Raw genomic sequence first — 57,671 nt, 5'->3', positions numbered from 1 at the left:
GCAATCATGTTGAAAGGTGCGATCGAATACGCGCCGTCGACCTTCGAGGAGCGGGGGGCCGCGGTGGCCTTCACCACGCCGCTGCTGTCCCAGACCCGGGTGCGCCGCGGCGAGCGGTCGAAGCTCGAAGTGCTGATCCCCAGCCTGTCGCAGGGCATGGGCATCTATGTCGTCGCCTGGAAATCAGTGCCGGACATGGTGTCGATGACCATGCACGACCGCTACCTGCACGACCTGATCGTGCGGGAGGAATCCTGCTCCCCTTACGAGATCCGCCGGGCGACGTTGAAGGCGGCACGGCGCGGGCTTGCCGGGCCGAAGGCGGCACAGGCCGCCCGCCGCGCGCTGGACGAGGATGATGAGCAGGGCACCCTCACCCATTACCTGCTGATCCTGTCGATCCTGAAGGCGGTCGGGCTGGAATCGCCGGAGATGCTGAAGGCCGGCATCGACACCGACGAGGGCCAGCGCCTGACCCGGCAGCTGATGACCCGCGCGGCGGAAAGCCTGCGCATGGATGCGACGCTGCTCTATGCCCGGCTGGCCGATATTGCCGCGGTCACGGCACCGGTGGGGCTGGCGCATTCGCCCCGGCCGGGCCGGCTGACCCGCGGGCTGAACGACCTGAAGGACTTCCGCGATGGCATGACCGGCTGGGCCCGCGACGTGCCGGGCGATGCCGCCCCGGTCGCGGAGTTCTGCGCGGAGGTGGCGCAGCACACCATCGGCATCGGCGAGAAGGTGCTGGGCGATTTCCACCGCCGCATCGAGGCCATCGGGCCGCTGATGCGCGACTGGGACGACGCCTTCATCCGCGTCCGCACCCAGGCCGCCCGCATGGCCTGGCTGCTCGACGGCTGGAGCCACATCACCGGGGCGTGGGAGGTGGCGCAGGCCGAGGACCGCCAACAGCAGGCCGCCACCGTCAACGATTTGTTCCGCATTCTGCCGCTGCTGCCGCGCCTGGAATCCAGCCGCGATTTCGTCGAGGATTCCAAGCAGGTCAAGATGGCCCACCGCCGCTCCGTCCGCATGCTGGAGGATTGGCGCACCGGCCAGATGGACATCGACGCCATCCGCCGGATCGAGGCGGTGAAGGCCCGCGCCCCATGAGCGGACCGGCGGACGGACGGGGCGGGGGCGACCGCCTGCCGGGGCTGGAGAGCCGGCTGTTCGACATTCCCGAGGACAAGTTCATCGAGGTGGTCCGCCTGCTGGAGCGGGTGCGCGACCATCCCGACGTGCGCCAGACCTTCACCGCCATCCGCCCGCGGCTGGTCCAGGTGCGCCCGAACCGCCGGCCGACGCTGAAGCGCGTGCTCTGCATGCCGTTCGAGGATGTGCTGGAAAGCTTCAACGGCGTCGACGTGCCGGTGGGCCGCATCGAACGGCGGGTGATCGACCCGGTGTGGCGGCTGGTGACGGAATGCGGCGACCGTGCCCTGATCGACCAGCTCGACCGGCAGGTGCAGGAGACGGCACCCGGCAATCTCAACGCCCTGCGCAACATCGGGCGCCGGCTTTGGCCGATGGCCGCCCAAGCCATTCAGGGGGCCATACGGGGTGTAGCCGGAGGGGCAGGGGAGCCGGACACCGGCCGTCAGGCGCTGTGGCGCGTCCTGCAGGGCGACGAGGAGATGCGGCGGCAGCTGCAGGACGTCGCAGCCTTCCTCGAAATCGGACTGACGGTCGAATCGCTGAAGGACGCGCTGGCCCCGAAGCCGCTGGCGGTGCTGGACGACCTGCATGTGGACGCCATCGAACAGGCGGTCCAGGCGGTGGCGCGGCAATCGGCCGGGCTGGTCTATTACCTGCTGCTGGTCGCCGCCTCGCGCATGGCGAACCCGGCCGACCTGCTGACGGTGCTGAACGATCTGGATTTCGGCAAGGCGCGGCGCGAGCAGCCGGCGATCTTCGCCCAGCTGAGCGGTCTGGTCGTCACCAATCTGGAGGAGCGCTCGGCCCGTCTCGAAGGCAAAGGCTGCGGCACCGGCCACAGCGCCGGGCAGGGCGAAGCCGCCGTCGCCATCGCTCCGGAAGAGGCCATCGCCATTGCCGAACGGCTGGTCGCCAGCATCGACACCACCTCCGCCGCCATGGATGTCCTGGCCGATCCGGCCTATCGCGAGCGGCTGGACGCGGTGAAGGCGACGGTGCGGACCATGGTGGCCGGCACCGTCCTGGACACTGCATCGGCCGGCATCCTGACTGCCGTCCCTGCCCCCGCCGGGAACGGTTGCACCGCCCCGGTGGACGAGGACGCCCAGGCCGCCGCCGAGGACCACGCCCGCGCGCTGCGCCGCTGCGAGGGGCTGGCCGGTGCGCTCGGCCTGCACGAGCCGTTGAAGGACACGCTGGTGTCGATGGAAAAGGGGCTGATGGCGCGGGCCCACGCCCTGCTGGCGGACTATCCCAAGGCGGCCGGCGAACCGGACGATGCCGAGACGGCGGAGATGAACCTGTTCTACGCCCTGCGCCTGCTGGAGCTGGTCGCCGGTCCCGCCAAGGCCGACCGGCTCCGCACCGCCATCATGGCCGCGACGGGAGAATTCGCGGAGGAGTAGGGCGCGCGCCGTTCCCTCACGAGGTCACCCTCACGAGGTCGCCGGCAGGGCGTCCCGCGCCTCGTCCTCCTCGGCATAGCGGCGGGCCAGGACGGCGCAGACCATCAGCTGGATCTGGTGGAACAGCATGACCGGCAGCAGCACCAGCCCGGCGGTGGCGGGGGCGAACAGCACGCCGGCCATCGGCACGCCGCTGACCAGCGACTTCTTCGATCCGCAGAAGACGATCACCGCCTCGTCGGCGCGGGAGAAGCCCAGGCGGCGGCTCAGCAGCGTCGTGCCGACCAGGAAAACCGCCAGGATGGCGCAGTCGATCACCACCACCATGCCCAGTGCGGCCGGCGGCACCTGATGCCACAGCCCGTTCACCACCGCCTCGCTGAAGGCGAGATAGACGACCAGCAGGATCGAACCGCGGTCGGTGAAGCGCAGCATCGTCTTGTGCCGGGCCGCCCAGGCGCCGATCCAGCGCCGCAGCAGCTGGCCGGCGACGAAGGGCAGCAGCAACTGCGCCGCGATGGTCTGCAAGGTGTCGAGCGACAGCGCCGATCCCTGCACCTTCAGGAACAGCGCCACCAGCAGCGGCGTCATCAGGATGCCGGAGATGTTGGACAGGGTGGAACTGCACACCGCTGCCGCCACGTTGCCCCGCGCCATCGAGGTGAAGGCGATGGAGGACTGCACGGTGGAGGGCAGCAGGCAGAGGAACTGCACGCCGATGGCGACGGCCGGTGGCAGCAGGCTGTGCGGCAGCGTTTCCACCACCGCCCAGCCGATCAGCGGGAAGGCGGCGAAGGTCAGGCTGAAGATCAGCAGATGCAGGCGCCAGTGCGCCATGCCCGCCACCACCTCTTCCCGCGGCAGGCGGGCGCCGTGCAGGAAGAACAGCAGCGCGATGGCCGCCTCCGCCAGCCAGTGCACGCCCTGGGCGAACTGTCCCTGCACCGGAAGCACGGTCGCCAGCCCGACGGTCGCCACCAGGGCCATGGTGAAGCCGTCCATGTTGGGCCGAGGCACGCGGATCATTCGTTGGTCCCCCAAATCGATATCACTGGCCGGATATAACGCGTCGGCTCCCGTAATAATCGCCTTCGCCGTTCTGGAATACAGTATCCAACGTGCATGGCAGCCTTGAATCGACTGGGGAAAATCGGGCTGCCCCCTTGTGGGTTCCACGATGTGGAAAGGCCGCCGCGTCCTCTTGACCGGCCAAACTCCTGACGCTGAACGGCTTTTCGATCCGCTCCGCAACCCCCTTGCCAGCCGCACTGCCATACGGTAACGTATGGTCAAAGAACGGATGATTTCCCAGGGGAGCGATACGTCCATGCTGTCCAACCAGTACCCGAGCCTGAATTTCGACCTCGGTGAGTCGGCCGACATGCTGCGCGATTCGGTGCGGAGCTTCGCCGCCAACGAGATCGCCCCCCGTGCCGCCGAGATCGACCGCAGCAACGAGTTTCCGAACGAGCTGTGGCGCAAGATGGGCGACCTCGGCATCCTCGGCGTGACGGTGGAGGAGGAGTATGGCGGCGCCGGCATGGGCTATCTGGAACATGTCGTGGCGATGGAGGAGGTGTCCCGCGCGTCGGCCTCGGTGGGCCTCAGCTACGGCGCCCACTCCAACCTCTGCGTCAACCAGATCCGCAAGAACGGCACGGAGGAGCAGAAGCGCCGCTACCTGCCCAAACTGATTTCCGGCGAGCATATCGGTGCCCTGGCGATGTCGGAGCCGAACGCCGGGTCCGACGTGGTGTCGATGAAGCTGCGGGCCGAGAAGAAGGGCGACCGTTACGTCCTGAATGGCACCAAGATGTGGATCACCAACGGCCCCGACGCCGACACGCTGGTGATCTACGCCAAGACCGACATCAATGCCGGCCCGCGCGGGATGACCGCCTTCCTGGTCGAGAAGGGCTTCAAGGGCTTCTCGGTGGCGCAGAAGCTGGACAAGCTGGGCATGCGCGGTTCCAACACCGGCGAACTGGTGTTCGAGGATTGCGAGGTGCCGGAAGAGAACATCCTGGGCGGCGTCGGCCGCGGCGTTAACGTGCTGATGTCCGGCCTGGATTACGAGCGCGCGGTGCTGTCCGGCGGCCCGCTCGGGATCATGCAGGCCTGCATGGACGTGGTGATCCCCTATGTCCACGACCGCAAGCAGTTCGGCCAGTCCATCGGCGAGTTCCAGCTGATGCAGGGCAAGATCGCCGACATGTACACGATCATGAACGCCGCCAAGGCTTATGTGTACGCCGTTGCCAAGGCCTGCGACCGGGGCGAGACCACCCGCAAGGACGCTGCCGCCGCCATCCTGTTCTCTGCCGAAAAGGCGACCTGGATGGCGCTGGAGGCCATTCAAACGCTGGGGGGCAACGGCTACATCAATGAGTATCCGACCGGCCGCCTGCTACGCGACGCCAAGCTCTACGAGATCGGCGCCGGCACCAGCGAGATCCGCCGCATGCTGATCGGACGCGAACTGTTCAAAGAAACGGCCTGAAGGCCGGGAGACCGCGCAAAGCGGTTCGGCAAAGCACAGAGAGCATCGAGGGAAAGGGACCGACCACCATGACCGACAGCATCGTCATCGCCGCCGCCGTCCGCACGCCGATGGGCGGCTTCCAGGGCGACCTCATGGGCCTGACCGGCCCGCAGCTGGGCGCCGTTGCCATCCAGGCGGCGCTGGAGCGCTCGGGCCTCGCCGCGGACGCGGTGGACGAGGTGTTCATGGGCAACGTGCTGTCGGCCGGTCTGGGGCAGGCCCCGGCGCGCCAGGCCGCGCTGGGCGCCGGGCTGCCGAAGGGCGTCGGCTGCACCACCATCTCCAAGGTCTGCGGCTCCGGCATGCGGGCGGTGATGTTCGCCCATGACGTGATCAAGGCCGGCTCGGCCAAGGTCGTGGTGGCCGGTGGCATGGAGAGCATGTCGAACGCTCCTTACCTGCTCGACCGCGCTCGTGCCGGCTACCGCATGGGGCATGGCAAGGTGCTGGACCACATGTTCTTCGACGGTCTGGAGGACGCCTACGAGAAGGGCCGCCTGATGGGCACCTTCGCCGAGGAATGCGCCAGCAGCTACAGCTTCACCCGCGAGGCGCAGGACAACTACGCCATCGAGAGTCTGAACCGCGCCCGCAAGGCGGTGGAGGACGGCTCCTTCAAGGCGGAGATCGCGCCGGTCCTGGTCAAGGGCCGCAAGGGTGACGTGCTGGTCGACACCGACGAGCAGCCGGGCAAGGGCGATCCGAAGAAGATCCCGACGCTGAAGCCGGCCTTCGCCAAGGACGGTACGGTGACGGCGGCGAACGCCTCGTCGATCTCCGACGGCGGTGCGGCGCTGGTCGTCACCACCCGCAGCGAGGCCGACCGTCGCGGCCTGCGCGTGATCGCCGAGATCAAGGGCCATTCCAACCACGCCCAGCAGCCGGCGCTGTTCACCACCGCGCCGGTGGGCGCGATGCAGAAGCTGTTCGAGAAGGTGGGCTGGTCGGCCCGCGACGTCGATCTGTTCGAGATCAACGAGGCGTTCGCGGTCGTCACCATGGCGGCGATGCGGGATCTGGACCTGCCGCATGACAAGGTGAACGTCCATGGCGGCGCCTGCGCGCTCGGCCACCCCATCGGCGCCTCGGGTGCCCGCATCCTCGTCACGCTGCTGGCCGCACTGGAAAAGTACGACCTGAAGCGCGGCGTGGCCAGCTTGTGCATCGGCGGCGGCGAGGCGACGGCCATCGCGGTGGAGCGGGTGTAAAGCACTCCCGCCCGTACCCCCTCTCCCCCGGGGAGAGGGGACCATAAAAATATGGGAGGAGCAGCATGCACCTGACCGAAGAACAGACCATGGTCCGCGACATGGCCCGCGCCTTCGCGCAGGACCGGCTCGCGCCGACCGCCGCCGAGCGCGACCGCAGCGGCGCTTTCCCCAAGGTTGAACTCGCCGAGATGGGTGAACTCGGCCTGATGGGCATGCTGGTGCCGGAGGAGTTCGGCGGCGCCGCCACCGACCATGTCGCCTACGCGCTTGCCATCGAGGAGATCGCCGCCGGCGACGGCGCCGTCTCCACCATCATGAGCGTCCATAATTCGGTCGGCTGCATGCCGATCCTGAAGTTCGGCACGGATGCCCAGAAGGACCGCTTCCTGAAGCCGATGGCGCGTGGCGAAATGCTTGGCGCTTTCTGCCTGACCGAGCCGCAGGCCGGGTCCGACGCCTCGGCGATCAAGACCCGCGCCCGGCGCGACGGCGATCACTGGGTGCTGAACGGCACCAAGCAGTTCATCACCTCCGGCTCGCAGGCCGATGTCGCCATCGTCTTCGCGGTGACCGATCCGGCGGCCGGCAAGAAGGGCCTCAGCGCCTTCATCGTGCCGACCGGCACGCCGGGCTATCAGGTGGCGCGGACCGAGGAGAAGCTGGGCCAGCACTGCTCCGACACCTGCCAGATCGTCTTCGAGGACTGCCGGGTTCCTGCCGAGCTGATGCTCGGGGCCGAAGGCGCCGGCTACAGGGTGGCTCTGGCCAATCTGGAAGGCGGGCGCATCGGCATCGCGTCCCAGTCGGTCGGCATGGCGCGCGCCGCACTCGACCATGCCATCCGCTATGCCCAGGAGCGCCAGAGCATGGGCGTGCCGATCGTCCAGCATCAGGCCATCGCCTTCCGCCTCGCCGACATGGCGACGCGGGTGGAGGCGGCGCGGCAGATGGTGCTGCATGCGGCATCCTTGCGCGATGCCGGGGTGCCCTGCATGAAGGAAGCGGCAATGGCCAAGCTGTTCGCCTCGGAAATGGCGGAGAAGGTCTGCTCCGACGCCATCCAGATTCATGGCGGCTATGGCTACCTCAACGATTTCCCGGTCGAGCGCATCTATCGCGACGTCCGGGTCTGCCAGATCTACGAGGGCACCAGCGACATCCAGCGGCTGGTCATCAGCCGCGCCCTTGTCCAGTAACCAGCCCAGTAATCAAGACCGCCAAACCGGGAGGAAGACGGCATGACCGTCCTGAAGAGCGCCCTGAATGCGCGCTCCGCCGAGTTCCAGGCCAACGCCGACGCCATGCAGGCCCTGGTCGACGATCTGCGCCGGAAGGTCGCCGCCATCCAGCAGGGCGGCGGGGCGAAGGCGCGCGACAAGCACCTCGCCCGCGGCAAGCTGCTGCCGCGCGAGCGCATCCGCCAGCTGCTCGACGTCGGCTCGCCCTTCCTTGAGCTGTCGCAGCTGGCCGCCGACGGCGTCTATGCCGAGGACATCCCGTCGGCCGGCATCATCGCCGGCATCGGCAGCGTCGCCGGGCAGGAATGCATGATCGTCGCCAACGACGCGACGGTGAAGGGCGGCACCTATTACCCGCTGACGGTCAAGAAGCACCTGCGCGCGCAGGAGATCGCCCAGCAGAACAACCTGCCCTGCATCTATCTGGTGGATTCGGGCGGCGCCAACCTGCCGAACCAGGACGAGGTCTTCCCCGACCGCGATCATTTCGGCCGCATCTTCTACAACCAGGCCAACATGTCGGCCGAGGGCATCCCGCAGATCGCTGTGGTGATGGGAAGCTGCACCGCCGGCGGCGCCTATGTTCCGGCGATGTCGGACGAGGCGATCATCGTCCGCAACCAGGGCACCATCTTCCTCGGCGGCCCGCCGCTGGTGAAGGCGGCGACCGGTGAGGTGGTGTCGGCCGAGGATCTCGGCGGGGCCGACGTGCATTCCCGCACCTCGGGCGTCACCGACCATTACGCGATGAACGACGCCCACGCCCTGGCGATGGCGCGGCGCGTGGTGTCAAACCTGAACCGTGCCAAGCACATCGACCTCGACCTGCGCGAGCCGGAGGAACCGGCCTTCGACCCGCGCGAGCTGTACGGCGTCATCCCCAGCGACGCCCGCAAGCCCTTCGACGTGCGCGAGGTGATCGCGCGCGTGGTCGACGGCTCCCGCTTCGACGAGTTCAAGCCGCTCTATGGCACGACGCTGGTGACGGGCTTCGCCCACATCTTCGGCTATCCCGTCGGCATCATCGCCAACAACGGCATTCTGTTCAGCGAATCCGCCCTGAAGGGCGCCCATTTCGTCGAGCTGTGCTGCCAGCGCCGCATCCCGCTGGTGTTCCTGCAGAACATCACCGGCTTCATGGTCGGCCGCAAATACGAGGCCGGCGGCATCGCCAAGGACGGCGCCAAGCTGGTCACCGCGGTCGCCTGCGCCAAGGTGCCGAAATTCACCGTCATCATCGGTGGCAGCTATGGCGCCGGCAATTACGGCATGTGCGGCCGCGCCTACAGCCCGCGCTTCATGTGGATGTGGCCGAACGCCCGCATCTCGGTCATGGGCGGCGAGCAGGCCGCCGGCGTGCTGGCTCAGGTCAAGCGCGACGCCATGGAAGCCCAGGGCAAGCCCTGGTCGGCCGAGGACGAGGAGGCGCTGAAGGCGCCGATCCGCGCCCAGTTCGAACGCGAGAGCCACGCCTATTACGCCAGTGCCCGGCTGTGGGACGACGGCATCATCGACCCGGCCGACACCCGCATGGTGCTGGGCCTCGGCCTGTCGGCCTCGCTGAACGCCCCGGTGCCGAAGACGCCCTTCGGCGTCTTCCGGATGTGAGGGGGGCGACCATGAGCGACATTTTGCCAAACGATATTCTGGTCGAGCTTGCCGACACCGGCGTCGCCACCGTCACTATGAACCGTGGCGACGTTCACAATGCCTTCAACGAACAGGTCATCGCCGACCTGACATCCGCCTTCCGGCGGGTGGGCGAGGATCCGGCGGTGCGCGTCGTCCTGCTGCGCGGGGTGGGCAAGAGCTTCTCGGCCGGGGCGGATTTGTCCTGGATGAAGAAGATGGCCGGCTACTCCCGCGAGGAGAATCTGGCCGACGCCATGGGCCTCGCCACCATGCTGCGCACGCTGGACGAATGCCCGAAGCCCACGGTCGCCGTGGTGCAGGGGCCGGCCTTCGGCGGCGGCGTCGGGCTGGTTTCGGCCTGCGACATTGCCATCGGCGTCGAGACCGCGACCTTCGCCCTGTCGGAGGTTCGGCTGGGCATCATCCCCGCCGCCATCAGCCCCTATGTCATCGCCGCCATCGGCGAGCGCGCCTGCCGGCGCTATTTCCTGACCGGCGAGCGCTTCAGCGCGGCGGAGGCCCACCGCATCGGCCTGCTGCATGAGCTGACTGATGCCGACGGGCTGGAGCAGGCGGTGGCGAAGACGGTGAAGAACCTGATGGACAGCGCCCCCACGGCGGTCACCGCCGCCAAGGAGCTGATCCGCGCCGTCGCCCGCCGGCCGCTGACCGACGACGTGGTGCGCGACACGGCGGAGCGCATCGCCCGCCAGCGCGCCAGCGCCGAAGGCAAGGAGGGCGTCGGCGCCTTCCTCGACAAACGCACCCCGTCCTGGCGGAGCTGATCAACATGTTCGACAAGATCCTGATCGCCAACCGTGGCGAAATCGCCTGCCGGGTCATCCGCACCGCCCGCCGCCTGGGCATCAAGACCGTCGCGATCCATTCGGAGGCCGACGCCAAGGCCATGCATGTCCAGATGGCCGACGAGGCCGTCTGCATCGGCCCGGCCCCGGTCGGCGAAAGCTATCTGCGCGGCGACGTCATCCTCGACGTGGCGAAGCGCACGGGCGCCCAGGCCATCCATCCCGGCTACGGTTTCCTGTCGGAGAATGCCGGCTTCGCCGCAGCTTGCGCGGAGGCCGGCGTCGTCTTCATCGGTCCGCCGATCGAGGCGATCCGCGTCATGGGCTCCAAGGCGGAATCCAAGCGGCTGATGGCGAACGCCGACGTGCCGCTGGTCCCGGGCTATCACGGCACCGACCAGGACTTCGCCACCCTGTCGGCGGAGGCCGAACGGATCGGCTATCCGGTGCTGGTCAAGGCGTCGGCCGGCGGCGGCGGCAAGGGCATGCGCGTGGTGCGCGCCGCCAACGAACTGGCCGACGCGGTGGCCGGCGCCCAGCGCGAGGCCAAGGCGGCGTTCGGCGACGACAGCCTGCTGCTGGAGAAGTATCTCGGCCGGCCACGCCATGTCGAAATCCAGGTCTTCTGCGACACCCACGGCAACGGCGTCTATCTGTTCGAGCGCGACTGCTCGGTGCAGCGCCGCCACCAGAAGGTGATCGAGGAGGCGCCGGCCCCCAATCTCCCCGACGACCTCCGCCGCCGCATGGGCGAGGCCGCGGTGGCCGCAGCCAAGGCGGTGAACTATGTCGGCGCCGGCACCGTCGAGTTCCTCTATGAGGATGGCGGCTTCTACTTCATCGAGATGAACACCCGTTTGCAGGTGGAGCATCCGGTGACGGAGAAGATCACTGGCCTCGATCTGGTCGAGTGGCAGCTGCGCGTCGCCGCTGGCGCCGAACTGCCGCTGCGCCAAGAGCAGCTGACCCGCCGGGGCCATGCCTTCGAGGCGCGGTTGTACGCCGAGGATCCGCAGCGCGACTTCCTGCCCGCCATCGGCAGGCTGGTCCGCCTGCGCCCGCCGGCCGAGAACGACCATGTCCGCGTCGACACCGGTGTCCGCGAGGGCGATTCGGTGACGATGTATTACGACCCGATGATCGCCAAGCTGATCGTCTGGGACGAGGACCGCGACAGCGCCCTGCGCCGCCTGCGGGTGGCGCTCGCCGAGTACGAGGTGGTGGGCGTCACCACCAACGTCGCCTTCCTCGGCGCCATCGCCGGCCATCCGGCTTTCAAGGCGGTGGAGATCGACACCGGCTTCATCGAGCGCCACCGCGCCGATCTTCTGCCGCCGCCGGCCCCGGTGGCCGACAAGGCGTTGGCCGCCGCCGCCCTGTCGGTGCTGCTGACGCGCCGGGAGGAAGCGCAGGCCGCCCTGCGGGCCCGCTCAGACCGCTATTCCCCGTGGCTGCTCGCCAATGGCTGGCGGCTGAACGAGGAGAACCATTACGACCTGCGCCTGATGGACGGCGAGACGGCGCGCGAGGTGACGCTGCATTTCCGGGCCGATGGGTATGAGATCGCGGTGGATGGAGGCAAGGCGATGCCGGTGACCGGCGTCAGCCTCGCCGACGGCCTGCTGACGGCGACGCTGGACGGAATGCGCACCCGCGCCACCGTGGTGCGGCAGGGGCTCGACATCACCGTCCTGATCGACGGTGCGGTGTCCCGCCTGACGCTGGACGACCCCAGCGCCCGCGCGGCGGAGCAGGAGGGCGGGTCCGGCCGTCTGACCGCGCCGATGCCGGGCACCGTCGTCCGCGTGCTGGTCGAGCCGGGCCAGAGCGTCGAGGCCGGCGCGCCGCTGATGCTGCTGGAAGCCATGAAGATGGAGCACACCATCAAGGCCCCGGCGGCGGGCACCGTCAGCGCGGTGAATTTCGCGGCGGGCGATCAGGTGTCGGAAGGCGTCGACCTGCTGGTTCTCGACATCGCGGAGGCCTGACGATGCAGCTGCCGAAATTCGTCCGCATGGTGGAGGTCGGCCCGCGCGACGGCCTCCAGAACGAAAAATCCATGGTGCCGACCGCGGTGAAGGTGGAACTGGTCAACCGCCTGTCCGACGCCGGCCTGGGCGTGGTGGAGGCCGCCAGCTTCGTCTCGCCCAAATGGGTGCCGCAGATGGGCGACAGCGCCGAGGTACTGGCCGGCATCGCCCGCAAGCCCGGTGTGCGCTATGCCGCCCTCACCCCCAACCTGAAGGGGCTGGAGGGGGCGCTGGCGGCCAGGGCCGACGAGGTGGCGGTGTTCGGTGCCGCCTCGGAGAGCTTCAGCCAAAAGAACATCAACTGTTCCATCGCCGAGAGCCTGGACCGCTTCGCCCCCGTGATGGAGCAGGCCAAGGCGGCCGGCGTGCCGGTCCGCGGCTACGTCTCCTGCGTGCTCGGCTGCCCCTATGAGGGGGAGATCGCGCCGAAGGCGGTGGCCGACGTGGCGGAACGCCTGTTCGCCATGGGCTGCTACGAGATCTCGCTCGGCGACACCATCGGCACCGGCACCCCGACCAAGGCGCAAGCGATGATCGCCGCGGTGGCGGAGCGGGTGCCGGTCGACAAGATCGCCGTCCACTTCCACGACACCTATGGGCAGGCGCTGGCCAACATCCTGGCGGCCCTGCAGATGGGGGTGGCGGTGGTCGACAGCTCGGTCGCGGGCCTGGGCGGCTGCCCCTATGCCAAGGGGGCCAGCGGCAACGTGGCGAGCGAGGATGTGCTCTACATGCTGAACGGCCTCGGCATCGAGACCGGGGTCGATCTGGACAGGCTGATCGCGGCCGGGGCGTTCATCAGCGACGCCATCGGCCGCCCCACCGCATCGAAGGTGGCCCGCGCTCGTGGTTGTGCGTGAGGGACCCTTCGGCAACGAAGGGCCGCGCTTCCGAAAGGGGCGTGGCCCTTTCGTATTTTGGGGTAAAGTAATGCATATGCATGTTGAAAATTCCACTGCGGGAAATTAGCAGTTTCTGCGTCGCGTGCGAAAATCGGTGATAATGGACTCAATGAATACCATGGCATTACTCATGCCGAGTCGGTCGTGTTTTCTGTTGAGTCCTCGTTGCGCAAGGAATTTGGTCATCAACCCTGCGGATAGCTTCCGCCGAATGACGCGATTTATGCATTCAGTCTTGAAGATTTGAGGTGATATCGGGAAGGCTTTGACGGCGTAAAAATATCTGTCCCACGGTCGAATTTCTCGTTTTTGGGGAATTCGTCGGCGGGGATGGTATGGCATCGTCTGTGATGGGTGGGGAAGGCGCGTCAAGGTCGCATTTTGATGCCTATACCGGTCCTGGCGCTGACCGCAAGGGCATTCCCGCCGATGAAGCGGCACACCAATCCCCCGAAGCCTTCATCAAATATTGGAGCGACAAGGGTGGGTCGGAGCGTGCCAACTACCAGAAATTCATCAACCAGCTCTGCGCCCTGATCGGTACGGCGGAGCCGGAAGCCTCTTCGGAACGGGACGCGCTCAACAACTACGTCTATGAGAAAAGAGTTCGCGCGCTCGATCTGGAGGGCGACGACGGGCGGAACAACTATCTCGACTGCTACAAACGGGATTGCTTCGTTCTGGAGGCCAAGCAGTCGCGCAAGCGCCAGCGCGGCGGGCAGGAGGGGAGCGACCTGTTCGGCGGGCTGCCCCACAGCTCCCCGCCCGCCGGGGCACGGCCGTCCTGGGACCGGCTGATGCGGCAGGCGCGCGCCCAGGCCGAACGCTATGCCAAGGCGCTGCCGACCGACCACGGTTGGCCGCCTTTCCTGATCGTCATCGATGTCGGGCATGTGATCGAGACCTATGCCGACTTCACCGGGCTGGGCAAGGCCTACATGCCCTTTCCCGACAGCCGGTCGCACCGGATCAGGCTGGCGGATCTTGCCGATCCGGAGATACGGGCGCGGCTGAAGGCGATCTGGGAAGCCCCCAAAAGCCTCGATCCCAGCGCCCGGCGGGCCGAGGTGACGCGGGACATCGCGCAACGTCTCGCCCGGCTGGCCCAGAGCCTGGAAAAGCGCTACGAACCGAAAGCGGTGGCGCTGTTCCTGATGCGCTGCCTGTTCACCGCCTTCGCGCAGAATGTCGGGCTGCTGCCGGAGGGCGCCTTCACCGGCGTGCTGAACGACGCCCGGCCGAACCCGCAATTCCTGCCGCGCTATCTGGAGCCCTTCTGGCGTAGCATGGATAGGGGCAGCGACCATGACACCACCATCCGCGCCCGTGTCCGCCATTTCAACGGCGGACTGTTCCGGGAAGCCGAGGCGCTGGCGCTCGAGGAACAGGAGATCGGCGAACTGATCGCCGCCTGTTCACGCGACTGGAGGAATGTGGAGCCGGCGATCTTCGGCACCCTGCTGGAAAACGCGCTGAGCAAGCGCGAGCGCAGCCAGTACGGCGCGTTCTTCACGCCGCGCGCCTATGTGGAAAGGCTTGTGGTGCCTGCCGTCATCGAACCGCTGATGGCGGAGTGGCGGAACGCACAGGTGATCGCCGAGAACGCGCGGCAAAAGAAGGATCATGCGCAGGCGATCAAGCAGATCAAGGATTTCCACCAAGCCCTCTGTTCCGTGAAAATACTGGACCCGGCCTGCGGGAGTGGAAATTTCCTCTATGTTGCGCTGGAGAAGATGAAGGCGCTGGAAGGGGAGGTCATCGCGACGCTGGAGGAAATCGGCGGCGGGACACAGGCCAATCTCGATCTCGCCGGGCACACCGTCGGACCGCACCAGCTTCTTGGGCTGGAGAAGAATCCCCGCGCCGTGCCGATCGCCGAACTGGTGATCTGGATCGGTCATCTGCAATGCCACCTGCGCCAGCGCGGGCCGGAAAGCCTGAGCGAGCCGATCCTCCACTCCTACGACAACATCCGGCAATGCGACGCGGTGCTGAGCTGGGACCGGGTGGAGCCGATGCTGGACGATGCCGGACAACCGCGGGTGAAGTGGGACGGCGTCAGCTGGAGGACCGACCCCTTCACCGGCCAGGAGGTGCCGGACGAAAGCCGGACGGTTCCGCTGCAACGCCATGTCGGCGCCAAGCCCGCGGACTGGCCGCAGGCCGACTACATCGTCGGCAACCCGCCCTTCATCGCCGGCAAGGACCTGCGCGCTGAACTGGGCGACGGCTATGCCGAGGCGCTGTGGAAGGCCTATCCGCACATGCCCGGCGGTGCCGATTTCGTCACCTACTGGTGGGACAAGGCGGCCGATCTGGTGCGCAAGGGAGCGGCCCGGCGCTTCGGCTTCATCACAACCAACAGCATCACCCAGACCTTCAGCCGCCGGGTCATCCAACGCCATCTGGACGCGAAGACGCCGCTGCATCTGACCTTCGCCATCCCGGACCACCCCTGGGCGGACGGACAGGGCGCAGCGGCGGTGCGCGTGGCGATGACGGTGGGTGCACCCGTCGAGCATGACGAGCGAACCGGCTTGTTGAAGACGGTGGTGCATGAGGGACAGGCACCGGACCGGGATGGGGCGGTGCCGGTGGTGCTTGACCTGCGGCGAGGGCGCATACACGCGAACCTGACCACCGGAGCGGACGTGGCGGCGGCGAAAGCGCTCAAGGCAAATGACGGGCTGTCCTCTCCCGGCGTCAAGTTGCATGGGTCGGGTTTTCTCGTAACCCCGGCACAGGCGCGTGCGCTCGGCTTGGGGCGGATCGCCGGATTGGAGGAGAGGATACGCGAATATCGTAATGGCCGTGATCTGACCGCACGCTCTCGTGGGTTGATGGTGATCGACCTGTTCAGCATGACGGAAATCGAGGTCAGGCAGAAGTATCCCGATGTTTATCAGTGGTTGTTGGATCGCGTGAAGCCGGAGAGGGATAACAATAATAGAAAGTCATATAGAGAGAATTGGTGGATATTTGGCGAGCCGAGGACGGAACTGCGAAGTGCGATTAACGGTATCGATAGATACATCGCAACCGTTGAAACGAGTCGGCATAGAGTATTCCAATATTTGCCGTCAAATATGGTGCCTGATAACAAGCTCGTTCTAATTTTCTCTAATGAAGCTTACATCCTTGGGATGCTATCGAGCAGAACCCATTGCACATGGTCAATATCTACCGGAGGTTGGCTCGGGCAGGGTAACGACCCCGTGTATGTGAAAACCCGCTGCTTCGACACCTTCCCCTTCCCCAATGCCACGCCGCATCAGAAGCGCGTGATTGGCCAGCTTGCAGAGGAACTCGATGCCCATCGCAAGCGGGTGCTGACCGAGCATCCCGACCGGCTGACGCTGACCGAGCTTTACAATGTGCTGGAGAAACGGCGGAGCCGGGAGGAACTGACTGCGCGCGAGATGGAGGTCTACCAGCTGGGGCAGGTCGGTGTGATGCTGGACCTCCACTGCCGGATCGACCATGCGGTTGCCGACGCCTATGGCTGGCCCGCCGATCTGGAGGATGCGCGGATTCTGGAAAATCTCGTGGCGCTGAACGCCGAGCGCCACCGCGAGGAATGCGAAGGCGTCGTCCGCTGGCTGCGGCCGGACTACCAGAACCCGAAGGGGCAGGGTGCCGCTGTCCAGATCGCGGCGACGCTCGACATCGCGGCGGACACGGCGAAGCGGATCGTCTGGCCGAAGGCGCCGACCGAACAGGTCCATAGCCTGATGGCGGCGCTGAGCCGCTGCGGCCGTGCCGTCGAAGCCGAAAGCCTCGCCCGCCAGTTCAAGGGCGCCAAGTCGCCGCGGGTCAGGGAACTGCTCGACATCCTGGTGTCGGTCGGCCATGCCCGGCAGATCAACAATCTCTATGCGCCTTGACCGGAACCGTCGCGGTCGGTCGCCTCCCCCATCGTCCGGATATGCGGCATCCTAAATTGTACGTGCTACAAACTTGACGCTGCCGCCCGGCCGGCTCATCATGATCTTCGTGATGGATGGTGCCGAAAACGCATTGTTCCCACGACGCCGACCGGCCTGACGGCCGGCCGGAACCACGGCTGGAGTTCCAGTGGCAACGACCCACGGCCGCTTTACGCGCGCCGCTCCATGACCTGTTGCCCGTCCGGCTGAACGGCGGCGGAGCCATACCCGGGTGGCTCCGCCGCCGATTGTTTTTGTGCAGATTGTTTTTGGGCAATCGCCACGGTCCGGACCTGTTCCGGCCATCCTCCCGCCTCATTTCTGTCACGTCCTGTCGCCCCGCACATCTTTAACGAAGCGGCTGGCGAGCAATGGATTTGACCGGTTTTCATACCACTTTTGAGCAAAGAGCTATGCGATGCCATGCCAGATCGCTCGAAAATCAAACGAAACTTCAAAAAATATTGGTGGGTTTTCGCAAAATGGGGGTAAGGGCTGTGGCTTTAACGCGCCATTAACCAGACTGGATTGAGTTTAGGGACATCAGACGCGGCCAACTCCAACCAGCACGCGAAGTTGACTTCCAGGCTAGATGGAAATGGTTCGTCCCGTGTTAATGCCGTTATGTCCGTTCCTCCTGGATTTGAAAGGCCCGCCCCCATGACCGTGCCGGCAGTCCTCCGCGATGTGGCGCAGTTTGGCGCCTACGCCGCCGGCCGGGGCCGACATGCGGGCCTGCTGGTCGCGGTCCTGCTGCTGGCCGGCTGCCCGGCCAACACGGCCGGGCCGGGATGGGGCGGGGCGGACATGACGTCGGCCAACCCGAACGCCCGCGCGGCAACCCCGCCGGTGCCCAGGCAGAAGCCGGCCCGCAAGGTGCCCGACGCCGCCGCGCTGGCCCCGGCCCTGCCGATGCCGCAGCCCGGCCCGCCGGTCACCACCGGCGATCTGGCGATGGCCCAGGCTGCCGCCCAGTCATCCACCCAGGCCTCCACCCAGCTGGCGGCCATCGCACCCGATACCACCCCCCAGGCGGCGAACGCCGCTGCGGTGCCGACGATGGCGCCGGCCATGGGGGGCATGTCCACCCCACCCGCAACCCCCAACGCCGACCCCGACAGCCTTGTCGGGCTGGACGAAGTCCAGACTCTCAAACTCCTGGGGTCCCCCGTTGCACGGGAAGAGGCGCCTCCCGCCAAGATCTGGCGGTATGCCAAGGGCGATTGTACCCTCAAGGTCTTCTTCTTCATGGATATGACCTCGTCCCAGGACTTCCGCGCCCTCTCCTACGACATGAAGAGCAGCCAAAATGTCCCTGACGCCGACCACCGATGCTTCGCACAACTCCTCGCTCAAGCTGACGCAGGGCGCCCTGTCCGCCCCGGGTTTCAGTAAGCCGGAGTCGAACAAGGGAATGTCCGCGATGACCGATCCGACCATTGCCCGCATCGCTCTGGTGGACGACGACGATCTGTTCCGTGAGTCGCTCAGCCTCAACCTCGGCGACGAGGGCTACGAGGTCATCACCTTCGACCGCGGCGAACCGGCGCTCGATTTCTTCGCCGAGGGCGGGGCGGTCGACATCGTCCTCCTGGACTGGCGCATGCCCAAGCTGGACGGCATCGACGTGCTGCGCCAGATGCGCGCCCGCGGCATCGCCACGCCGGTCATCTTCCTGACCGTGCTGTCCGACCAGATTTATGAAGAGGCGGCGCTGGCCGGCGGCGCGCTGGACTTCGTGGAGAAGTCGCGCAGCCTGTCGATCCTGCTGAAGCGCATGCGCCTGATCCTGGACGGCATCAAGGGCGACGGCGCCAAGGGCTCGGAGGACGGGGAAGCCGGCGGCAACGCCACCAGCCACCGCCTGGGCGAGCTGGAACTGCGCCTGGACAACAGCCGCGCCTTCTGGAAGGGCAAGCGCATCGACCTGACGCTGACCGAGTTCAACATCGTCAAGCTGATGTCGACCCGCCCGGAAGAGGACGTCTCCTACCGCGAGATCTACGACCTCGTCCACGGCAAGGGCTTCGTCGCCGGCTATGGCCCGTCGGGCTACCGCGCCAACGTCCGTGCCTTCATCAAGCGCATCCGTCAGAAGTTCCGCTCGGTCGACGCCGGCTTCGCCTGCATCGAGAACTATCCGGGCTTCGGCTACCGCTGGGGCAAGGGTGAGAACGCGGCCAACCAGGGCCGTGACGAGGATGGTATGGGCGAGGATATGCTGATCGATGGCGCTGCTGCCGATTGACCTTGCGATGCGGGCGCCCCGACGGGCGTCCGCCCGCCTGCTCTGGCTCTGGCGCTCGATGGCGAGCCGCCTGCTGCTGCTCACCCTCGTATTCGTCGCGGTGCCGGTTCTGCTCTACGACCAGTTCCAGCGGGCCGACGAGGCGTCGCAGCAGCTTCTGCTGAAAAGCGCCCAGCGCCAGGGCGAACTGATCGCCCGCGCGCTGGAGCCCGAATTGCTGGGCGTCGACCGCACGGCCCTTCCCAGCCTGAGCATCGCCCTTGCCCGCTACGGCGACGACCGCACGCGGCTGAAGCTGCTGGTGCGCCCGCGGGTGGCGGCCAGCGCGTCCGGCGCCAAGGCCGGGCCGGAACCCTTCTTCTACGTCGCCGCGGCGCCCAGCCTGTCGACCGCCGACATCGACGCCGAACGGCGCCTCCTGCTCGAACAGGGCGTGCTGGACCGTCTGGGGTCGAGCTGCGCCGGCAATTCGACGCTGGCGATGCGCGTCCCCCATGCCGAAGGCGGGGAGGAGGTGCTGTCCTCCATCACCCCGATCAAGACCAGCTTCGGCTGCTGGGCGCTGGTGACCAGCCACGCGACCGAAGCCTACATCTCCTCCTCCATCGGCCGCCCCTACTGGAGCACGCCGGCGGTGCAGGCTGCCGCGGCGATCTATCTGGCGATGGCCGCCCTGGTGCTGGCCGTACTGGCCGGCATCTGGCGCAACCTGAACCGCTTCGGCGATCTGGCCCGCCGCATCGTCGGCGGCGAGGACGTGCCCGACCAGGAGAGCGGCAATGCCTCCTTCGCCGCCCGCAACACCGTGCCGGAACTGGCCGGCGTGGCGGAGGATTTCGACCGGCTGGTCTCCACTTTGCGCGACAGTGCCCAGTCGCTTCGCCGCGCGGCGGAGGACAACGCCCACGCCTTCAAGACGCCCATCGCCGTGATCCGCCAGTCGGTGGAACCGCTGCGCCGCGCCCTGCCGGCGGAAAACGCCCGCAGCCAGCGCGCCCTGACGATGATCGAGAAGTCCTTGGACAAGCTGGACGGCCTCGTGTCCTTCGCCCGCCGGATGGACGAGGCGGCGGCCGACCTGCTGGCCCCGGCACGGCGCCGCGTCGACCTGTCGTCGCTGGTGGAACGGATGGCCGGCGGCTACACCGGGTTGCTGGCCGAACGCCGCCTGCACATGCGTTCGCGCATCGATGCCGGGCTGGTGGTGCGGGCCAGCGAGGAGACGCTGGAGACCATCGTCGAGAATCTGGTGGAGAACGCCGTCAGCTTCTCGCCCGCCGACGGGACGGTCAGCGTCCGCCTGACCCGCGTCGGATCCTGCACCGAGCTTGTGGTGGACGACGAGGGGCCGGGCGTCGATCCCGCCAATCTGGAACGCATCTTCGAGCGCTACTTCTCCCACCGCGAGCCCGGCCGCGGCATGCCGGAGGACGAGGCGGCGGCGCATCAGGCCGGGGCGGCGCATTTCGGCATCGGCCTGTGGATCGTCCGGCGCAACATCGAAGCCTTCGGCGGCCGTGTCCGTGCCGAAAACCGTCCGACCGGCGGCCTGCGCATGACGGTGACCCTGCCGCTGGCGGCCTGACGCCATCCGCCGGCGGCAAACAGGCTTCGGAGCCGCATCGCTCCAACCGCTGCGGCTATGGTCCGGCATGGCTTGGCCCCAATTTTTCCGCTAGGATCGGGGCCGCCAGCCGAACAGCATTCCGAGCCGCCGATGGACCGCAGCCTCGATTCCACCGACATCAAGATCCTGCGCGAGTTGCAGGACGACGGACGTCTCAGCAATGTGGAACTGGCCCGCCGCATCAACCTCAGCCCGGCCGCCTGCCTGGAGCGGGTGAAACGCCTGCAATCCGAGGGCATCATCCAGCGCTATGTCGCGCTGCTCGACCCGCATCGGCTGGAAGCGGGGATGCTGGTCTTCGTCGAGGTGGTGCTGGACCGCACGACGCCTGACAATTTCGACGACTTCAAGGCCACCGTCCTGCGCATGCCGCAGATCATGGAGTGCCACATGGTGGCGGGCGGCTTCGATTATCTGGTCAAGGCCCGTGTGCGCGACATGAACGAATACCGCCTGTTCCTGGGCGAGCTGCTGTCCACCGCCCGCGGCGTGCGGGAAACCCACACCTACGCCGTGATGGAAGAGGTGAAGAGCGTCACCGCGATCCCGCTCGACGGGCTGTCCAACGGGCCTTTGCGCGGCTGAACGGTGAGACAATATAGCTTTTTCGAAATTGCATAATACTTTGGGGCCGGTCCGCTTTTCCGGAGGCATTTTGCAACGAGCGATGCCAGCCGATTTCGCGTTGCCGTTGCGCCCGAATGCGGAGTTTGTTCGTTTACCGACAAAATGATGCGGCATGCCGCTTGCAGCGCAAGCTCCGGTCCTGGAGGCCGACCGATGCTTTCATGCTGCTGCTATCGGTTCGCCACCATGCCCGACCGACTTGTTCGAGGCTATGGCTGGAGCGGAACCGCGTCATGCGCGTCAATACACCGATCACCGACCGAGAAGTTCATCTGACCGACGGGATTCCGCTGGTGTCGCGCACCGACACCGGCGGTCGCATCACCTTTGTGAACCAGGCTTTCGTCGAGATCAGCGGTTTTGACGAGCACGAGCTGATCGGCGCCCCGCACAACATCGTCCGCCACCCCGACATGCCGAAGGAGGCCTTCGCCGACCTGTGGGCGACGGCGAAGGCGGGGCGGCCCTGGGAAGGGCTGGTGAAGAACCGCACCAAGAGCGGCGATTTCTATTGGGTGCGCGCCAACGTCACGCCGGTGATGGAGGACGGCGCCATCACCGGCTTCATCTCCATCCGCTCCAAGCCGTCTCGGGACGAGATCGCGGCGGCCGACAGGCTGTATGCGGAGATGCGCGACAACCGTGCGGCTGTGGAACTCCGTGGTGGTGGGCTGTACCGGAAGGGGCCGCGTCGCTGGCTGGATTCTGCATGGACGAGCATGACCGGGCGGCTGCTCGGTGCTTTCGTTCTGCTGATCGCGGCGATGATCTTCGTGGGTGGCTTGGGGCTGGAGGGCATGTCGGCATCGAACGACGCCCTGACGCGCGTGTACAGCCAACGTCTGGCTGCCGCCAGGATCAGCAACGATATCCTGACCCGTATGGCGGACAACCGGCAGATCATAACCAGCCTGATCATTGAGGTGCGGGATGGCGCCCAACCGGCAGCGATCAAGGATCTGCTGTCCCGGATCGAAGGCAACATCGCCGCCATCACGGCGGTCTGGGCCGAATACAGCGCCTTGCCGAAACTGCCCGAAGAACGGGTGTTGGCCGACCGCTTCTTCGAACTGCGCACGAAATACGTGAAGGACGGGCTGCGGCCGACGATGGAGCACATCAAGGACGGCGATTCGCTTGCGGTCGAACGGGATGTCCGGACGGTCGTCACGCCGCTGTTCGCAACGGCCTTCGAAGCGAACCGTGACCTGCTGAACTTCCAGATGAAAAGCGCCGGGCAAGAGGTTTCGGAGGCGCAGAGTGACTTCTCTGTTCGGTTCATGGAGACGGCGGCAATCGTTTCCGCTCTGGCGGTCGCGTCCGGGCTGATCTCCTGGGGGCTGCTTCTGACCTTCCGGAGGCCGTTGAAATCTTTCGAAAGGACGTTCGCCCGCATTTCCAGTGGGGATTTCGTCAGCCCGGCTGAAGCCATCGGCGTGCCGGAATTCCGGCGCGTGGCGTCGGAGCTGAACGCGATGAAGGCGAAGCTGGCCTACGGCATCCACGAGAAGCACGAGACCGAGCTGCGCCAGAAGGCGCTGACCCGCCAAGCCCTGCTGGAAACCTGCAAATCCATCGAAGGCGACCTGGACTCCACCTGGATGGGCGTGGAACTGGCGAGCCGGCGGGCGGGCGACGGCATCGAGCATCTGATGGAGGCGCTCGGCGTTGTGCGCGAGAACACCGTGGTGGTGTCGGCCGCGTCGGAGCAGGCCAGTTCCAACGCCCAATCGGTTGCCGCCGCGACGGAGGAACTGAATTCCTCCGGGCGTGAGATCGCCCGGCAGGCGGCGCGCTCCAGCGAGGTGGCACGGCGTGCGGTGGACAGCGCCCGCGGCTCCGCTTCCGCCATCGGCCGGATGGAGATCGCGACGGAGGAGATCGCCAAGGTCGCCACCCTCATCAACGAGATCGCCGGCCAGACCAACCTGCTGGCGCTCAACGCCACCATCGAAGCCGCCAGGGCGGGGGAGGCCGGCAAGGGCTTCGCCGTCGTCGCCAGCGAGGTCAAGCAGCTCGCCAACCAGACCTCGCGTGCGACCGAGGACATCGCCCGCCAGATCGACCAGCTGAAGCATGCGGTCGGCGGCAGTGTTTCGGCCATTCAGACCGTCATCTCGGTGATCGAAGAGATCGACGAGGCGGCCACCGCCACCGCCGCCGCGGTGGAGGAGCAGTCCGCCGCCAATGCCGAGATCGGGCGCAGCGCCACCAACTCCGCCGGCGGCGCTTCCCAGGTGTCGGGTAGCGTGCTGCAAATCCGCGACCAGACCGACGAGATCACCAGCATCGCCACCGACGTCAGCCGCCGCATGACCGACACCCAGGGCGCGGTGGCCGACCTGAAGCGCCGGCTGGTCATCGCGCTGCGCCAGTCGGTGGCGGGCGACCGCCGCGTTTCCAACCGCATCCCGTGCGAGGAGCCGATCGCCATGACCGTGGCGGGCGACCGCCGCACCGTCACCATGCTCGACCTGTCGCTGGACGGGCTGCTGATCGACAGCAAGGGGCTGCCGGAGTTTGCCGAGCAGACACAGGTGACCGTGACCTTGCGCGATGTCGGCGATTTGCCGGCCATCGTCGCCGGAACCAGCGATCTGGGCCTGCATCTGGCGTTGGACGACCTGTCGGACGATCAGAACAGCCGTCTGGAAAGCGCCTACAACGCGATGGTCGAGGCCGATTCCGCCATCATCGCCACCGCACAGGATGCTGCGGCGGCGCTGGGCAAGGCGCTGGAGGGCGCGCTTGCCAGCGGCAGCATCGGCGAGGACGCACTGTTCTCGACAGAGCTGTCCAGCATTCCCGGCACGGAGCCGGAACAGTGCCTCGCCCCCTTTACCGACCTGACCGACCGCCTGTTCCCGGCGATCCAGGAGCCGATCCTGGCCTCCAACCCGCGCTTCCAGTTCTGTGCGGCCGTCAACGCCGTCGGCTATCTGCCGACCCACAACAGCCGTTATTCCGACCCGCAGCGGCCGGGCGACGCGGTCTGGAACGCCGCCCACTGCCGCAACCGCCGTGTCTTCGCCGACCGCTCCGGCCTTGCCGCGGCGCGCAACACCCGGTCGTTCCTGTTGCAGGCCTACCGCCGCGACATGGGCGGCGGCCAGATGGTCCGCCTGAAGGAGGTCGATGCGCCGATCATGGTGCGCGGCCGCCACTGGGGCAATCTGCGGCTGGCCTACATGCCGTGACCGCTCAGGATTGCGGCTGCGCCGCCGGTACCAGCACGTCGGCGCAGATCGCCCGCACCACCTCGGCCCGGTCGGCCGCGGCGCCGGGGGCGAGCAGGCCCTGGCCGAAGGCGAAGGCGTAGAACAGGTAGGCGCGGGCGAAGGCCTGGTCGGCGGGCAGCCCGAGCGCCACGAACAGGCCGGCAACGCTGTGCAGGCGTTCGCGGTCGACCTCGGCGATAACGCTTTCCGCCTCCGGCGCGCGCCGGGCCCAGTCGCGCACCGCTAATTCGATCGCCATGCCGCGCGGCTTGTTGCCGCCATAGAGCGCCAGCAGGTCGCGCAGCTGCTGCGCCGGTTCCCGCCCGTCCAGCCGGGTCTGCTCCTTGATCGCGGCGATGCGGCCCAGCTTCCAGCTGTCCAGCAGGGCGCCCATCAGGTCGGTGCGGTCGCGGAAATGCCAGTAGAAGCTGCCCTTGGTGACCTTCAGGGCCTTCGCCAGCACCTCCACCCGCACCTTGTCGACGCCGCCTTCGGCCAGCGCCGCGAAGGCGGCGGCCAGCCAGGATTCGCGGTTCTTCGTCTTGGATTCCATACCCGTCCTTCGCGCTCTTCCCATTGCCGCAGCCGCAGTCCCGAACGCGTTCTATACCCGAAAAGGGTGGTCCGTGACTATTCGCCCTGCTGCATCTGGATCGCGTCGGACGCCCGGCCGCGGTAATGGATGTTGCCGTCGCCGTCCAGGAAGGCCCGGTCGCCGGTCAGGTAATAGCGCCGGCCGTGGCGGAATCGCTGGGCGGTGCGGTCCGGGTTGTTGGCGTAGGATTCGAACCAGAACAGCGGGGAGTGGTCGACGTCGATGGCGATCTCGCCGGCGCCGCCCACCGGCGCCTCGCGCCCGTCGGGATCGAGGATGACGACGCGGAAGCCCGGCATCGGCCGGCCGAGCGAGCCGCTTGCCGGCTGGACCGCATCGGCGCCGTCCGGTCCTTCGGACTCGTGGCGGCCGATGCCGTCGGGATCGTACCGGTTCACGATGAAGATGCCGGTCTCGCGCTGGCCATACTGGTCGAGCAGGGGGACCTTCACCGTCCGGTTGGCCCAGGCGATCAGGTCGGGCGGCAGCGGCTCGCCCACCACCGACAGGATGCGCAGCGCGGTTTGATGCGACACGCCGGGATCGGCACCGTGCCAGGCGCGGATCTGCGACGGGGCGGCGGTCAGGTTGGTGACGCCGAACTTGGTCAGCATGCGGTAACCCTGCCGCACGTCGTAGGGCCCGTCGCAGAATATCGTCGTCCGTCCCAGCAGCAGCGGTCCGACCAGCCCGTAATAGGCGCCATAGGCCCAGCCGGGATCGGCCATGTTCCAGTAGATGTCGTCGTCGCGCAGGTCGAGGCCGATGCGCATGTACTGTTCGATCCCCGACAGCGCCTTGACCGGCAGCGAGACGCCGAGCGGCGTCGGCTCGGATTCCGAGGTATAGATCAGGGCGAATGCGTCGCCCTCGCGGTAGCGCGCCACCTCGCCCAGCGGGGCGGCCTCGTGCAGCGACGACCAGAAGGGCACGGCGTCGGGACCGAAGGCCTCGTCGCCCTCCACCGTCACCACCGGGCGGGTGTTGTCGCGCGGCACCTTGCGGCGCAGGAAGCCGTTGGTGACGATGGCCCGTGCGTCGCTGTCGGCCAGCCGGTAGGCGACGGCCGAGGCGGTGTAGGTGGTGAACAGCGGCATGTAGACGCCGCCAAGCCGCCAGATCGCCAGCGCGGTGATCAGCAGTTCCGGCCCCTTCGGCAGCAGCACAGCCACCCGGTCGCCCACCCCGACCCCCATGCTGGCCAGCACGGTGGCGAAGCGCGCCGAATCGCGGGCCAGCCGGGCGAAGCTCAGCTCCGTCGTCTGTCCGGCGACGCTTTCATGCAGCAGCGCCGCCCGCGCGCCATCGGCGGCGCGGACATGGCGGTCGCACAGCAGCGTCGCCAGCGCGATGGACTCGCCGCGGTATTCCGGCCGCAGGAAGGCCGACGGCCTCACCATTAGGATGGGCGGCGAGGGCTGCACGGCCACCGGTGCTGCGGCCTCCGGCGGCTGGGGCGGGGCGGGGGGAGGCGACGGTGCCGGCGGACGGTGCCGCAGGGCCGCCAGATCGCCCAGCGCCACCAGATCGGGACCCAGGTGATAGCGCTTGCTGCGGCCGTCCTGCTCGACCAGCCCGTCGCGCGCCAGCGCCATCAGCAGCCGGTGTGCGGTGGCCTTCGACAGCCCGACCCCGGTCATCAAATCGGCCAGCCGCGCGCCGTCGGTTTCGGCGTCGGCGACCGCGCGCAGCAGCGCGATGGCGCGCTCCAGGCTTTGGGTGCCGCCCGCCGCACTGGGAGCGGTTGCAGAAGCCGCCAAGGGAGGGACGATGTCAGCGTTACTGTTCATGAGGTCCATCATATGGACCGTTCGATCGCCAATCGCAACAAAAAACATGCACTGGCGGAATGTCAGTGTTGAAAACAGACCGCAGCCCGGTATATAGTGCGGAAGTTGCTCATGAAACGGTCCACAATATGGACCCCGCCGGCCGCCAAAGAGCCGGATCGTGACCCGAAGAAGCGGTACCAACAGCAACGGAGGAGGAAATGTCCGGCGCGCCCGTCGCACCACACCCCGGCCCTGGCCAAAATTCCCCTGGCCAAAAGTCGCCCACCACCCAGGCGGAGACCATCTTCGAGGCTCGGGGCGTCAATCTGCGCTTCGGGGGCGTCCATGCGCTGACCGACGTCAGTTTCGGCATCCGTAAGGGCGAGTTGTTCTCGATCATCGGTCCCAACGGGGCCGGCAAGACCTCGATGGTCAACTGCATCTCCGGCCGCTACCGTCCGACCGACGGCAAGGTCTATTTCAAGGGCCGCGACGTGACGGGGATGACCCCGAACCACCGCGCCGCCCTCGGCATCGGCCGCACCTTCCAGAACCTTGCGCTGTTCGGGCACATGACCGTGCTCGACAACATCATGGTCGGCCGCCACCACCTGCTGAAGAACAACTTCCTGACCGGGTCGCTCTACTGGCTGACCGGCGCCAGGAAGGAGGAGCTGTCCCACCGCCGCGAGGTGGAGGAGATCATCGACTTCCTCGAAATCCAGCATGTGCGCAAGGCGACCGCCGGCACGCTGTCCTACGGCCTGCGCAAGCGGGTGGAACTGGCCCGCGCCATCGCGCTGAAGCCGGACCTGATCCTGCTGGACGAGCCGATGGCCGGCATGAACCTGGAAGAGAAGGAGGACATGGCCCGCTACATCGTCGACCTCAACGAGGAATTCGGCATGACCGTGGTCATGATCGAACATGACATGGGCGTGGTCATGGACATCTCGCACCGGGTGATGGTGCTGGAATTCGGCAAGAAGATCGCCGAAGGCAAGCCGGAGGAGGTCCTCGCCGATCCCCGCGTCCGCCGAGCCTATCTGGGCGAGGACGAGGAGGAGGAGGCGCCTGTCGCCGCCATTCCTCCGGCCCGCAAGGAGGTTGCGTGATGTCGAACCTCACTTTGCCCGATCTGGCCGTCAATGACACCCTGCCGAAGCTGCTGGCCCTGCACGCCCGCGAGCATGGCAACGACATTGCCATGCGCGAGAAGGATTTCGGCATCTGGCGCACCTTCACCTGGAGCCAGGTCCATGCCCGTGTCCGCGCCTTTGCGCTGGGCATGACCAAGCTCGGCGTCGTGCCGGGCGAGGTCGTCGGGCTTCTTGGCGACAACCGTCCCGACTGGGTGATGGGCGAGATCGCCACCCATGCGGTGCGCGGCTACAGCCTGGGCATCTACCGCGACGCGCTGGACGAGGAGGTCGCCTACCTCATCACCTATGCCGATGTGAAGGTGGTGTTCGCCGAGGACGAGGAGCAGGTCGACAAGCTGCTGAACCTCGCCGAGCGGCTGCCGACGCTGCAGCACATCATCTATTCCGACCCGCGCGGCATGCGCAAATACCACGACCCCCGCCTGATGCCGGTCACCGATCTGGTGGCGATGGGCGAGGAACTGCATGCGCAGCAGCCGGACCTCTACGACCGCATGGTCGCGGCGACCAGGGGTGAGGAGGTCGCCATCCTCTGCACCACCTCGGGCACCACCTCCAATCCGAAGATGGCGATGCTGCCGGCGGGCCGGCTGATCCGTCATGTCGCCAGCTACCTGTCCGCCGATCCCAAGGGGCCGGAGGACGATTACGTCTCCGTCCTGCCGCTGTCCTGGATCATGGAACAGGTCTATGCGGTCGGCATGGGCATGGTGTCGCGGATGCGCGTGAACTTCGTCGAGGAAGCCGAGACGATGATGCACGACTTCCGCGAGATCGGGCCGAGCTTCGTGCTGTTCGCCCCGCGCCTGTGGGAGCAGATCGCCGCCGACGTGCGCGCCCGCATGATGGACGCCTCCCCCTTCAAGCAGAAGATGTTCGAGCTTGGCATGAAGCTGGGGCTGGAGGCTCTGGCGAAGGGGCAGCGCTCGGCGATGGCCGACGCGATCCTGTTCAAGGCGCTGCGCGACCGGCTGGGCTTCACCAACCTGAAATCGGCGGCGACCGGCGGTGCCGCGCTCGGCCCCGACACCTTCAAGTTCTTCCAGGCGCTGGGCGTGCCGCTGCGCCAGATCTACGGCCAGACCGAGACGATGGGCGCCTACACCGTCCATCGCGGCACCGACGTGGATTTCGACACGGTCGGCGTGCCGTTCGACGGCGGCATCGAGGTGAAGGTGATCGAGCCCGACCACAATGGCGTCGGCGAGATCGTTACCCGCCACCCCAACATGTTCGCCGGCTATTACCGGAACGAGAAAGCGACCGTCGCCGACATGCGCGACGGCTGGATGCACACGGGTGACGCCGGCTTCTTCGACAAGAAGGGTCATCTGGTCATCATCGACCGCATCAAGGACATCGCCACCACCGCCCAGGGCGACCGCTTCAGCCCGCAATACATCGAGAACAAGCTGAAATTCAGCCCCTATGTGGCCGAAGCGGTGATCCTGGGCGACAAGCGAGACTATCTGTCGGCGATCATCTGCATCCGCTTCCCCATCGTGTCGAAGTGGGCGGAGAAGAACCGCATCGCGTTTACGACCTACTCCGACCTGTCGTCCAAGCAGGAGGTCTACGACCTGCTGCGGGCGGAGGTGGAGCGGGTGAACCAGACGCTGCCGGAATACCAGCGGATTTCCAAGTTCCTGCTTCTCTACAAGGAGCTGGACGCCGACGACGGCGAGCTGACCCGCACCCGCAAGGTGCGCCGCGGCGTCATCGCCGAGAAGTACGGCACCATCATCGACAGCATCTATGCCGGCCAGCCGAAGATCGACGTGGACACCACCATCGCCTTCCAGGACGGCACCAAGCAGCGCATCCGCACCACCCTGACCGTCATCGACCTGGCTCCCGCCGCCGCCAAGGCGCCGCGGCAACCGGTCGCGGCGTGAGGAGAGCGCGATGCACACCGTCAATCACACCCTCTCCCGTCCCGGGAGAGGGAAGGGGCCCATGCGCAGCATGGGAAGGGTGAGGGGGCCGGCAAGAGGCAAGCACCCTGATCCTTGGATCACCCCTCACCCGACCGCTTCGCGGTCCCCCTCTCCCGGGGCGGGAGAGGGACAGAACGAGGCCACGCCATGACCCTTCTGTTTCAGCTTCTCGTCAACGGCCTGATCGTCGGCGCGCTGTATGGCGTGGTCGCCATGTCCTTCGTGCTGATCTACAAGGCCAGCCGCATCGTCAACTTCGCGCAGGGCGAATTCCTGCTGATCGGCGCCTGGACCTGCTGGTGGCTGCTGACCCACTGGCAGCTGCCTTTCTGGATCGGCTTCCCGATCACGCTGGCCTTCATGCTGGCCTTCGGCGTCATCCTGCAGATCGTCGTGCTGCGGCCGATGATCGGCGAACCGATCATCTCCGTCATCATGGTGACGATCGGCCTGTCCATCGTCTTCCAGGCGGCGATGAAGTGGATGTTCGGCGTCTTCGCCAAGCCCTTCCCGCAGATCTTCGCCAGCCCCACCGTCAACCTGTTCGGGCTGGAGGTGCAGACCGTCTACGTCATGTCGCTGTTGATCTCGATCCTGATCATGGCGGGCTTCGGCTGGTTCTTCAAATACTCGCGGGTCGGTCTCGCCATGCGGGCCACCGCCTTCGACCAGCAGGTGGCGCAGTCGCTGGGCATCTCGGTCCGCCACATGTTCGCGATGAGCTGGGCGATCTCCGCCATGGTGTCGGCGGTGGCCGGCGTCACGGTGGGCGTGGTCAACGGCGTGTCGTCGGCCCTGTCCTTCTTCGGCATCAAGGTGTTCCCGGCGGTGATCCTCGGCGGCCTCGACAGCGTCATCGGCGCCGTGGTCGGCGGGCTGATCGTCGGCGTGCTGGAGAATCTGGCGCACTACCTGGACAGCCAGTGGCTGAACTGGGGCAACATGTACGAGATCGCCCCCTTCTACGTCCTGATCGCCATCCTGATGATCAAGCCCTACGGCCTGTTCGGCACCAAAGACATCGAGCGCGTGTGAGGCCCCCATGGCATCCGTCAGCATCATCCCGAGCGGCGATTACAAGACGTCCTACGGGTCCGACACCACCATCTTCCCAACCAAAACCAGCCGCAACTTCGCGATCCTGGGCGTGGTCCTGCTGCTGGCCTGCCCGGCCTTCATGGACCGCTACTGGCTCAGCCTGCTGATCCAGATCGGCTATCTCGGCATCGCGGCGCTCGGCCTCAACATCCTGGTCGGCTTCACCGGCCAGATCTCCATCGGTCACTCCGCCTTCTTCGGCTTCGGCGCCTTCGCGTCGGCCTGGCTCAGCAACAGCCTGGGCGTCCCGGTGGCGCTGGCGATCCCGCTGGCGGGCGTCGTCACCACGCTGGTCGGGCTGCTGTTCGGCATGCCGGCGGCGCGGCTGAAGGGTCTGTATCTTGCCATCGCCACCCTGGCGGCGCAGTACATCCTGCAGGACTTCTTCGCGCGGGCCGACTGGTTCACCGGCGGCACCGCCGGCACCATCGCCGAGCCGCTGACCATCTTCGGCTTCGCCTTCGACACCGACGAGCGCTTCTTCTACGTGGCGCTGGTGGCCCTGGTGGTGATGTACATCCTCGCCACCAACCTGATGCGGACCCGCGACGGCCGTGCCCTGGTGGCGGTGCGCGACCATTATCTCTCCGCCGAGATCATGGGCATCAACCTGACGAAGTACCGGACGATGTCCTTCGGCATCTCCGCCTTCTATGCCGGCATCGGCGGCGCCCTCTATGCCCACTACCTCCAGTTCGTGTCGGTGGAGGGCTTCACCATCCTCTTCTCGATCCAGTTCCTGGGCATGATCATCATCGGCGGTCTGGGCTCGATCATGGGCACGCTGATGGGCACCGCCTTCATGGTCTTCCTGCCCGAAGCGATGCAGGCGCTGACCAAGCTGGTGAGCGGCACCGCGCTCGATACCGCGCTGAACCTGAAGGACAACATCGCCTTCCTGCGCGAGATGTCGATCGGCCTCGTCATCATCCTGTTCCTGGTGTTCGAGCCCGACGGGCTGGCCCACCGCTGGAAGCAGATCAAGGCCTACTGGAAGCTCTATCCCTTCTCGCACTGATGCGTACGCTTTTGCCGATCAACAAACAGAACAGAATGGGGAGTCAACGCACCATGTCGATCAAGACCGCGCTCTTCGCCACTTCGGCCGTTACTGGGGCCCTCCTGCTGGCGACCTCGGCCACGGCCTATGCCGACATCCCGGTCGGCCATCTGGCGGACCAGTCCGGCGCCACGTCGGACGTCGGCGTGCCCTATGCGCAGGGCGTCGCGGACGCGCTGGCCTACATCAATTCCAAGGGTGGCATCAACGGTACCAAGCTGGCGGTCGACACCGTCGATTACGGCTATCAGGCGCCGCGCGCCATCAGCCAGTACAAGAAATGGTCGTCGGGCAGCGACAAGATCGCGGCTCTCCAGGGCTGGGGCACCGCCGACACCGAGGCGCTGACCGGCTTCGTCGGCAAGGACGAGATCCCGGCCTATTCGGGCTCCTATTCCGGTCACCTGACCGACCCGACCGGCAAGGGTCCGCACGGCTCCAAGCCGGCGCCCTACAACTTCTTCTACGGTCCCTCCTATTCCGACGCGCTGCGCGGCATGCTGATGTGGGCGGCGGAGGACTGGAAGAAGCAGGGTGGCCAGGGCAAGCCGAAATACGTCCACATGGGCGCCAACCACCCCTATCCCAACGCGCCCAAGGATGCCGGCGAGCAGCTGGCCAAGGAGCTGGGCTTCGACGTGCTGCCGGCCGTGCAGTTCGCCCTGACCCCCGGCGACTACACCGCCCAGTGCCTGACCCTGAAGGAAGCCGGCGCCAACTACGCCTATCTCGGCAACACCGCCGGCTCCAACATCTCGGTGCTGAAGGCCTGCCAGACGGTCGGTGCCAAGGTCCAGTTCATGGGCAACGTCTGGGGCATGGACGAGAACGCCGCCAAGGCCGCCGGTTCGGCCGCCAACGGCGTTGTGTTCCCGATGCGCACCGCGGTCACCTGGAACGCCGAAGTGCCGGGTATGAAGACGCTGAAGGACATCTCCAAGATCTCCGACGCGTCGGGCAACGCCTATCGTCCGGTGCATTACATGGCCGGCGTCTGCACCGCCTTCTACATGAAGGAAGCGATGGACTGGGCGTCGAAGAACGGCGGCGTTACCGGCCCGAACATCCGCAAGGCGATGTACCAGAAGAAGGACTGGGTCCCGGCCGGGCTTGAAGGCGTCTGCGTGCCGTCGACCTGGGCCGAGAACGACCACCGCGGCATGACGGCGGTCAACATCTACCGCGCCCAGGTGACCGGCGACACCGGCGCCGGCGTGGACGATCTGGTCAAGGCCGGCACCATCAAGCTGGAGAAGCTGACCACCGTCGACGTTCCGCGCAAGCCGGAATGGCTGGGCTGGTAAGCCGATAAGCACGCGGCGCCTCCGCCTCCTCTCCGGCGGGGGCGCCCCCAATCTTTACGAACAGTTCAGGTGCCGCATGCTGAACACCGCCACGGCCGCTTCGACCAACGCTCCAGTCGCACCGCCGGTCACGGCCGCGAAGAAGCTGATGCTGTCCGTCAACAACATCGAGGTCGTCTACAACGACGTGATCCTCGTGCTCCGCGGCCTCAGCCTGGAGGTGCCGGAGGGCGAGATCGTGGCCCTGCTGGGCGCCAACGGCGCCGGCAAATCGACGACGCTGAAGGCGATTTCCGGCCTGTTGAAGACCGAGGACGGCGAGGTCACCCGCGGCGACATCACCTTCAATGGCGAGCGCATCAACGGCATCGATCCCGACCAGATCGTCCGCAAGGGCATCTTCCAGGTGATGGAGGGCCGGCGCATCATCGCCGACATGACCTGCCTGGAGAATCTGCGCCTGGGCGCCTACACCCGCCGCGACAATGGGGTGAAGGACGACCTGGACATGGTCTTCAGCTATTTCCCCCGGCTGAAGGAGCGCACCGGCCTCGCCGGCTACCTGTCCGGCGGCGAGCAGCAGATGCTGGCCATCGGCCGCGCGATGATGGCCCGGCCGAAGCTGATCCTCATGGACGAGCCGAGCATGGGCCTGTCGCCGCTGATGGTGAAGGAGGTGTTCAGCATCGTCCAGCAGATCAACAAGGACCTTGGCGTCACCATCCTGCTGGTGGAGCAGAACGCCCGCATGGCCCTCCAGGCCGCGACCCGCGGCTACATCATGGAGAACGGCAAGGTCGTGCTGGACGGTACTGCGGAAGAGCTGCGCAACAACGAGGACGTGAAGGAATTCTACCTCGGCGGCGGCAATGAAGAGCGCAAGAGCTTCAAGAACCTGAAGAGCTTCAAGCGCCGCAAGCGCTGGATTTGAGGGGAGTGGCGAGGCGTCGGCGTGCCGATGCCCCACCGCCGATGCCCGCCACCTGATCGGCCGACCCCTGAACGGACGAACGACCATGACCGATTTCTACGACGACCTCGAAACCCGTTCCTCCGACCGGCGCGAGGCCGAGCAGTTCGCGGCATTGCCTGCCCATCTGCACCATGCCAAGGACGCGGCCCCCTATTTCCGCCAGATGCTGGCCGGGATCGACCCGGCGTCGATCCATGACCGCAATGCGTTGGCCACCCTGCCGGTGACGCGGAAATCCGACCTGATCGCGTTGCAGCAGGCCCACCCGCCCTTCGGCGGACTGGCGGCGGTGGAGATCGGCCGGTTGGCCCGCGTCTTCGCCTCTCCCGGCCCGATCCACGATCCCGAACCGCATGGCGTCGATCCCTGGCGCAGCGCCCGTGCGCTGTTCGCCGCCGGTTTCCGCGCCGGCGACCTCGCCCACAACTGCTTCGCCTATCACCTGACCCCCGCCGGCTCGATGTTCGAGACGGGTGCGCATGCCCTCGGCTGCGCCGTCATCCCCGCCGGCACCGGCAACACCGAGATGCAGGCCCAGGTGGTCGCCAGCCTGAAGCCGCGCGGTTATATCGGCACGCCCGACTTCCTGAAGATCATCCTGGAGAAGGGCGACGCGCTGGGGCTGGATGTCTCCTCCATCCGCATCGCCGCCGTGTCGGGCGGGCCCTATCTGCCCGACGCCCGCGCCTTCTACGAGGCGCGCGGGTTGGACGTCTACCAGAGCTACGGCACCGCCGATCTCGGCATCGTCGCCTACGAAACCCCGGCGCGCTCCGGTCTGGTGGTGAACGAGGGCTGCATCGTCGAAATCGTCCGTCCCGGCACCGGCGACCCGGTTCCAGACGGCGAGGTCGGAGAGGTGGTGGTGACCATCTTCAACCCGGCCTATCCGCTGATCCGCTTCGGCACCGGCGACCTGTCGGCGGTGCTGCCGGGCGCCAGCCCCTGCGGCCGGACCAACATGCGGCTGAAGGGCTGGATGGGCCGCGCCGACCAGACCACCAAGGTCAAGGGCATGTTCGTCCACCCGAGCCAGGTCGCCGAGGTGCTGCGCCGCCATCCCCAGATCGCCCGCGCCCGTCTGGTCGTCGGCCGCCAGGACGCCAGCGACACCATGACCCTGCGCTGCGAGGCGGAGGAGAGCGGAGAGGGTCTCGCCGCCGCCATCCGCGAGACTTTGGCGTCGGTGACGAAGCTGAAGGGCGCGGTGGAGTTCGTGGCGCCGGCAAGCCTGCCCAACGACGGCAAGGTGATCGACGACACGCGGGGGTGATATGTTGCGGCGGGGGACCGCCGCAACCGTCCATCTTCCTACCTCAGCACTCCGCATCCGCCTGCGGCATCAGCTCATACTGCGGCTTGTAGCCCGGCTGCGCGCGGATGCGGTCGGCCCAGGCCTTGACGTTCGGATAGTCCTTCTCCTCGATCCCGGATTCGCTCAGCAGGTCGATCCAGGGGAGGGCGAAGATGTCGGCGATGGTCAGGCGCTCGCTCTGGATGTAGCTGTGGCCGGCCAGATGCTGGTCGAACAGCGTCAACCCGCTGGCCGCCGCGCCGTCGAGCCAGGGCAGGGCGTTGGCATCGCCGTTGAACTTGCGCACGGCGCGGGCGCGTTGGACCGGCAGCAGCACGTCGGCCAGCCAGCTCAGCCATTCGGCGAGGCGCAGTTTCTCGGCCTCGTCGCGGCCGCCGAACTGGCCGGTCTGTTCGGCCAGATAGGTCAGGATCACGCTGGATTCCGAGATCGAATGGTCGCCGTGGACCAGCGTCGGCACCCGGCCGAAGCGGTTGATCACCTGATACTCCGGCGACTTCTGCTGACCGGCGCGCAGATCGAGATGACGGTACTGGAAGGGGATTCCGGCCAGCCGGAAGAACAGCGCGATGCGGGTCGCGGGCTGGGAATTCACGTTGCCGTAGAGGATGAAGGGCGCGGTCACGATCTCTGTCTCCCTGATTTGCCGGCCCGCACGGGTCGGGACCGGTGTTGCCGGGAGGATGGCCTCAACCGCCCCGGCCACGCCAGCGGAAAGCGCGGGCGGGCTCACCCAAGGGTGCACTCAAGCCATCCGCCGGATTGCCAGCCCCGACGCGGCGATGCGGAACCCGCCGTCCTCCGTCTGCTCCACCGCGTCGCCGCTGTCCAGGCGATAGCTCTTGCCCTCCGGTACCCAGCCGGCGGGGCCGCGGAAGGTCACCATCTGGATGTAGCTGGTCGTCTCGACCACCGCATGGACGCTGCCATCCTCGGCCGTCGCCTCGAAACGGTCCGTCTCCATGTCCTGACGCATCGGCATCGGCCTGCTTCCTTCCGCTGTCCACGCCCTGTCCGCCTCTTACCGCGGCGCCCCATAGCCTGCCATGGCGATGCGCCGGCAAGGCATAAGTTTAATTTGGGTCTTCCGCGAGGAAAGCTCGTTTGCCGGCCCGCGGCGGGATTTCTATCGTCCGGCCATCGCAACGATGCAGAGGGAGGTTGGAATGATCGGACGGCGGGGTTTCCTGGCGGCGACGGGTGGGGTTCTGCTGCTGTCGGCGGCCGGGGTGCAGGCTGCGGAAACCGGCAAGAACAAAGGCGGGAAGGCCACGGGAAGCGATGCGTTCGCTGCGCGCATGACCGAGCTGGAGGGGCGCACCGGCGGCCGTCTGGGCGTCGCGGTGCTCGACAGCGCAAACGGCCGGCTGCATGGCTGGCGCGGGGACGAGCGGTTCCCGATGTGCAGCACCTTCAAATTTCTTTTGGCTGCCGCCGTCCTGAAGACGGTGGACCAGGGCAAGGACCGGCTGGACCGGCGGATTCCGGTGACCAAGGCCGATCTGGTCCCTTACGCACCCTTCTCGGAGACCCGGCTCAACGGCACGCCGCCGACGGTGGCCGAACTGTGCGAGGCGGCGATGACGCTCAGCGACAATGTCGCGGCGAACCTGCTGCTGCCCGGCGTCGGCAACCCGGGCGGCCTCACCGCCTTCCTGCGCGGCATCGGCGACAAGACCACGCGGCTTGACCGCAACGAGCCGACGCTGAATACCGCCATTCCCGGCGACCCGCGCGACACCACCACGCCGGCCGCCATGGTGCGCAGCATGGAGCGGCTGCTTGTCAGCGACGTGCTGCGGCCGGAGTCCCGCAAGCAGCTGACCGACTGGATGGTCGCCAACAAGACCGGCGACAAGCGTCTGCGCGCCGGGCTGCCGGCCGGCTGGCGGGTCGGCGACAAGACGGGGACCGGCACCAACGGCACCGCCAACGACATCGCCATCCTGTGGCCGGAGGGCCGCGCGCCGCTGCTGGTCGCCAGCTATCTGACCCACACCGCCGAAGGCTTCAAGCAGCAGGATGCGATCCATGCCGAGGTGGCACGGGCGGTGGCAGGCATGATCGGCTGAGCCAGAGCTGGAGGGGAGGCTCAGAGAGGGGAGGTGGGGTGCGGATGCGGCGGCACCGCCCCCGCCCATCTGACGATGGAACGGACGGCGTTCAGGGCGTTCACATTGTCCTGAATGTGGAAATGCCGCCGGAGCTCAACGACGGCCGCCCATTCGCCGCTTTCGTGAAACGCCCTCTGGATTGCGGCGGCTTCATTCTCGCTGACGCTGAACATTCCAACCTCATGGCCGACCCGGCGACCCTCGGCATGGATCATGCCCTGACGGAGTGTCCGGTTGCAAGTCCGGCAGTGGGCGCGTCGCCTGATCAGGCATTTTCCATTTCGGCGTCCGGCTCCATGCCGCCGGACTCGTCGAAGTAATCGCCGGCCACGTCCGGTCCCCATTCCTGGACCAGCGCCACCTTCTTCTGCTTCAGCACCTCGACCCGCTTTTCGGCGCGGCTGACCTCCATGCCGGCGACCAGCGGCGGGATGCCGTAGTAGATGCCCCAGCCGACGGCGGCGGCACTGTACATCACCAGCCAGGCCAGCGGGTCGGCGAGGATCTTGGCAACGGCGCCGAGAGTGTGCTGGTGCTTCCACAAATCGATGGCGAAGGGCATGCAGCCGCAGAAATTCAGCCCGCCGACGGTGATCGGCGCCGATTTGTCGGGATCGCGGTCAACGACATAGGCGACGATGGTCGGGATCATGCCGATGCCGAACAGGATGGTGGTCGGGTGCACGATCAGTGCCGCCGGCACGATCAGCAGGATCAGCGTGAGGGCGCCGCCTTTTTTCTTCTTCTTGCGCGCCATGGCAATCCCCCGTTATCCGGTCAGAAGGCGAGAAACAGGATGATGCCGGCGACCAGCAGGGTCGACAGCAGGCTGGACACGATGGCGGCGACCTGCCGGCCCGACGTCTCGATGATGGAATTGCGGTCGGCGATGGTATGGCGGATCTTGTCCATCTCGGCGTCGGCCTCGCGGTAGGCGATCTGCGCCGCTTCGAACTCCAGCCGGTCGCGGCGCAGCGCGTCCGGATCGTCGACCACCTTCAGCAGTTCGGTCAGCCGGCCGTTGTGGGCGGCGGTGTCCGCCATCTTGCGGACCTCCTGCTGCTGCGGCCGGTTGTGGAAGCGGCGGAAGGCCGGGTCGAGCATCGCCACCACCCAACTGGCCAGATGGGTCAGCCCATCGACGCCGGTGCGGGCCTGGATGTCCGACAGGATGGTCAGCATGGCGATGATGCGCCGCATCGGCTCCACCCCGCTGCCGAGCTGGGTGAACAGCAGCTCGTCCCCGCGCTTGTGGCGGGCGCCGAGGAAAGCGGCGATCTGCCGGTCGATGGGGTCCTTGTGCCGTTCGCCCCCCGCGGCGATCCAGTCCAGCGCCCGCAGCAGCTCGGCCGGGGTGGTGGGCAGCTGCTTTGCGACCAGACCGCTCATGCAGGGCATGGTCGGGTTCATCTCGTACAACACGCGCTCCACCCCCAGCCCGTGGCTGGAGCGGTCGAGGAAGCCGCGCAACTGGTCGAAACTCTGCACCAGCGGCACGAATTCCGGCTTGAAGTCGGTCTGGACGTTGACCCAGAACATAGGCAGCTGGTTGGCGAGCACCTCCGCCACCGCCTGGGGGGATTCGCCGCGCATGAAGGCGTCGGCCAGCATGGTGGCGATGCCGTCCGGCATCATCGCCCGGCCGCGGTAGCGGATCGGGGCGGCGGGGTCGAGCGCGATGCAGACGCGGGCCACCAGCCGGTCGCCCTGTGTGCCGCCCTTGCCGCTGGAGGCGGTCTGGATGGCGCTGCCCACCGCTTCCGCCCGCACATCGTCGCCCATCGACCGGCGCAGCCACTTGTCCAGTTCGCCGCTTTCGATGACGGAGGCGGCGGCTGGGGCATGGCGGGCGAAGGCGCGGGCCAGCGTGCGGCAATGCCAGTATTCCGACCCCTGGAATTCCAGCGGACGGGCTGCGCGGCGGGAAATCTGCGGCTGCTTCGGGCTGAGCCGGCGGCCGGCCACCCACAGATCGAGGTCGTTCAGGGTCCAGCGCTGCTTGGGGTCGTCGACCAGCAGGCCGCGCACCACCTCGTTGATCGCCAGCGGCAGCCGTTGCTGCTGGACCAGCGCCGGGTAGGACCCACGCTCCATCTTCGCCTGCAGCACCGCCTCGTCGTCCAGGCCGGCCAGCGGGTTGCGGCCGAGCGCCAGGATCAGCAGGGTAACGCCCAGCGAATAGAGGTCATCGGCCATGGTGCCGGTGCCGCGCCCGGCCGGGTTGGCCATGCCGCGCTCGATGGTTTCCAGCAGCACCGGCTGGCCGTAGCCGGGCTGGGTCGACACGCAGTCGCCCAGCATCAGAGCGCCGGACGCGAGATCGCGGTAGAACAGGTTGGTCGGTCGGATCGCGCCGTGGACGACGCCGCGGCTCGACAGCTCCTTCAGCGCCGAAACCAGCGGGTGAACGATCTGTCGGGTCAGCTGGTCTTCCGGCATCGGATCCAGCGTGTCGGTCAGCGACCCCATCAGCCGCTTGCCGCCCGGCCGTTCGAACACCAGACAGAAGCGCCGCCCGCGATCCTGCGGCCAGTCCACCAGCCCCCAGTCGAGCAGCCGCATGTGGGTGGCGTTGTCGAGGCTGCCGACGGTGGAGCAGATGTCCATCCGCGGCAGGATCGAGCCATGGCAGATGATGGCGAAGGGTTCGATCCGCTTTTCGCGCAGCGCCTTGGCGGTGAAGGCGTTTCCGCCGACGGCGTTCAGCAGCGGGATCGGCGCGCCCGGCTGGATCTCGTAGCGTTCGGCGAGTTTGACCGGTTCGGCGTTCGCCATCGCTGCCGTGGCGGCTCCCATCGTACCTGTCTGGGCGTCGGATGGCATGAACGGCGGATCCCCGGGGCGTGCGAATGTGCGCAGGCCTTAGGTGGCGTGAAAAGGGCAAACAAACCCTTAACGTGCGCGTGCGTAACACTATCGGATTGGACGGAAAAGGAAAACCCCCGCCGGGATGGGCGGGGGTTTTCCGTACGGATAAGCGCGGGTGAAGCCGCTCGGCTTCGCCTTACCCGTTCTTGACCGCGACGTAGGAGCCGGGCGCGTCTTCCAGGGCGGGCAGGGCGCCGTCGCCGGGCTGGCGGGCGGGAACCTTGCCGTTGGCATACTGGCCGACCCACTTGTTCCATTCCGGCCACCAGGAGCCGGGGGTCTGGGTCGCCTTCTCCAGCCACTCGTCAGAGGTCTTGGCCAGCTTGTCGCTGGTCCAGTAGCAGTATTTGTTGGCCGCCGGCGGGTTGACGACGCCGGCGATGTGGCCGGACGCACCCAGCACGAACTTGACCGGGCCGCTGAACAGCTGAGCACCGCTGTAGGTGCTCTTCCACGGCGCAATGTGGTCTTCGCGGGCCGACAGGAACAGCGCCGGCACCTTGACCTTGCCGAGGTCGATCGGAACGCCCTTCAGCGTCACCGCGCCCGGCTGCGCCAGCATGTTCTTCTGGTACATGTTGCGCAGGTAGAAGCTGTGCATCGCCGCCGGCATGCGGGTGCTGTCGCTGTTCCAGTACAGCAGGTCGAAGGGGAAGGGATCCTTGCCCAGCAGGTAGTTGTTGACGACGAACGACCAGATCAGGTCGTTGGCGCGCAGCATGTTGAAGGTGGTCGCCATCTTGGCGCCGTCGAGATAGCCCTGCTCGGCCATCTGCCCTTCGATGAAGGTCAGCTGCTCCTCGTCGATGAAGATTGACAGTTCGCCGGCCTCGGCGAAGTCCAGCATGGTGGTGAAGAAGGTTGCGGACTTGATGCGGTCGTCCTTCTTGACCGCCATGTAGGCCAGCGTGGAGGCCAGCAGCGTGCCGCCCAGGCAATAGCCGATGGCGTTGACATCCCGTTCGCCGGTCGCCTTCTCGATGGCGTCCAGCGCCGCCAGCGGGCCTTCGACCATGTAGTCCTCGAAGCCCTTGGCCGCCAGCGTCTCGTCCGGGTTGACCCAGGACAGGACGAAGACGGTGTGGCCCTGGTCGACCGCCCACTTGATGAAGCTGTTCTTCTCGCGCAGGTCGAGGATGTAGAACTTGTTGATCCAGGGCGGCACGATCATCAGCGGACGCTTGTTCACGTCCGGCGTGGTCGGGGTGTACTGGATCAGCTGCATCAGGCTGGTCTGGAAGACGACTTTGCCCGGCGTGACCGCGATGTTCTTGCCCAGTTGGAAGGCATCGTAGTCGGTCATGGAGATGCGCAGCTCGCCCTTGCCGCGCTCCAGATCCTTCAGCAGATGCTCCAGACCCTTGACCAGATTCTCGCCACCGCTCTCGATGGTCGCGCGCAGCACCTCCGGGTTCGTCATGACGAAGTTGGAGGGCGCCATCGCGTCGACGAACTGGCGGGTATAGAAATCGACCTTTTTGGCGGTGTGGTCGTCCAGCCCCTCGACCTGATTGACGGTCGACTGCATCCACCGGGCGCTCAGCAGGTAGGACTGCTTGATGAAGTCGAACAGCGTGTTCTCGTCCCAGGCAGCATCCTTGAAGCGGCGGTCGTCCTTGGCGGGCGCGATGACCGGCTGGGTTTCCTGCCCGAAGAAGCGCTGGGTGGTGCGCTGCCACAGGGTCAGGTAGTCCTGCCACAGCGACATCTGCGCCTGCATCAGCTTGGCCGGGTCGGCCATCATGCGGGTGGTCATCTCAAGGAAGGCATGACCGACGCCCATCGGGTCCGGGCTCTTCGGGCCGGCGCCGTCGGCGGCCTGACGGGCGAGGAACTCGGAGACCAGCCGCTGGCTCTGCTCGGCGATGCGGGTCATCGCCCGCGACATTTCGACCGGATCGGGCAGCTTGACGTCGGGCACCTGGGGGGAAGCCGGGTTGGAAGCCTGAGGGGGGGCCTTGGTCTCGGCCATGAGCACGGTCCTTCTTCTTTGGGCGGGTGTCGCGTCGTCTCGGTCACGTCGCCTGTGTCACCTTGGGTCCGCTGGATCGGGCTTGCGCCAGATTGGGCTTTGGGCCTTGCGGACGGACGGCTATACAGGCTTGCAGGCGATGATCTTCAGGAAGCGGTGTCTGGCGGGCGGTCTCCGGGGGCGGTCTGCACCATGTCGCTGTGGGTGGCGTCGCTGTGGGTTGCGTGCGGCGGTCCGGCTTTATGGTGCGGTGCAGGAGAAATCCGAAACCTCTCATACACCGCAGATGTGAACATTTCATTTCAAGGATCGTCGCACAAGTGTGGCGTATCGGCCAGACACGGGGAAGGATGATGGTGACGGGCAGTCAGGGTAACGGTCGGGGTATCGCGGCGGCCGGGCAGGCGTTCAGCCTGCTAATCGTAGCGATACCAATGGTTTTCGGGCTGTCGGCCTGCAGCGACCGCATGCTCGACACCGGCCCGCTGGGGGCCATCACCGGCGAGCCTTCGCCGGTCAGCGACAATTCGTCGCCCATCCGCAGCATGACCGGGGAGCGGAGCGAGTACCCCAACCTGGGCACGGTTCCGCCACGCCCGACCGACCTGACCACCGAGGCGCAGCGGCAGCAGGCGATGGACCGTCTGGCCCAGGACCGCGCGGCATCCCGCCGCACCCGTGAGCAGACGGAGGCGATCCAGGTGCCGGAGCCGCTGCCCACCCCGATGGCGGTTCCGCCGAAGCCGGACCTGCGGCCCGGCAGGAGCTGAGCTTTCCGGACAAAGAAAAAGCCCCCGGCCGGACGGTCGGGGGCTTTTGTCTGCATATGGGCTACTGGGGGTGAGGGGCTGCCTCACCCTCTGCTCGTCACTCCTGGATGAACGCCTTCACATAGGACTGGCGCAGCGGCTGGATCAGGTAGTCCAGCGGGGTGCGGGCGGACAGCACGATGCGGGCCTCCACCGGCATGCCGGCCTTGATCTTCATGTGGCGGACTTCGTGGCTGTCGGCATCCTTCAGGCGGATGCGGGCCAGGTAATATTCCTGGCGGGTCGCGTTGTCGGTCAGGCGGTCGGCCGACACGTAGGACACGGTGCCGTCGATGGTGCCGACGACGCGGCTGTCATAGGCGGTCAGCTGCACCTTCACCGGCAGATCGACGGCCATCGACTTGATGTCCTTCGGCTGGATGCGGACCTCGGCCAGCAGGGCCTTGTCGTCGGGGACGATGTCCAGCACCGGCTCGTTGGCGGTGATGCTGCCGCCGACGGCCGGGTGGCCGTACATCACGACGTTGCCGGCGTCCGGCGCCTTGACGGTGCGGTTGTCCAGGCGATTCTTGGCGTCGCGGATCTGCTCGGCCAGCTTCTGGGCGTCGCCGCGGGCCTTGTCCAGCTCGACCAGCACCTTCTCGCGGAAGTCGCTGCGGCGGCGGACCAGATCGCCCTGGGCATCGACGGCCTGCTGGCGCGACTGCGACATGCGGGCTTCCAGCTCATGGTCCTGGGCGTGGAGCTGCGCGTTCTCCTTCTGCGCCGCCACCAGCTTGGTGCGGGTGGAGTTGCCGCGGTCCAGCAGGCCCTGGGTGATCTGGATGTCCTCGTCCGACAGCTTGATCTCGCGGGCCAGGAAGGCGCGCTGCTTCTCCAGGCTCTGCACCTCGTCGCCCAGCGTGGCGATGCGGTCCTTGGTCAGCTTGGCTTCGGTGTCGAGCTGGGTGCGGCGGACCTGGAACAGCTTCTCCTGGTTCAGCATGGCGTTCTCGACCGCCGGCTCCTTGGCACGGCGGGCGGCGAGAGCGTCGGGCCATTCGATGGCCGGCTTCTCGAACAGCTCGGCCGACAGGCGCGCTTCGGAGGCCAGCGTGTCGAACAGGGCGGCGTTCAGCATCTCGAGCCGGGTCTGCGCCTCGGTGCTGTCCAGCCGCATCAGGACCTGGCCGGCCTCGACCCGGTCGCCCTCATTGACCATGATGGCGCTGATCACGCCGCCTTCGGTGTTCTTCACCACCTTGCGGCCGGTCTCCGGCGCCAGCGAGCCCGAAGCGCTGATCGCGCTGTGCAGGGGGGCCACCGCCGCCCAGCCGGTCATGCCGCCGAAGCCGACCGCCAGGACCAGGAAGCCGCCCAGCAGCAGGCCGCGGGCATTGGTTTCCGGCATCGCCGCCCGCAGCGCATGGATCGAGGTGATGGTCGCCGTCTTGCGCGACGGCTTGCCGGCGGGGGTCTCGGGGCCGTTGTCGGAAGAAAGCGGGGCGGGGAAGGTCGTGGTCATCGTGGTCATGGGACTTCCTTGGCTCTGTCGGGTCTGGCGTCAGCCGGATGGTCGGTCTTGGAGGCGGTGCCGGCGGTCAGCCGGCGGCCCCTGCCGTGGCGGCGGCCGGACCCTGAGGGCCGAGATTGCGCAGACGGGCGAGGTTGACGGCGCCGGGCTGGGCCTGCTGCTGCTCCGGACGCGGCAGCTCCATCGCCATGCCGTTCTTCAGGACATAGGTGTGGTCGGACATATCGACGAAGATCGGGGCGTGGGTCATGACGATGGTGGTCGCCCCGCGCTCCTTGCTGGCCGCGACGAAGGCGCGGACCGCCTTGATGCCGAGCTCGTCCAGGCCGGCGGTCGGCTCGTCCAGCACCAGAAGCGGCGGCTGGCCGAAGGCGGCGCGGGCAAGGCCGATCAGGCGGGCAGTGGCGCCGGTGATCGGGGACAGCGGGTCGTTGACCTCGGTCTCGTAGCCCATGGGGAGGCTTTCGATCCACTCATGGATACCGACGGCCTTGGTAGCCTCTTCCACCTGTTCGCGGGTGGCGGTGGTGAAGCGGGCGATGTTGTCGGCGATGCTGCCGGGCAGGAGATCGACCTGCTGCGGCAGGTAGCCGATGCCCTGGTCGGGGCTGTCGGGGGTCAGGGTGGCGACGGACAGGCCGCCGAGCCGCACCGTGCCGGCCGACGGAAGGGCGACACCGGCCAGCAGGCGGGCCAGCACCGACTTGCCCGACCGGTTGGGGCCGGCGATGCAGACGGTCTCGCCGGGCTCGACCGACAGGGTGACGCTGCGCAGGATCGGCTTCTGGTCGCGGGGGGAGACGAACAGCAGGTTCTCGACGGTCAGGCGCTCGCTCTCGACGGGCACGGAGGGACGCTCCGGCTCACGCGACAGGCGCTTCAGCAGCGGCAGCAGGCGGCGGACGGCCTGGGCGGAGCGGACCAGCCCGCCCCAGGCGCCGGCGGTCTGCTCGATCGGGGCAAGGCCGCGGCCGACCAGCATCGAGGTGGCGATCATGCCGCCGAAGGACAGGTGCTGCTCGATCACCAGCCAGGCGCCGATGCCCGTCACGGCGATCTGCAGGACCATGCGGACCCACTTGGTGGCGGCGCCGATGGCGGCGCTGCGCTCATAGCCCTGGCCCTGCATGGCGCTGGCGGTCAGGAAGTCGCGGTTGACGGCGTCCAGCGAGGCGTTGCCCATGCGCAGGCCGCGCACGGTGTCGGAACGGGAGGCCAGCGCTTCGAACAGCTTCTGGGCGCGGCCGGCCGGCAGCTTGCTCTCGTCGTTGATGTCCTTGACGGCCACATAGCCGATCCAGCCCATCACCGCCATGATCAGCATCGACACGACCAGCACCAGCGCCAGCATCGGGTGGATGACGTAGATGCCGATGACGTAGAGCGGAGCCCAGGGCAGGTCCATCAGCGCCGGCAGGGAGGGGCGCGAGAAGGCGCCCTTCAGCTCGATCAGGTCGGCGAGCGGGCCGTTGTCCGGACGGCCGCGGCCGGCGGCGTCCAGCGCGTCGGCGGTCAGCCGGCGGCGCCACCGCACCTCCAGCGCGTTGCCGGCACGGGCCAGCAGGCGCGAGCGCACCATCTCCAGAAGACCGCTCAGCGTCAGCGCCATCACGACGATGACCGTCAGCATGGCCAGGGTATCGTAATTGCCGGACGGGATGGCGCGGCTGAAGACCTGAAGCGAATAAAGCGGCATGGCCAGCATCAGCGCGTTGATGGTGGCGCTGAAGATAAATGTACTAACAAGTATCCTGGTGAAATAACCGCGATTGAATGAAGCTTCCGGCTTATCATTGCCGGGCTGTCGCATAGAGTTGGACTTGGTCGAAACAGGCATAAAACAGCCCTCCAATTGTCACCGGTCGGCGCAGTGCCCACTGGATGCAGGCGAGATCAGAGAACGCGATCTTGGTAAATGGGACCTTAACATTCGGGGACGTCACAGGATTGCCACCGGATGCCACCACTTTTGCGCAGAATTACCTCGGTTTTGTTTGTTCCTTCGGGGGTGGCTTGGTGCCGATGCTTGGCGGAAGGGGCATGACCTATGGCCGGTTGGAGGGGGCAGGCATTACCGCTATCGTGCCCCGGCGGCGGTTCCCGGCGGCGGTTCTGCCGGTCCACCCCAACCACAGCCGGAGATGACGATGGAAGGGCGCAAGGTCCCCTCGGTGGTGTTCAAGACCCGCGTGCGCGACGAGAGCGTCGGCGGACCCAACCCGTTCCGTTGGCAGGACGTGCGGAGCGACGAGCTGTTCAAGGGCAAGCGGGTGGTGGTGTTCTCCCTGCCCGGCGCCTTCACGCCGACCTGCTCCAACGAGCAGTGCCCGGCCTTCGAGCGTCTCCATGACGACTTCAAGGCTCTGGGCATCGACGAGGTCTATTGCATCAGCGTCAACGATGCCTTCGTCATGTACCAGTGGGGCAAGAGCCTGAACCTGAAGAAGGTGAAGCTGATCCCCGACGGGTCGGGCCATTTCACCCGCCGCATGGGCATGCTGATCAACAAGGACAGCCTGGGCTTCGGCTTCCGCTCCTGGCGCTATGCCATGGTCGTGAAGGACGGTGTCGTCGAAAAGTGGTTCGAGGAGCCGGGCATCAACGATGAGGGCGAGAACGGCGATCCCTACGGCGAATCCTCGCCGGAGAACGTGCTCGCTTTCCTGCGGAGCTGAGGGCCCGATTCGGCGCACGGCCGGGCCGGCCGCCGGGACGATTCCGGACTGACGGCACAAGGCCGGCGGAGCGGCGGCTCCGCCGGCCTTTTCCATGGCTGACTGACGCCACGCCGGCACCTGCCACCGGGGTTGGGTTGTGCATGGTCGAGCATATGCGTGCATCGGAAATCACTTAAGGCTTTTTGTTAGACATTCCCTTTTCTCTTGCTACCTTCCGCAGAGGTTATAGCGGGTGAGGTGCAGCAAGTGGCAGAAAATCAGCCGCTCCGGTGTTTTCTGGTTGCATGTTTCATGGCAGTGCTGGCGCTGGCGTTGCCCTTCGGCGCCGCTCCGGCCAGTGCCGATGCAACCACGCCGCCGCTCGCTCCGCACAATGTGGTGCTTGCCAAGAGTTCGGTATCGGGGCTTGCGGCCGGCGCCTTCATGGCGCTCCAGTTCCACGTCGCCCATTCGGGCGAGATGGCCGGCGTCGGTCTGGTGGCCGGCGGTCCCTATCTCTGCGCAGCCGAGAATCCACTCCTGGCGGCGGCCTGCATGCAGGGCAATCCGCTCTGGCCGCGCGGCCAGCCGCTGTACGAGGCGGCCCAGCCGCTGGCGGCGGCCGGGGCCATCGACCCGCTCGACCGGCTGGCGCAGGCACAGGTCTACCTGTTCAGCGGCCGCGCCGACATGGTGGTGAACCGCAAGGCGGTGGAGGAGGCCGAAGCCTTCTATCGCGCCGCCCATGTGCCGGCGAACCAACTGCGGGTGGAAACCGGGCTGGATGCCGGCAACGGCTTCATTGCGCCGGGCGGGGTCAACGACTGCAACGCCAACCGCAGCCCTTATGTCAACGCCTGCGGTGATTATGACCAGGCCGGCCGGATCCTGTCGCACATCTATGGCGGGTTGAACCCGCCGGCTCCCGACATGCCGGCGGCCATTTCTTTCGACCAGACGCCGTTCGGTGATCCGGACCGCACGGGGCTGTCCTCCGCCGGCTATGTCTATGTGCCGCCCGCCTGCGGGCGCGGAGCGGCCTGCGCCGTGCACATCGTCTTTCACGGATGCCGCCAGTCCGTGGCCGAGGTCGGCGATGCCGTGACCACCGGCGCCGGCTTCAACCGCTGGGCGGCCAACAACAATCTGATCGTGCTCTACCCGCAGCTGTCACCGCGCAATTCCGCGGACCCGATTGCCTGCTGGGACTGGGTCGGCAGGACCGGGATGGAATACGCGACGAAGGACGGGGCGCAGATCGCCGCTGTCCACGCAATGTTGACAACCCTTGCAGGGCAAAGGTGACCCTTTTCATGACCATTTCAAACAAAGCGATTCTCAAGACCGCGTTTGCGGCGCTCCTCGTCCTGGCGCCGCTTCCCGTGGCTGCCCAAAGCGCTGCTCAGATCAGGCTGTCGGACCTGAAGCTGAAGATCGACCCGGCCCAGACCACGGTGTCGGGCATTTCCTCCGGCGCCTATATGGCCGGGCAGTTCCAGGTCGCCTATTCGGGGCTGGTCAAGGCGGCCGGGCTCGTCGCCGGCGGTCCCTACGACTGTGCCGAAGTGTCGACGGGCGGCGTCGCCACGGCAATCGTGGCGCTGAAGCGCTGCATGGACGTGGCGATGGGTGCCCCCGATGTCGATGCCCTGGTCGCGAACGCCAAGGCGCGCGAGAAGGCGAAGGAGATCGACCCGCTGTCCAACATGGCACTGTCGAAGATCTACCTGTTCAACGGCGATGGCGACGTGACGGTGAAGCGGCCGGTCGCCGATGCGACCGACCAGTTCTACCGGGCGCTGGGGGTGGCGGAGGCCAACCTCTCCTATGTGAAGCTGCCGAAGGCGGCCCATGCCTACATCACCGACGGCTACGGTGCGGCCTGCGACTTCATCCCGAATGAGGGTGAGAAGAGCGAATACATCAACAACTGCCAGTACGATCAGGCGGGCGCCATCGTCCGCTTCTTTTATGCCGACGCCAGGACCCCGAACGCCCCCGCCGCGGCCCGTCAGCCGCAGCTGTTCAACCAGGCGCCCTTCGTCGGCGACACCAGCCGCAGCGGCATGGCCAAGACCGGCTACGTCTATGTTCCGGAAGCCTGCGAGGGCGGCCAGCAGACCTGCCGCATCCATGTCGCCTTCCACGGCTGCCAGATGGCGTCGAACCTGATTGGCGATCATTTCGCCGTGAATGCCGGCTACAACCGCTGGGCCGACGTCAACAACATCGTCGTGCTGTATCCGCAGATCGACGGCGCCGCCAAGCCGACCTCCAATCCCAAGGCCTGCTGGGACTGGTTCGGCTACACCGGCTACGATTTCGCCCGCAAGAGCGGTTTCCAGATGGCCGCGGTGCGCAAGATGATCGGCGCGCTCGCCGGAGAGTGACCGTCCGTTCTGCATAAAAAAAAGCCCCTCTCCGGCGGACCGGAGAGGGGCTTTTCCTTAACCCTGGGCGATCAGGCCTTCAGGATGCCGCGGCCGGCGAAGCGGGCTGCGACGCCGAGCTGCTCCTCGATGCGGATCAGCTGGTTGTACTTGGCCAGACGGTCCGAACGGCTGAGCGAGCCGGTCTTGATCTGGCCGCAGTTGGTGGCGACCGCCAGATCGGCGATGGTGCTGTCCTCGGTCTCGCCCGAGCGGTGCGACAGGACGGCGGTGTAGCCGGCCTTGTGCGCCATGTCGACCGCCTCCAGCGTCTCCGACAGCGTGCCGATCTGGTTCACCTTCACCAGGATCGAGTTGGCGACACCTTGGCGGATGCCCTGGGCCAGACGCTTGGGGTTGGTGACGAACAGATCGTCGCCGACCAGCTGCACCTTGCTGCCGATGGCGTCGGTCAGCGCCTTCCAGCCCTCCCAATCGTCTTCCGCCATGCCGTCCTCGATCGAGATGATCGGGTAGCGGCCGGCCAGATCGGCCCAGTAGGCGACCATCTGTTCCGGCGACAGCGACTTGCCTTCGCCGGCCAGCTCATACTTGCCGTTCTTGAAGAACTCGGTCGAAGCGGCGTCGAGCGCCAGCATGACGTCGTCGCCCGGCTTGTAGCCGGCGGCCTCGATGGCCTTCATGACGAAGCCGAGCGCCTCGTCGGTCGACCCGATGTTGGGGGCGAAGCCGCCCTCGTCGCCGACATTGGTGTTGTGGCCGGCGTCCTTCAGCTTCTTCTTCAGCGACTGGAAGATCTCGGAACCCATGCGGATGGCGTCGGCGCCGGTCTCGGCGCCCACCGGCATGATCATGAATTCCTGGATGTCGATGGGGTTGTCGGCATGGGCGCCGCCGTTGATGATGTTCATCATCGGCACCGGCAGCAGCGAGGCGAAGGCGCCGCCGACATAGCGGTAGAGCGGCAGGCCGGCATCCTCGGCGGCGGCGCGGGCGACCGCCAGCGACACGCCCAGGATGGCGTTGGCGCCGAGACGGCTCTTGTTCTCGGTGCCGTCCAGGTCGATCATCGCAAGGTCGATGCCGCGCTGGTCGTCGGCGTCCAGGCCGGCGAGCGCGTCATAGATCTCACCGTTGACGGATTCGACCGCCTTCAGCACGCCCTTGCCGCCGAAGCGGGACTTGTCGCCGTCGCGCAGCTCGACCGCCTCATGGGCGCCGGTGGAGGCGCCCGACGGCACCGCGGCGCGGCCGAAGGCGCCGCTGTCCAGCGCAACGTCGACTTCGACGGTCGGGTTGCCGCGGCTGTCCAGGATTTCGCGGGCGTGAATCTCGGTGATGACGCTCATGATCGGTCGATCCTTCGAGGAATGGCAGCCGCGTTGTCTCGCAGGCCGCGTTTTAAGGCGCGCAGGCTTGATAGCCCCGACGTCCGGGCGATGCAATATCTGCTTCGGCTTACAACCCCGCGCGGAGGCGCGGACTCAAGCCGGAAATCAGAGAAATCCCTCCACCATCGCGGCGAATTCGGCCGGGCGTTCGGCGTGCAGCCAGTGCCCGACGCCGTCGATCATGCGGATTTCCGCCTTGGGGAAGTGGCGGTGGATGGCGTCGTGATGCTCCGGCCGGATGTAGTCCGACGCGCCGCCGCCGATGAACAGCGCCGGCCCGTCATAGCGGGCGCCGGCGAAATCGGGGAAGCCGATCAGTCCGGCCATGTTCGCGCCGATGGAATCGAGATTGATCCGCCAGGAGAAGACACCGTTCTCCAGCACCAGATTTTGCATCAGGAAGGAGCGCAGCGGCGCCTCCGGCACGGCATCGACCAGCTGCGCCTCCACCTCCGGCCGGCGCGTGGCCCCCTCCAGCTTCGCGGCCTTCATCGCGGCGACGAAGGGAGCGTGGGTGTGGGTGTAGGCGACCGGGGCGATGTCGGCGACCACCAGCCTTTCCACCCGCTCCGGATGGGCCAGCGCCAGCGCCATGGCGGTCTTGCCGCCCATCGAATGGCCGACGATGGTGGCGCGGGCGAAGCCGCGGTCGTCGAGGAAGCGCAGCACGTCGGCCGCCATCTCCGGATAGCTCATGCCCTCGGCCCAGGGCGCGCCGCCATGGTTGCGCAGGTCCAGCGCATAGACCCGCCGCGATTCGCCGAAGCGGCGGGCCAGGGTCTGCCAGTTGCGGGCCGAGCCGAACAGGCCGTGCAGGACCAGCATCGGCGTTCCGCCATTGGCTTCGCCGGCTTCCAGATAGGTCAGGGGGAGGGCTTGCTGCTGCGGCATGTTGGGGGCCTTCGACCGATTGGGTGACTTGAGATGCGTTCTGGACGAATGCGGGTCGCGATCCTATGACGAACGCGGCCGCATCGCTAGGATGCCGCCGGGCATCATCCGCATCACAGAAGCGACCCTGCCATCGTGTTCCGTCATATCCTGTCCGTCGGCGGCCTGACCCTGGCCAGCCGGGTGCTCGGTTTCCTGCGCGACGTGCTGACCGCGGCGCTGCTCGGCGCCGGTCCGGTCGCCGACGCCTTTTTCGTCGCCTTCCGGCTGCCGAACCATTTCCGCGCCCTGTTCGCCGAGGGCGCCTTCAACTCCGCCTTCGTGCCGCTGTTCTCGGGCAAGCTGGTGCAGGACGGAGCAGCATCCGCCCGCCGCTTCGCCGACGAGGTGATGACCCTGCTGGTCATCGTGCAGCTGGTGCTGCTGTTGGCGGTGCTGGCCTTCATGCCGCAATTCATGACGGTCTTCGCCCCCGGATTCGCCGACGAGCCGGAGAAGTTCCGGCTCGCCGTTCTGTTCACCAGCATCACCTTCCCCTATCTGCTGCTGATCTCGCTGGTGTCGCTCTATGGCGGCGTGCTGAACAGCATGAGCCGCTTCGGCTCGGCCGCCGCCGCACCGATCCTGATGAATCTGTGCCTGATCGCGGCGCTGGTGATCGGCACGCCGCTGATGCCGACGGCCGGACATGCACTGTCCTGGGGCGTGCTGGCGTCGGGTGTCGCGCAGTTTCTCTATCTGGCCTGGGACGCAAGGCGGGCCGACATGACCCTGCGGCCGGTAATGCCGCGCCTGTCGCCCGACGTGAAGCGCTTCCTGGCGGTTCTGGGGCCGGCGGCACTGGGGTCCGGCCTGACGCAGATCAGCCTGTTCGCGGACACGCTGATCGCCTCGGCCCTGCCGACCGGGGCGGTGTCCTACCTTTATTATGCGGACCGGCTGAACCAGCTGCCGCTGGGGGTGATCGGCATTGCCGTCGGAACCGTTCTGCTTCCGGAAATGTCCAAGCGGATCAAGAGCGGCGACGAGGCTGGCGCGGTCGACAGCCAGAATCGCGCCATCGAGCTGTCGCTGGTGCTGACCCTGCCGGCCGCCATCGCCTTCCTGGTGGCGGGTACGCCGATCCTGTCGGTGCTGTTCCAGCGTGGCGCCTTCGGCCCGTCGGATGCCGCCGCTTCGGCGCTTACTTTGCAAGCTTACGCGCTGGGCCTGCCGGCCTTCGTGGTGATCCGCAGCCTCGTCAACGGCTTCTACGCCCGCCACGACACCGCGACGCCGGTGCGGGTGGCGCTGGCGGCGGTCGGCATCAATGTGGCACTGAAGCTGGCGCTGATGGGGCCGCTGGCCCAGGTCGGGCTGGCGGTCGCCACCTCCGTCGGTGCCTGGGTCAATGCCGGGCTTCTGGCGCTGCTGCTGCACCGCCGCGGCCTGTTCCGGGCGGATGCGCGGTTGACCCGCAACCTGCCGCGCATGGCAATCGCCGCCGTCGCCATGGCCGTCGCCCTGTGGCTGGCGACCGCGCGGCTCGCCCCCTGGCTGGGTGCCGCAGGCGTGGTGGAGCGGCTGGGCGGCCTGCTGGTGCTGGCGGCGGTCGGGCTGGCGGTCTATGCCGTGGCCGCCGTGCTGCTGGGGCTGGTGCGGCGCAGCGACCTCGGCCGTCTGCGCCGCCGCCGGGCGAAGGCGTAGATCAGCCCTCGGTCTGCAAAGGCCGCTCCGGATCGGCGCTCCATTCCGACATCGAGCCGTCATAGAGCCGCACACCGGGTATACCGGCGATCTCGCTGAGCGCGAACCAGGACACCGAGGCGAGGTGGCCGGTGTTGCAGAAGGTGATGGGCTGGTCGCGCAAGGGCAGGCCGGCTTGGTCGGCCATCGCCTTCACCGCGTCGGGTGTGGCGAAGCGGTGTTCAGCCGCGGAGAAGAGCGGGGCGATGTCCAAATTGACGGCCCCCGGGATGGTGCCGGGCGCGCGGGCCTGCGGGCTCTTGGCCTTGCCGGCGAACTGCTCGGCCGACCGCGCATCGTGCAGCGGTGTGCCGCCGGCCTTCACGGCGGCCTCGACATCCTCCACGGTCGCGCGCAGGCCGGCGCGCGGATGGGTGGCGAAGCCGGTCGGCTTGCGCACCGCCGGCTCGGGCGTCACCGGTCCGCCGGCGGCGACCCAGGCGGCGAAGCCGCCGTCCAGCACCGACACCGCATCGTGGCCCAGCATCTTGAAGGTCCAGTAGACGCGGGTGGCGTTGCCCATGTCCGAGGCGTTGGCGCCGGCCGCCACCAGCACCACATGGTCGCCGTTGCCGATCCCCAGGCCGCCGATCAGCCCCGCCAGAACCCCCGGTTCCGGCAGCATTCCGGCCCCGCCACCGACCACAGTCCGCCAGCCGGCCGTTGCGTAGTCGGAATGAACCGATCTCGGAACGAAGCCGCCGGCGGGCGGGGTTCGCACGTCGAGGACGACGATACCGGGGCTGTCGAGCCGGCTTTTCAGCCAGGAAGCGTCCACAAGCGGGGAAATGCTGCTGTCGGTCATCAGGGTGAACCCGGTTCCGGTTGGTCGGTTGCCTTACCCCGCCGTGATCGTTGCTCAGTCGCAACGGATTGCCCGGCAGGCCGGCGGATGCCCGCCGCGGCGGGCAGGCTGCCAGTATGGGCGAAGCAGTGTGGGCGAAGCGCCGGTGCGGGAAAAGCCCAATCTTGTCGCAATCCCGGCCGGTCGGTGGCGTTGCCGGCTAACCCGTCCGGGGTGTAGGATGTCCCGTTCGTATAGGAAGGCGCCCCTTTCCGGCGCGGGAGCTTGGACATCCATGGCCAACATCGACGACCTGCTCGGCGCGCCCGATCCCAACGACGGCGACGCCTCGTCCTTCGCCATCGGCGACGCGCCGGTGGAGATCAAGGTCGTCATCGGCACCGCCATGCTCCGCGTCCGCGACCTCTTGAAGCTGGGCCGCGGCGCCGTCGTGGAACTCGACCGCCATCTGAAGGACCCGACCGACGTTTATGTCGAGGGCGTGCTGGTCGCCCGTGGCGAGGTTGCGATCATCGACGACAAGATCGGCGTCACCCTGACCGACTTCATCAAGTCCAGCCGCGAATGGAAGCGCTGACAGCATCCTTTTCCCGTTGCGGCGCCTTCCCTTTATCGATGCTTCATTCGGTAGCAGCCCCGCTTGCGCTGGCGTCTTGACGGCGGGCGATGACTTCTGGTGTCGTTGTGTCCGGTCGTGGGAAATGCCGTCGTCGACGGCGTCGCCGGCCCGGAGAGCGAAGCCATGCCCCACACCGCCGTCTCCCCCTGCCTGCCGCGCCACGTCTCCAATCCCCATGCCGACCATGAGCGGGCCTACGGCCCGTCGGAACGTGCGATCCTCAGCCGTGCCGCCTTCGAGGAGGCGATGGCGGAGATCGGCGCCTGGCCCGGCTATACACCCACCCCGCTGCGCTCCCTTCCCGGGCTGGCGCGGGAGGCCGGAATCGACCGCCTCTGGTACAAGGACGAAAGCGCCCGCTTCGCGCTCGGCAGCTTCAAGGCCCTGGGCGGCGCGTACGCCGTGCTGCGGCTGCTGGCGCGGGAGGTGACGGCGCGGGTGCCGGGCGTGCCGGTGACAGCGCTTGATCTTGTCGTCGGCCGCTATGCCAAGGTGACGCGGACGCTGACCGTCACCACCGCCACCGACGGCAACCATGGCCGCTCGGTCGCCTGGGGCGCACAGGTGTTCGGCTGCAATTGCGTGGTGTATGTGCCCGCCGCCTGTACGCCCGGCCGCCGCGCCGCCATCGAGGCGTACGGGGCGCGGGTGGTGGTGGTGGACGGGCCGTACGACGATGCGGTGCGCCGTGCCGCTGCCGACGCGGCGGAGCAGGGCTGGTTCGTCGTCTCCGACACCTCCTACACCGGCTATATGGATGTGCCGCGCGACGTGATGCAGGGCTACACCGTGATGGTGGAGGAGGCGATCTCACAGCTTCCCGCCAGCGAACGGCCTACCCACGTCTTCGTGCAGGGCGGCGTCGGCGCGCTGCCCGCCGCGGTCTGCGGTCATCTGTGGGAAAGCTGGGGGCGCCAGCGCCCGCGCTTCGTGGTGGTCGAGCCGCACAGTGCCGACTGCCTGTACCAGAGCGCCGTCGCCGGCCGGCCGATGCGGGCGCAGGGCGACCTCGACACGGTGATGGCCGGGCTTGCCTGTGGCGAGGTCTCGCTGCTGGCCTGGGCGATCCTGGAACGCGGCGCCGACGATTTCCTGACGATCCCCGACGAGGGGGCGGTCACCGCCATGCGCAAGCTGGCGGACGGTGGGCAGGGCGGCCGTCCGGTGGTGGGCGGTGAATCGGGCGTCGCCGGGCTGGCCGGGCTGCTCTGCGCCGCTGCGCACGAGGAGGTGAGGCTGGCGCTTGGCTTGGTTCCCGATGCGCGGGTGCTGGTGTTCGGGACCGAGGGGGCGACCGACCCGGAGGTCTATGAGCGGATCGTCGGCCGTTCGCCGGAGGCGGTCGCCGACGGGCTGCTCAGCGCAGCAGGTCGGTGACGATGTTGGCGCCGTCGGCGGTCAGCCGGTCGGCGGTTTCGCGATGGTCGCGGGCGCCGGAGAAGCCGCCCTCGGCCTTCACCCGCTCGATCCAGCTCTGCGAGGCGCCGAGCGACACCAGCCGTTCGACCATCATCTGGGTGGAGCGCAGGGTCATCCGGCCATTCTCCGCCATGCGCGGGGCATGCACCATGAATTCCGCCCGCGGGGCGGCGTAGCGCGGATAGCCGGCCAGATAGAGGCCGACGCACATGCTTTCGCAGGACTCGCCGTCGCGCACCCGGGTGGCAACCGGCCGTCCGCCCTTGCGCTCGGCCAGGACGGCGTCGATCATCCGGTAGCCCGCGGCGGTGAAGCCGCCGGGGCTGGACAGCTCAATCACCAGCGGACGGCGGGCCGGCAGGGCGTGCAGGGCGTCGATGAAGCTGCGTTCGGCTCCTGGCGTGATGATGCCGTCCAGCCGCAGCACGGTGACGTCGCCCTGGTCGTTGCGGGACATCGCCGCATCGGGAAATTCAGAAGACGGGGCCGCGGGCACCGGATTGACGGTGACGGGGCCGATGGCGGCCGGGGCGGAGCCGGCCGGATTGAGCGACAGGCCGTCCGGCTGGGTCGCGGCATGGCCGAATGCGGCACCCGCGATCAGCAGGGCACCCAGACCGGCGGCGAACCCGACCTTCCGCAGCAGCTTCCGCACCGACATCGCAACCCTCCCGCGCTCGACCCACCCAGCGTGGCGGTCAAAGCTTGCCCGAGTGTTAACGGCATGTCTGTGGCGGGCCACACAATGG

At 67.2% G+C, this 57,671-nt stretch carries 45 protein-coding genes; 30 read left to right on the top strand and 15 right to left on the bottom strand.

What is annotated here, in order from left to right; genetic code table 11:
- The first annotated feature begins 6 nt into the window (after positions 1-6).
- Positions 7-1,113: a hypothetical protein gene (locus GBZ48_RS06825; protein ID WP_174470328.1), complete on the top strand. Its 1,107-nt coding sequence runs from the start codon at positions 7-9 to the stop codon at positions 1,111-1,113.
- Positions 1,110-2,564 carry a hypothetical protein gene (locus GBZ48_RS06820; RefSeq protein ID WP_174470327.1) on the top strand — a complete coding sequence of 485 codons (1,455 nt, stop codon included), beginning with the start codon at positions 1,110-1,112 and terminating at the stop codon, positions 2,562-2,564. Before GBZ48_RS06825 ends, GBZ48_RS06820 begins: the two co-directional genes overlap by 4 nt.
- 30 nt (positions 2,565-2,594) lie before the next feature.
- Here GBZ48_RS06820 and GBZ48_RS06815 read toward each other — a convergent pair whose 3' ends face one another.
- Positions 2,595-3,590 carry a bile acid:sodium symporter family protein gene (locus GBZ48_RS06815; protein WP_174470326.1) on the bottom strand — a complete coding sequence of 332 codons (996 nt, stop codon included), beginning with the start codon at positions 3,588-3,590 and terminating at the stop codon, positions 2,595-2,597.
- Positions 3,591-3,891: 301 nt separating this feature from the next.
- Between GBZ48_RS06815 and GBZ48_RS06810 the strand changes: the two genes are divergently transcribed.
- The 13 genes from GBZ48_RS06810 (at position 3,892) to GBZ48_RS06750 (ending at position 24,550) form a co-directional block, all read left to right on the top strand.
- Positions 3,892-5,064 (top strand): isovaleryl-CoA dehydrogenase, encoded by a 1,173-nt coding sequence (locus GBZ48_RS06810; RefSeq protein ID WP_174470325.1) that lies wholly within the window; start codon positions 3,892-3,894, stop codon positions 5,062-5,064.
- A gap of 68 nt (positions 5,065-5,132) precedes the next feature.
- A complete protein-coding gene (locus tag GBZ48_RS06805) occupies positions 5,133-6,314 on the top strand; it encodes an acetyl-CoA C-acyltransferase (protein ID WP_174470324.1) in 1,182 nt (393 codons plus the stop codon).
- A 65-nt stretch (positions 6,315-6,379) separates the two neighbouring features.
- Positions 6,380-7,513 carry an acyl-CoA dehydrogenase gene (locus GBZ48_RS06800; protein ID WP_174470323.1) on the top strand — a complete coding sequence of 378 codons (1,134 nt, stop codon included), beginning with the start codon at positions 6,380-6,382 and terminating at the stop codon, positions 7,511-7,513.
- A 42-nt stretch (positions 7,514-7,555) separates the two neighbouring features.
- Positions 7,556-9,163 carry a carboxyl transferase domain-containing protein gene (locus GBZ48_RS06795; RefSeq protein WP_149200189.1) on the top strand — a complete coding sequence of 536 codons (1,608 nt, stop codon included), beginning with the start codon at positions 7,556-7,558 and terminating at the stop codon, positions 9,161-9,163.
- Between the two features lie 11 nt (positions 9,164-9,174).
- Positions 9,175-9,972, top strand: a complete 798-nt coding sequence (locus tag GBZ48_RS06790) for an enoyl-CoA hydratase/isomerase family protein (protein ID WP_174470322.1) — start codon at positions 9,175-9,177, stop codon at positions 9,970-9,972.
- Between the two features lie 5 nt (positions 9,973-9,977).
- A complete protein-coding gene (locus GBZ48_RS06785) occupies positions 9,978-11,981 on the top strand; it encodes an acetyl/propionyl/methylcrotonyl-CoA carboxylase subunit alpha (RefSeq protein WP_174470321.1) in 2,004 nt (667 codons plus the stop codon).
- Between the two features lie 2 nt (positions 11,982-11,983).
- Positions 11,984-12,883: a hydroxymethylglutaryl-CoA lyase gene (locus GBZ48_RS06780; protein ID WP_174470320.1), complete on the top strand. Its 900-nt coding sequence runs from the start codon at positions 11,984-11,986 to the stop codon at positions 12,881-12,883.
- Between the two features lie 377 nt (positions 12,884-13,260).
- The gene (locus GBZ48_RS06775; RefSeq protein WP_209798439.1) at positions 13,261-16,809 is read left to right on the top strand and encodes a class I SAM-dependent DNA methyltransferase; all 3,549 of its coding nucleotides are present in this window, start codon (positions 13,261-13,263) and stop codon (positions 16,807-16,809) included.
- A gap of 702 nt (positions 16,810-17,511) precedes the next feature.
- Positions 17,512-18,246, top strand: a complete 735-nt coding sequence (locus GBZ48_RS06770) for a hypothetical protein (protein WP_246307026.1) — start codon at positions 17,512-17,514, stop codon at positions 18,244-18,246.
- A gap of 28 nt (positions 18,247-18,274) precedes the next feature.
- Positions 18,275-19,099, top strand: coding sequence for a response regulator transcription factor (locus GBZ48_RS06765; RefSeq protein ID WP_174470318.1), 825 nt, complete (start codon positions 18,275-18,277; stop codon positions 19,097-19,099).
- Positions 19,080-20,684, top strand: coding sequence for a sensor histidine kinase (locus GBZ48_RS06760; RefSeq protein WP_246307025.1), 1,605 nt, complete (start codon positions 19,080-19,082; stop codon positions 20,682-20,684). Before GBZ48_RS06765 ends, GBZ48_RS06760 begins: the two co-directional genes overlap by 20 nt.
- Before the next feature lie 132 nt (positions 20,685-20,816).
- Positions 20,817-21,311 carry a winged helix-turn-helix transcriptional regulator gene (locus GBZ48_RS06755; protein WP_098737064.1) on the top strand — a complete coding sequence of 165 codons (495 nt, stop codon included), beginning with the start codon at positions 20,817-20,819 and terminating at the stop codon, positions 21,309-21,311.
- Positions 21,312-21,586: 275 nt separating this feature from the next.
- Positions 21,587-24,550, top strand: coding sequence for a methyl-accepting chemotaxis protein (locus GBZ48_RS06750; protein ID WP_174470317.1), 2,964 nt, complete (start codon positions 21,587-21,589; stop codon positions 24,548-24,550).
- A 4-nt stretch (positions 24,551-24,554) separates the two neighbouring features.
- On the opposite strand, the gene GBZ48_RS06745 is transcribed toward GBZ48_RS06750, so the two are convergent.
- Entirely contained in the window at positions 24,555-25,124 is a 570-nt protein-coding gene (locus tag GBZ48_RS06745) for a TetR/AcrR family transcriptional regulator (protein ID WP_174470316.1), read from the bottom strand.
- Between the two features lie 77 nt (positions 25,125-25,201).
- A complete protein-coding gene (locus GBZ48_RS06740) occupies positions 25,202-26,956 on the bottom strand; it encodes an AMP-binding protein (protein WP_246307024.1) in 1,755 nt (584 codons plus the stop codon).
- A gap of 200 nt (positions 26,957-27,156) precedes the next feature.
- Here GBZ48_RS06740 and GBZ48_RS06735 point away from each other — a divergent pair, with 200 nt between their 5' ends.
- The 7 genes from GBZ48_RS06735 (at position 27,157) to GBZ48_RS06705 (ending at position 35,746) form a co-directional block, all read left to right on the top strand.
- A complete protein-coding gene (locus GBZ48_RS06735) occupies positions 27,157-28,053 on the top strand; it encodes an ABC transporter ATP-binding protein (RefSeq protein ID WP_209798440.1) in 897 nt (298 codons plus the stop codon).
- Positions 28,053-29,996 (top strand): long-chain fatty acid--CoA ligase, encoded by a 1,944-nt coding sequence (locus GBZ48_RS06730; protein WP_174470315.1) that lies wholly within the window; start codon positions 28,053-28,055, stop codon positions 29,994-29,996. The genes GBZ48_RS06735 and GBZ48_RS06730 overlap by 1 nt, the downstream gene beginning before the upstream one ends.
- Before the next feature lie 189 nt (positions 29,997-30,185).
- The gene (locus GBZ48_RS06725) at positions 30,186-31,073 is read left to right on the top strand and encodes a branched-chain amino acid ABC transporter permease (protein ID WP_174470314.1); all 888 of its coding nucleotides are present in this window, start codon (positions 30,186-30,188) and stop codon (positions 31,071-31,073) included.
- A 7-nt stretch (positions 31,074-31,080) separates the two neighbouring features.
- Positions 31,081-32,154, top strand: coding sequence for a branched-chain amino acid ABC transporter permease (locus GBZ48_RS06720; protein ID WP_174470313.1), 1,074 nt, complete (start codon positions 31,081-31,083; stop codon positions 32,152-32,154).
- 53 nt (positions 32,155-32,207) lie between these two features.
- Entirely contained in the window at positions 32,208-33,500 is a 1,293-nt protein-coding gene (locus GBZ48_RS06715) for an ABC transporter substrate-binding protein (RefSeq protein ID WP_174470312.1), read from the top strand.
- A gap of 76 nt (positions 33,501-33,576) precedes the next feature.
- A complete protein-coding gene (locus GBZ48_RS06710) occupies positions 33,577-34,431 on the top strand; it encodes an ABC transporter ATP-binding protein (protein ID WP_174470311.1) in 855 nt (284 codons plus the stop codon).
- Between the two features lie 85 nt (positions 34,432-34,516).
- Entirely contained in the window at positions 34,517-35,746 is a 1,230-nt protein-coding gene (locus tag GBZ48_RS06705; RefSeq protein WP_174470310.1) for a phenylacetate--CoA ligase family protein, read from the top strand.
- Between the two features lie 43 nt (positions 35,747-35,789).
- Here GBZ48_RS06705 and GBZ48_RS36895 read toward each other — a convergent pair whose 3' ends face one another.
- Together GBZ48_RS36895 and GBZ48_RS06695 are read right to left on the bottom strand one after the other, a co-directional pair.
- Positions 35,790-36,413 (bottom strand): glutathione S-transferase N-terminal domain-containing protein, encoded by a 624-nt coding sequence (locus GBZ48_RS36895; RefSeq protein ID WP_174470309.1) that lies wholly within the window; start codon positions 36,411-36,413, stop codon positions 35,790-35,792.
- Positions 36,414-36,533: 120 nt separating this feature from the next.
- On the bottom strand, positions 36,534-36,770 hold the full coding sequence (locus GBZ48_RS06695) for a hypothetical protein (protein ID WP_174470308.1): 237 nt from the start codon (positions 36,768-36,770) through the stop codon (positions 36,534-36,536).
- A 184-nt stretch (positions 36,771-36,954) separates the two neighbouring features.
- Here GBZ48_RS06695 and bla point away from each other — a divergent pair, with 184 nt between their 5' ends.
- Positions 36,955-37,860 carry a class A beta-lactamase gene (bla, locus tag GBZ48_RS06690; RefSeq protein ID WP_174470307.1) on the top strand — a complete coding sequence of 302 codons (906 nt, stop codon included), beginning with the start codon at positions 36,955-36,957 and terminating at the stop codon, positions 37,858-37,860.
- Between the two features lie 20 nt (positions 37,861-37,880).
- On the opposite strand, the gene GBZ48_RS06685 is transcribed toward bla, so the two are convergent.
- The 4 genes from GBZ48_RS06685 to GBZ48_RS06670 all read right to left on the bottom strand — a co-directional run bounded on the left by GBZ48_RS06685 (position 37,881) and on the right by GBZ48_RS06670 (position 42,742).
- Complete coding sequence (locus GBZ48_RS06685; RefSeq protein WP_246307023.1) at positions 37,881-38,075, bottom strand: hypothetical protein; 195 nt, start codon at positions 38,073-38,075, stop codon at positions 37,881-37,883.
- Positions 38,076-38,167: 92 nt separating this feature from the next.
- Positions 38,168-38,659 (bottom strand): hypothetical protein, encoded by a 492-nt coding sequence (locus GBZ48_RS06680; protein ID WP_174470305.1) that lies wholly within the window; start codon positions 38,657-38,659, stop codon positions 38,168-38,170.
- Positions 38,660-38,679: 20 nt separating this feature from the next.
- A complete protein-coding gene (locus GBZ48_RS06675; RefSeq protein WP_246307022.1) occupies positions 38,680-40,725 on the bottom strand; it encodes a protein kinase family protein in 2,046 nt (681 codons plus the stop codon).
- A 181-nt stretch (positions 40,726-40,906) separates the two neighbouring features.
- Positions 40,907-42,742 (bottom strand): PHA/PHB synthase family protein, encoded by a 1,836-nt coding sequence (locus GBZ48_RS06670; protein ID WP_174470304.1) that lies wholly within the window; start codon positions 42,740-42,742, stop codon positions 40,907-40,909.
- Positions 42,743-43,209: 467 nt separating this feature from the next.
- Here GBZ48_RS06670 and GBZ48_RS06665 point away from each other — a divergent pair, with 467 nt between their 5' ends.
- Positions 43,210-43,512, top strand: a complete 303-nt coding sequence (locus GBZ48_RS06665; protein ID WP_246307021.1) for a hypothetical protein — start codon at positions 43,210-43,212, stop codon at positions 43,510-43,512.
- A gap of 97 nt (positions 43,513-43,609) precedes the next feature.
- Here GBZ48_RS06665 and GBZ48_RS06660 read toward each other — a convergent pair whose 3' ends face one another.
- Complete coding sequence (locus GBZ48_RS06660; protein WP_109447570.1) at positions 43,610-45,025, bottom strand: HlyD family type I secretion periplasmic adaptor subunit; 1,416 nt, start codon at positions 45,023-45,025, stop codon at positions 43,610-43,612.
- A gap of 67 nt (positions 45,026-45,092) precedes the next feature.
- The gene (locus GBZ48_RS06655) at positions 45,093-46,721 is read right to left on the bottom strand and encodes a type I secretion system permease/ATPase (RefSeq protein ID WP_246307020.1); all 1,629 of its coding nucleotides are present in this window, start codon (positions 46,719-46,721) and stop codon (positions 45,093-45,095) included.
- Between the two features lie 451 nt (positions 46,722-47,172).
- On the opposite strand from GBZ48_RS06655, the gene GBZ48_RS06650 reads away from it, so the two are divergent.
- From GBZ48_RS06650 to GBZ48_RS06640, 3 genes are all read left to right on the top strand, one after another.
- Entirely contained in the window at positions 47,173-47,700 is a 528-nt protein-coding gene (locus tag GBZ48_RS06650) for a peroxiredoxin (RefSeq protein WP_174470301.1), read from the top strand.
- 294 nt (positions 47,701-47,994) lie between these two features.
- Complete coding sequence (locus tag GBZ48_RS06645; RefSeq protein WP_174470300.1) at positions 47,995-48,987, top strand: extracellular catalytic domain type 2 short-chain-length polyhydroxyalkanoate depolymerase; 993 nt, start codon at positions 47,995-47,997, stop codon at positions 48,985-48,987.
- Positions 48,988-48,995: 8 nt separating this feature from the next.
- On the top strand, positions 48,996-50,072 hold the full coding sequence (locus GBZ48_RS06640) for an extracellular catalytic domain type 2 short-chain-length polyhydroxyalkanoate depolymerase (RefSeq protein ID WP_174470299.1): 1,077 nt from the start codon (positions 48,996-48,998) through the stop codon (positions 50,070-50,072).
- A gap of 71 nt (positions 50,073-50,143) precedes the next feature.
- Here the strand turns inward: GBZ48_RS06640 and eno are convergent, their stop codons facing one another.
- Positions 50,144-51,421 (bottom strand): phosphopyruvate hydratase, encoded by a 1,278-nt coding sequence (gene eno, locus GBZ48_RS06635; protein WP_174470298.1) that lies wholly within the window; start codon positions 51,419-51,421, stop codon positions 50,144-50,146.
- Between the two features lie 147 nt (positions 51,422-51,568).
- Positions 51,569-52,354: an alpha/beta fold hydrolase gene (locus GBZ48_RS06630; protein WP_174470297.1), complete on the bottom strand. Its 786-nt coding sequence runs from the start codon at positions 52,352-52,354 to the stop codon at positions 51,569-51,571.
- Positions 52,355-52,489: 135 nt separating this feature from the next.
- Here GBZ48_RS06630 and murJ point away from each other — a divergent pair, with 135 nt between their 5' ends.
- A complete protein-coding gene (gene murJ, locus GBZ48_RS06625) occupies positions 52,490-54,040 on the top strand; it encodes a murein biosynthesis integral membrane protein MurJ (RefSeq protein ID WP_174470296.1) in 1,551 nt (516 codons plus the stop codon).
- Position 54,041: 1 nt separating this feature from the next.
- Here the strand turns inward: murJ and GBZ48_RS06620 are convergent, their stop codons facing one another.
- Positions 54,042-54,884, bottom strand: coding sequence for a sulfurtransferase (locus GBZ48_RS06620; RefSeq protein ID WP_174470295.1), 843 nt, complete (start codon positions 54,882-54,884; stop codon positions 54,042-54,044).
- Between the two features lie 274 nt (positions 54,885-55,158).
- On the opposite strand from GBZ48_RS06620, the gene fliN reads away from it, so the two are divergent.
- Both fliN and GBZ48_RS06610 read left to right on the top strand, forming a co-directional pair.
- Positions 55,159-55,461 (top strand): flagellar motor switch protein FliN, encoded by a 303-nt coding sequence (gene fliN / locus GBZ48_RS06615; protein WP_014188019.1) that lies wholly within the window; start codon positions 55,159-55,161, stop codon positions 55,459-55,461.
- A gap of 165 nt (positions 55,462-55,626) precedes the next feature.
- Complete coding sequence (locus GBZ48_RS06610; RefSeq protein WP_174470294.1) at positions 55,627-56,880, top strand: diaminopropionate ammonia-lyase; 1,254 nt, start codon at positions 55,627-55,629, stop codon at positions 56,878-56,880.
- On the opposite strand, the gene GBZ48_RS06605 is transcribed toward GBZ48_RS06610, so the two are convergent.
- Positions 56,861-57,583 (bottom strand): Clp protease/crotonase-like domain-containing protein, encoded by a 723-nt coding sequence (locus tag GBZ48_RS06605; RefSeq protein ID WP_174470293.1) that lies wholly within the window; start codon positions 57,581-57,583, stop codon positions 56,861-56,863. The two genes, GBZ48_RS06610 and GBZ48_RS06605, sit on opposite strands and share 20 nt — an antisense overlap.
- Positions 57,584-57,671 lie beyond the last annotated feature (88 nt).

Origin of the sequence: Azospirillum melinis (assembly GCF_013340935.1) — a bacterium.
GTDB lineage: Bacteria > Pseudomonadota > Alphaproteobacteria > Azospirillales > Azospirillaceae > Azospirillum > Azospirillum melinis.
The sequence above is the reverse complement of the archived record's forward strand: the minus strand, read 5'-3'. Positions and strand labels throughout refer to the sequence as shown.

Bases quoted from the DNA above. Each gene is read 5' to 3' on its own strand.
- GBZ48_RS06825 (WP_174470328.1), top strand. From the start codon at position 7: ATGTTGAAAGGTGCGATCGAATACGCGCCGTCGACCTTCGAGGAGCGG.
- GBZ48_RS06820 (WP_174470327.1), top strand. From the start codon at position 1,110: ATGAGCGGACCGGCGGACGGACGGGGCGGGGGCGACCGCCTGCCGGGG.
- GBZ48_RS06815 (WP_174470326.1), bottom strand. From the start codon at position 3,590: ATGATCCGCGTGCCTCGGCCCAACATGGACGGCTTCACCATGGCCCTG.
- GBZ48_RS06810 (WP_174470325.1), top strand. From the start codon at position 3,892: ATGCTGTCCAACCAGTACCCGAGCCTGAATTTCGACCTCGGTGAGTCG.
- GBZ48_RS06805 (WP_174470324.1), top strand. From the start codon at position 5,133: ATGACCGACAGCATCGTCATCGCCGCCGCCGTCCGCACGCCGATGGGC.
- GBZ48_RS06800 (WP_174470323.1), top strand. From the start codon at position 6,380: ATGCACCTGACCGAAGAACAGACCATGGTCCGCGACATGGCCCGCGCC.
- GBZ48_RS06795 (WP_149200189.1), top strand. From the start codon at position 7,556: ATGACCGTCCTGAAGAGCGCCCTGAATGCGCGCTCCGCCGAGTTCCAG.
- GBZ48_RS06790 (WP_174470322.1), top strand. From the start codon at position 9,175: ATGAGCGACATTTTGCCAAACGATATTCTGGTCGAGCTTGCCGACACC.
- GBZ48_RS06785 (WP_174470321.1), top strand. From the start codon at position 9,978: ATGTTCGACAAGATCCTGATCGCCAACCGTGGCGAAATCGCCTGCCGG.
- GBZ48_RS06780 (WP_174470320.1), top strand. From the start codon at position 11,984: ATGCAGCTGCCGAAATTCGTCCGCATGGTGGAGGTCGGCCCGCGCGAC.
- GBZ48_RS06775 (WP_209798439.1), top strand. From the start codon at position 13,261: ATGGCATCGTCTGTGATGGGTGGGGAAGGCGCGTCAAGGTCGCATTTT.
- GBZ48_RS06770 (WP_246307026.1), top strand. From the start codon at position 17,512: ATGACCGTGCCGGCAGTCCTCCGCGATGTGGCGCAGTTTGGCGCCTAC.
- GBZ48_RS06765 (WP_174470318.1), top strand. From the start codon at position 18,275: ATGACCGATCCGACCATTGCCCGCATCGCTCTGGTGGACGACGACGAT.
- GBZ48_RS06760 (WP_246307025.1), top strand. From the start codon at position 19,080: ATGGCGCTGCTGCCGATTGACCTTGCGATGCGGGCGCCCCGACGGGCG.
- GBZ48_RS06755 (WP_098737064.1), top strand. From the start codon at position 20,817: ATGGACCGCAGCCTCGATTCCACCGACATCAAGATCCTGCGCGAGTTG.
- GBZ48_RS06750 (WP_174470317.1), top strand. From the start codon at position 21,587: ATGCGCGTCAATACACCGATCACCGACCGAGAAGTTCATCTGACCGAC.
- GBZ48_RS06745 (WP_174470316.1), bottom strand. From the start codon at position 25,124: ATGGAATCCAAGACGAAGAACCGCGAATCCTGGCTGGCCGCCGCCTTC.
- GBZ48_RS06740 (WP_246307024.1), bottom strand. From the start codon at position 26,956: ATGAACAGTAACGCTGACATCGTCCCTCCCTTGGCGGCTTCTGCAACC.
- GBZ48_RS06735 (WP_209798440.1), top strand. From the start codon at position 27,157: ATGTCCGGCGCGCCCGTCGCACCACACCCCGGCCCTGGCCAAAATTCC.
- GBZ48_RS06730 (WP_174470315.1), top strand. From the start codon at position 28,053: ATGTCGAACCTCACTTTGCCCGATCTGGCCGTCAATGACACCCTGCCG.
- GBZ48_RS06725 (WP_174470314.1), top strand. From the start codon at position 30,186: ATGACCCTTCTGTTTCAGCTTCTCGTCAACGGCCTGATCGTCGGCGCG.
- GBZ48_RS06720 (WP_174470313.1), top strand. From the start codon at position 31,081: ATGGCATCCGTCAGCATCATCCCGAGCGGCGATTACAAGACGTCCTAC.
- GBZ48_RS06715 (WP_174470312.1), top strand. From the start codon at position 32,208: ATGTCGATCAAGACCGCGCTCTTCGCCACTTCGGCCGTTACTGGGGCC.
- GBZ48_RS06710 (WP_174470311.1), top strand. From the start codon at position 33,577: ATGCTGAACACCGCCACGGCCGCTTCGACCAACGCTCCAGTCGCACCG.
- GBZ48_RS06705 (WP_174470310.1), top strand. From the start codon at position 34,517: ATGACCGATTTCTACGACGACCTCGAAACCCGTTCCTCCGACCGGCGC.
- GBZ48_RS06695 (WP_174470308.1), bottom strand. From the start codon at position 36,770: ATGCCGATGCGTCAGGACATGGAGACGGACCGTTTCGAGGCGACGGCC.
- bla (WP_174470307.1), top strand. From the start codon at position 36,955: ATGATCGGACGGCGGGGTTTCCTGGCGGCGACGGGTGGGGTTCTGCTG.
- GBZ48_RS06685 (WP_246307023.1), bottom strand. From the start codon at position 38,075: ATGTTCAGCGTCAGCGAGAATGAAGCCGCCGCAATCCAGAGGGCGTTT.
- GBZ48_RS06680 (WP_174470305.1), bottom strand. From the start codon at position 38,659: ATGGCGCGCAAGAAGAAGAAAAAAGGCGGCGCCCTCACGCTGATCCTG.
- GBZ48_RS06675 (WP_246307022.1), bottom strand. From the start codon at position 40,725: ATGCCATCCGACGCCCAGACAGGTACGATGGGAGCCGCCACGGCAGCG.
- GBZ48_RS06670 (WP_174470304.1), bottom strand. From the start codon at position 42,742: ATGGCCGAGACCAAGGCCCCCCCTCAGGCTTCCAACCCGGCTTCCCCC.
- GBZ48_RS06665 (WP_246307021.1), top strand. From the start codon at position 43,210: ATGCTCGACACCGGCCCGCTGGGGGCCATCACCGGCGAGCCTTCGCCG.
- GBZ48_RS06660 (WP_109447570.1), bottom strand. From the start codon at position 45,025: ATGACCACGATGACCACGACCTTCCCCGCCCCGCTTTCTTCCGACAAC.
- GBZ48_RS06655 (WP_246307020.1), bottom strand. From the start codon at position 46,721: ATGCCGCTTTATTCGCTTCAGGTCTTCAGCCGCGCCATCCCGTCCGGC.
- GBZ48_RS06650 (WP_174470301.1), top strand. From the start codon at position 47,173: ATGGAAGGGCGCAAGGTCCCCTCGGTGGTGTTCAAGACCCGCGTGCGC.
- GBZ48_RS06645 (WP_174470300.1), top strand. From the start codon at position 47,995: ATGGCAGTGCTGGCGCTGGCGTTGCCCTTCGGCGCCGCTCCGGCCAGT.
- GBZ48_RS06640 (WP_174470299.1), top strand. From the start codon at position 48,996: ATGACCATTTCAAACAAAGCGATTCTCAAGACCGCGTTTGCGGCGCTC.
- eno (WP_174470298.1), bottom strand. From the start codon at position 51,421: ATGAGCGTCATCACCGAGATTCACGCCCGCGAAATCCTGGACAGCCGC.
- GBZ48_RS06630 (WP_174470297.1), bottom strand. From the start codon at position 52,354: ATGCCGCAGCAGCAAGCCCTCCCCCTGACCTATCTGGAAGCCGGCGAA.
- GBZ48_RS06620 (WP_174470295.1), bottom strand. From the start codon at position 54,884: ATGACCGACAGCAGCATTTCCCCGCTTGTGGACGCTTCCTGGCTGAAA.
- fliN (WP_014188019.1), top strand. From the start codon at position 55,159: ATGGCCAACATCGACGACCTGCTCGGCGCGCCCGATCCCAACGACGGC.
- GBZ48_RS06610 (WP_174470294.1), top strand. From the start codon at position 55,627: ATGCCCCACACCGCCGTCTCCCCCTGCCTGCCGCGCCACGTCTCCAAT.
- GBZ48_RS06605 (WP_174470293.1), bottom strand. From the start codon at position 57,583: ATGTCGGTGCGGAAGCTGCTGCGGAAGGTCGGGTTCGCCGCCGGTCTG.